39 protein-coding genes, 2 tRNA genes and 1 riboswitch are annotated in these 41,542 nt (G+C 39.3%); of the genes, 19 read left to right on the top strand and 22 right to left on the bottom strand.

Annotated features, from left to right (window positions below):
- Positions 1-233: 233 nt before the first annotated feature.
- The gene (locus BUB91_RS20095; RefSeq protein WP_073101163.1) at positions 234-641 is read right to left on the bottom strand and encodes a VOC family protein; all 408 of its coding nucleotides are present in this window, start codon (positions 639-641) and stop codon (positions 234-236) included.
- A gap of 202 nt (positions 642-843) precedes the next feature.
- A riboswitch (TPP riboswitch) is annotated at positions 844-942 on the top strand.
- Between the two features lie 85 nt (positions 943-1,027).
- On the opposite strand from BUB91_RS20095, the gene thiS reads away from it, so the two are divergent.
- The 7 genes from thiS to moeB are packed head-to-tail and all read left to right on the top strand — an operon-like array spanning position 1,028 to position 7,342.
- Entirely contained in the window at positions 1,028-1,231 is a 204-nt protein-coding gene (gene thiS / locus BUB91_RS20090; protein WP_073101161.1) for a sulfur carrier protein ThiS, read from the top strand.
- A 42-nt stretch (positions 1,232-1,273) separates the two neighbouring features.
- Positions 1,274-3,130, top strand: coding sequence for a phosphomethylpyrimidine synthase ThiC (thiC, locus tag BUB91_RS20085; protein ID WP_073101159.1), 1,857 nt, complete (start codon positions 1,274-1,276; stop codon positions 3,128-3,130).
- 11 nt (positions 3,131-3,141) lie between these two features.
- Positions 3,142-3,753 (top strand): thiamine phosphate synthase, encoded by a 612-nt coding sequence (locus BUB91_RS20080; protein WP_073101157.1) that lies wholly within the window; start codon positions 3,142-3,144, stop codon positions 3,751-3,753.
- On the top strand, positions 3,722-4,387 hold the full coding sequence (locus BUB91_RS20075; protein WP_073101155.1) for a thiamine phosphate synthase: 666 nt from the start codon (positions 3,722-3,724) through the stop codon (positions 4,385-4,387). Before BUB91_RS20080 ends, BUB91_RS20075 begins: the two co-directional genes overlap by 32 nt.
- A gap of 11 nt (positions 4,388-4,398) precedes the next feature.
- Complete coding sequence (locus tag BUB91_RS20070; protein ID WP_073101153.1) at positions 4,399-5,169, top strand: thiazole synthase; 771 nt, start codon at positions 4,399-4,401, stop codon at positions 5,167-5,169.
- Positions 5,162-6,271 carry a 2-iminoacetate synthase ThiH gene (gene thiH / locus BUB91_RS20065; protein ID WP_073101151.1) on the top strand — a complete coding sequence of 370 codons (1,110 nt, stop codon included), beginning with the start codon at positions 5,162-5,164 and terminating at the stop codon, positions 6,269-6,271. Before BUB91_RS20070 ends, thiH begins: the two co-directional genes overlap by 8 nt.
- A gap of 3 nt (positions 6,272-6,274) precedes the next feature.
- The gene (gene moeB, locus BUB91_RS20060; RefSeq protein ID WP_073101149.1) at positions 6,275-7,342 is read left to right on the top strand and encodes a HesA/MoeB/ThiF family protein; all 1,068 of its coding nucleotides are present in this window, start codon (positions 6,275-6,277) and stop codon (positions 7,340-7,342) included.
- Here the strand turns inward: moeB and BUB91_RS20055 are convergent.
- The 4 genes from BUB91_RS20055 to BUB91_RS20040 all read right to left on the bottom strand — a co-directional run bounded on the left by BUB91_RS20055 (position 7,339) and on the right by BUB91_RS20040 (position 13,107).
- A complete protein-coding gene (locus BUB91_RS20055) occupies positions 7,339-9,807 on the bottom strand; it encodes a ligase-associated DNA damage response DEXH box helicase (RefSeq protein WP_073101147.1) in 2,469 nt (822 codons plus the stop codon). The genes moeB and BUB91_RS20055 overlap by 4 nt on opposite strands.
- A 126-nt stretch (positions 9,808-9,933) precedes the next feature.
- Positions 9,934-10,299 (bottom strand): endonuclease domain-containing protein, encoded by a 366-nt coding sequence (locus BUB91_RS20050; protein WP_073101145.1) that lies wholly within the window; start codon positions 10,297-10,299, stop codon positions 9,934-9,936.
- 123 nt (positions 10,300-10,422) lie between these two features.
- The gene (locus BUB91_RS20045; RefSeq protein ID WP_073101144.1) at positions 10,423-12,033 is read right to left on the bottom strand and encodes an ATP-dependent DNA ligase; all 1,611 of its coding nucleotides are present in this window, start codon (positions 12,031-12,033) and stop codon (positions 10,423-10,425) included.
- A gap of 54 nt (positions 12,034-12,087) precedes the next feature.
- Positions 12,088-13,107 (bottom strand): ligase-associated DNA damage response exonuclease, encoded by a 1,020-nt coding sequence (locus BUB91_RS20040; protein WP_073101142.1) that lies wholly within the window; start codon positions 13,105-13,107, stop codon positions 12,088-12,090.
- Between the two features lie 471 nt (positions 13,108-13,578).
- On the opposite strand from BUB91_RS20040, the gene BUB91_RS20035 reads away from it, so the two are divergent.
- The 4 genes from BUB91_RS20035 to BUB91_RS20020 all read left to right on the top strand — a co-directional run bounded on the left by BUB91_RS20035 (position 13,579) and on the right by BUB91_RS20020 (position 17,830).
- Positions 13,579-14,004 (top strand): tellurite resistance TerB family protein, encoded by a 426-nt coding sequence (locus BUB91_RS20035; RefSeq protein WP_073101140.1) that lies wholly within the window; start codon positions 13,579-13,581, stop codon positions 14,002-14,004.
- A 114-nt stretch (positions 14,005-14,118) separates the two neighbouring features.
- Positions 14,119-14,607, top strand: coding sequence for a GNAT family N-acetyltransferase (locus BUB91_RS20030; RefSeq protein WP_073101138.1), 489 nt, complete (start codon positions 14,119-14,121; stop codon positions 14,605-14,607).
- A gap of 9 nt (positions 14,608-14,616) precedes the next feature.
- Complete coding sequence (locus BUB91_RS20025; RefSeq protein ID WP_073101136.1) at positions 14,617-15,870, top strand: aspartate kinase; 1,254 nt, start codon at positions 14,617-14,619, stop codon at positions 15,868-15,870.
- 133 nt (positions 15,871-16,003) lie between these two features.
- Positions 16,004-17,830: a GNAT family N-acyltransferase gene (locus tag BUB91_RS20020; protein WP_073101134.1), complete on the top strand. Its 1,827-nt coding sequence runs from the start codon at positions 16,004-16,006 to the stop codon at positions 17,828-17,830.
- A gap of 22 nt (positions 17,831-17,852) precedes the next feature.
- Here the strand turns inward: BUB91_RS20020 and BUB91_RS20015 are convergent, their stop codons facing one another.
- From BUB91_RS20015 to BUB91_RS19945, 15 genes are all read right to left on the bottom strand, one after another.
- Complete coding sequence (locus tag BUB91_RS20015; RefSeq protein ID WP_073101132.1) at positions 17,853-18,200, bottom strand: TM2 domain-containing protein; 348 nt, start codon at positions 18,198-18,200, stop codon at positions 17,853-17,855.
- Positions 18,201-18,225: 25 nt separating this feature from the next.
- Entirely contained in the window at positions 18,226-18,621 is a 396-nt protein-coding gene (locus BUB91_RS20010; RefSeq protein ID WP_073101130.1) for a VOC family protein, read from the bottom strand.
- Positions 18,622-18,627: 6 nt separating this feature from the next.
- Entirely contained in the window at positions 18,628-19,230 is a 603-nt protein-coding gene (locus BUB91_RS20005) for a MarR family winged helix-turn-helix transcriptional regulator (protein WP_073101128.1), read from the bottom strand.
- An 86-nt stretch (positions 19,231-19,316) separates the two neighbouring features.
- Positions 19,317-20,252: a 2-hydroxyacid dehydrogenase gene (locus BUB91_RS20000; RefSeq protein ID WP_073101126.1), complete on the bottom strand. Its 936-nt coding sequence runs from the start codon at positions 20,250-20,252 to the stop codon at positions 19,317-19,319.
- A gap of 21 nt (positions 20,253-20,273) precedes the next feature.
- Positions 20,274-20,681 (bottom strand): acyl-CoA thioesterase, encoded by a 408-nt coding sequence (locus BUB91_RS19995; protein ID WP_073101124.1) that lies wholly within the window; start codon positions 20,679-20,681, stop codon positions 20,274-20,276.
- A 109-nt stretch (positions 20,682-20,790) separates the two neighbouring features.
- Complete coding sequence (gene mgtE, locus BUB91_RS19990; RefSeq protein WP_073101122.1) at positions 20,791-22,143, bottom strand: magnesium transporter; 1,353 nt, start codon at positions 22,141-22,143, stop codon at positions 20,791-20,793.
- A 222-nt stretch (positions 22,144-22,365) separates the two neighbouring features.
- Positions 22,366-23,223: a 16S rRNA (adenine(1518)-N(6)/adenine(1519)-N(6))-dimethyltransferase RsmA gene (rsmA, locus tag BUB91_RS19985; RefSeq protein ID WP_073101120.1), complete on the bottom strand. Its 858-nt coding sequence runs from the start codon at positions 23,221-23,223 to the stop codon at positions 22,366-22,368.
- Between the two features lie 33 nt (positions 23,224-23,256).
- A complete protein-coding gene (locus tag BUB91_RS19980; RefSeq protein ID WP_073101118.1) occupies positions 23,257-23,583 on the bottom strand; it encodes a DUF4286 family protein in 327 nt (108 codons plus the stop codon).
- Between the two features lie 132 nt (positions 23,584-23,715).
- A complete protein-coding gene (locus BUB91_RS19975; RefSeq protein ID WP_073101116.1) occupies positions 23,716-25,500 on the bottom strand; it encodes a tetratricopeptide repeat protein in 1,785 nt (594 codons plus the stop codon).
- Between the two features lie 213 nt (positions 25,501-25,713).
- On the bottom strand, positions 25,714-26,982 hold the full coding sequence (gene serS, locus BUB91_RS19970; protein ID WP_073101114.1) for a serine--tRNA ligase: 1,269 nt from the start codon (positions 26,980-26,982) through the stop codon (positions 25,714-25,716).
- A 92-nt stretch (positions 26,983-27,074) separates the two neighbouring features.
- The gene (locus tag BUB91_RS19965) at positions 27,075-28,433 is read right to left on the bottom strand and encodes an HTTM domain-containing protein (protein WP_073101112.1); all 1,359 of its coding nucleotides are present in this window, start codon (positions 28,431-28,433) and stop codon (positions 27,075-27,077) included.
- The gene (locus tag BUB91_RS19960) at positions 28,423-29,361 is read right to left on the bottom strand and encodes a bifunctional riboflavin kinase/FAD synthetase (protein WP_073101110.1); all 939 of its coding nucleotides are present in this window, start codon (positions 29,359-29,361) and stop codon (positions 28,423-28,425) included. Before BUB91_RS19960 ends, BUB91_RS19965 begins: the two co-directional genes overlap by 11 nt.
- 1 nt (position 29,362) lies before the next feature.
- Positions 29,363-29,983, bottom strand: coding sequence for an aminoacyl-tRNA hydrolase (gene pth, locus BUB91_RS19955; RefSeq protein ID WP_073101108.1), 621 nt, complete (start codon positions 29,981-29,983; stop codon positions 29,363-29,365).
- A gap of 197 nt (positions 29,984-30,180) precedes the next feature.
- Positions 30,181-30,804 (bottom strand): 50S ribosomal protein L25/general stress protein Ctc, encoded by a 624-nt coding sequence (locus BUB91_RS19950; RefSeq protein ID WP_073101106.1) that lies wholly within the window; start codon positions 30,802-30,804, stop codon positions 30,181-30,183.
- A 26-nt stretch (positions 30,805-30,830) separates the two neighbouring features.
- Positions 30,831-31,772 carry a ribose-phosphate pyrophosphokinase gene (locus tag BUB91_RS19945; protein ID WP_073101104.1) on the bottom strand — a complete coding sequence of 314 codons (942 nt, stop codon included), beginning with the start codon at positions 31,770-31,772 and terminating at the stop codon, positions 30,831-30,833.
- A 223-nt stretch (positions 31,773-31,995) separates the two neighbouring features.
- On the opposite strand from BUB91_RS19945, the gene BUB91_RS19940 reads away from it, so the two are divergent.
- The 3 genes from BUB91_RS19940 to BUB91_RS19930 all read left to right on the top strand — a co-directional run bounded on the left by BUB91_RS19940 (position 31,996) and on the right by BUB91_RS19930 (position 35,328).
- Positions 31,996-32,078, top strand: a tRNA-Leu gene (locus BUB91_RS19940).
- Positions 32,079-32,441: 363 nt separating this feature from the next.
- Complete coding sequence (locus BUB91_RS19935) at positions 32,442-34,229, top strand: ParB/RepB/Spo0J family partition protein (RefSeq protein ID WP_008610915.1); 1,788 nt, start codon at positions 32,442-32,444, stop codon at positions 34,227-34,229.
- Positions 34,230-34,491: 262 nt separating this feature from the next.
- Positions 34,492-35,328, top strand: a complete 837-nt coding sequence (locus BUB91_RS19930; RefSeq protein ID WP_008610916.1) for a DUF932 domain-containing protein — start codon at positions 34,492-34,494, stop codon at positions 35,326-35,328.
- Between the two features lie 150 nt (positions 35,329-35,478).
- Here the strand turns inward: BUB91_RS19930 and BUB91_RS19925 are convergent.
- Together BUB91_RS19925 and BUB91_RS19920 are read right to left on the bottom strand one after the other, a co-directional pair.
- A tRNA-Phe gene (locus BUB91_RS19925) sits at positions 35,479-35,563 on the bottom strand.
- Positions 35,564-35,577: 14 nt separating this feature from the next.
- Positions 35,578-38,097 (bottom strand): DEAD/DEAH box helicase, encoded by a 2,520-nt coding sequence (locus BUB91_RS19920; protein ID WP_008610917.1) that lies wholly within the window; start codon positions 38,095-38,097, stop codon positions 35,578-35,580.
- 990 nt (positions 38,098-39,087) lie between these two features.
- On the opposite strand from BUB91_RS19920, the gene BUB91_RS19910 reads away from it, so the two are divergent.
- The 5 genes from BUB91_RS19910 to mobB form a co-directional block, all read left to right on the top strand.
- Positions 39,088-39,432, top strand: a complete 345-nt coding sequence (locus BUB91_RS19910; RefSeq protein ID WP_008610918.1) for a single-stranded DNA-binding protein — start codon at positions 39,088-39,090, stop codon at positions 39,430-39,432.
- Positions 39,433-39,508: 76 nt separating this feature from the next.
- Positions 39,509-39,889, top strand: coding sequence for a DUF6876 family protein (locus BUB91_RS19905; protein WP_008610919.1), 381 nt, complete (start codon positions 39,509-39,511; stop codon positions 39,887-39,889).
- A gap of 11 nt (positions 39,890-39,900) precedes the next feature.
- Positions 39,901-40,098, top strand: a complete 198-nt coding sequence (locus tag BUB91_RS19900) for a hypothetical protein (RefSeq protein WP_073101100.1) — start codon at positions 39,901-39,903, stop codon at positions 40,096-40,098.
- A 444-nt stretch (positions 40,099-40,542) separates the two neighbouring features.
- Positions 40,543-40,923 (top strand): BfmA/BtgA family mobilization protein, encoded by a 381-nt coding sequence (locus tag BUB91_RS19895; RefSeq protein ID WP_008610923.1) that lies wholly within the window; start codon positions 40,543-40,545, stop codon positions 40,921-40,923.
- A gap of 11 nt (positions 40,924-40,934) precedes the next feature.
- Positions 40,935-41,542 (top strand): MobB family relaxase (gene mobB, locus BUB91_RS19890; RefSeq protein WP_254796116.1); only part of this gene is annotated, 608 nt, incomplete at its 3' end.

Genomic DNA, 41,542 nt, shown 5'->3' with positions numbered 1-41,542 from the left:
TTTGCGTTAAGAGGAATCGAAAAAGTAAATGTAGAAATAGGGCTGGTTGCTATGGCCCACAACCTCAAAAAGCTAGCTTTGGTCATCTAAAGGCAGCCAAAACCTTTTAACGCTTAACGATTAACAATCCTACCCAATCCAGAAAACCAAAAAAAGTAGCTGTAGCCAGAAACCAAAAAGACCGCCTAAATGTTTTTAGACGGCCTCTTTTTAGGTTGGTTTGCTGTGAATGCTTAATTCATTTGATAATTCAACATCCAAGTCACACCGTATTGATCACGTAAACGACCGTAATAGGCATTCCAGCTAGTCTCTTGCAATTGCGTTACTACTTGCCCGCCGGCAGACAGTTTTTCAAACAATTCATCGGTTTCTTCTTTGCTTTCCAGATCAACACTCAGTTGCACTTGATTTCCTTCAGTTAGCGGGGTGTCTGGTGCAGCATCATAGGCCATTATATGAATGCCTTTGCCTTTCAATTCTGCGTGTTGTAACTTATTACGGTAATTACCGGGAATATCTATGTCTTTTCCTTCGTAAGTGTCTTTATTTTTAATTTGACCACCAAAACAGTTTTGGTAGAAATTAAGGGCTTCTTGACAATTTCCTCTAAAGGTTAAATAGGGCTGTACACTTTTCATAACTTTATTTTTTGGTTTTCCGCGGTACGGAAAGATTAGCAATTTGTTTCTTACAAGTTAAGCAAGAGCTTGTACTAAAGCCTTATGAATCCTGTTATTTTGTCCTTAAGGAAAGGCTAAAATCTGTTAAGTACAGATCACATATTTTTAAAATTAAACAGATAGCCTTTTAAAATTCAGTTATTTATTTATAGCTTTACGTAGTAAACTTTAGGGGCGCTGATATATAATATCGGCTGAGATAGTACCCTTTGAACCTGATCTGGTTAGTACCAGCGAAGGGAAAAGTGAAAATCGTTTTATCTTATAAAAATTTCTGTTCAGGAAGTTTTATAAGGCGGATTCGAGGTTTCAAGCCTCCTTCAGTTTACAGTAAAAACTATCTTATGATCACTGTAAACATCAACAATCACCCGTATTCATTTCCTAAAGAAATTGCTCTTGAAGCAGCATTAGAACATCTCAATTTTCCCAAAAAAGGAATTGCTGTGGCTGTTGATAATGCCATTGTCTCAAGATGCGACTGGGAAACCTGTGTCTTACAGCAGAATGCGCAGGTGCTTGTTATTCAAGCAACTCAGGGAGGATAGTTTTTTATTTTAAAAATGAATTAATCTAAAAAACTAAAAGTTATGAAATCTGAGAAAATTCCCCAGCAGCAAAGTATTAGTCGAGACCCTTTTCCTAATTCAAAAAAGGTTTATATAAGCGGCAATCTTTATCCTGAGCTCAAAGTTCCTATGCGACAGATTGAGCTCGCCGATACCGTGGATAAATTCAATGGAAAAGTAGAGAAAAACAACCCGGTTTTGGTGTACGATACCAGCGGTCCTTTTACAGATCCTGATGTAGAGATCAACATAAAAAAAGGACTGAACCCAGTTAGAAAAGAGTGGATTCTTTCTAGAAAAGACACCGAGCAACTTAATGCACTTTCTTCTTCCTACGGGCGTCAGCGAGAAGAAAATCCAGATCTGGAGCATTTGAGATTTGTACGGAATTCAAATCCATTAAAAGCCAAGCCGGGTAAAAATTTAAGTCAGATGCACTACGCGCGTCAGGGAATTATCACCCCTGAAATGGAGTATATAGCCATTCGTGAAAATCAAAAATTAGCCGAAGTAAATTCCATTACAGAGCAACATCCCGGGGAGAGTTTTGGCGCGAATATTCCTAAAGTTATTACACCAGAATTCGTAAGGGATGAAGTGGCAAAAGGGAGAGCTATTATCCCGGCAAACATCAACCATCCGGAAGCTGAGCCTATGATAATTGGGAGAAATTTCCTGGTGAAAATTAATGCTAATATTGGGAATTCTGCTGTTTCTTCATCAATAGAAGAAGAGGTAGAAAAAGCAGTTTGGGCCTGTCGTTGGGGTGCAGATACCATTATGGATCTCTCTACCGGTAAAAATATTCACGAAACCAGAGAATGGATTTTGCGCAATTCTCCGGTTCCTATCGGTACGGTACCTATTTATCAAGCGCTGGAAAAGGTAAATGGCAAAGCCGAAGAGCTGACCTGGGAAATTTTTAGAGACACCCTTATAGAGCAAGCAGAACAGGGAGTTGACTATTTTACCATACATGCCGGAGTACGCTTAAAATATGTGCCACATACCGCAAAGCGTCTTACTGGTATTGTCTCTCGGGGCGGATCTATAATGGCAAAATGGTGCCTCGCGCACCATAAAGAAAGCTTTATCTACGAGCATTTTGAGGATATCTGTGAGCTTATGAAAGCCTATGACGTTTCGTTTTCTTTGGGAGACGGTTTACGCCCGGGTAGCATTGCAGACGCTAACGATTATGCGCAGTTTGCCGAACTGGAAACACTAGGCGAACTCACAAAAATTGCATGGAAACACGATGTGCAATGTATCATTGAAGGTCCCGGTCATATCCCGATGCATATGATTAAAGAGAATATGGAGAAGCAATTAGAAGTTTGTGGCGAAGCACCGTTCTACACATTAGGACCACTTACAACAGATATTGCTCCGGGTTACGATCACATCACAAGCGGTATTGGTGCAGCGATGATTGGCTGGTATGGTTGTGCAATGCTGTGCTACGTTACACCAAAAGAACATTTGGGATTACCCAATAAGCAAGATGTAAAAACGGGTGTTATCACCTATAAAATTGCTGCCCACGCGGCAGATCTCGCTAAAGGACATCCGGGAGCGCAGCATCGGGATGATGCGATGAGTAAAGCCCGGTTTGAGTTTAGATGGGAAGATCAGTTCAATTTGGCGCTTGATCCTGATACGGCAAGAGAATATCACGATGAGACATTGCCTTCAGAGAATGCTAAGTTGGCACACTTTTGCTCGATGTGCGGACCTAATTTCTGCTCGATGAAAATCAGTCAGGATGTACGCAATTATGCCAAAGAAAACAATCTGGAAACCGAAGCTGCTATAGAAAAAGGAATGCAAGAAAAGTCCGAACAGTTTAAAAAGCACGGAGGCGAAGTTTATTTATAATAACTCGGTTTATGCTTGTCGTAATCACTTCAGAAGATTTTCATAAGAACGAAATCTCTTTAATCAGGCAAATCATAGATTCTGGATTGGATTTTTTGCACGTTCGGAAACCTCAGGCTTCCAGAAAGCAAATGCAGGAGTGGCTTGAAAAATTTGATACTGCTTACCGCCAAAAAATGATGTTACATCAGCATCATGATCTGGCGGTTGATTTCAACTGTTTAGGAGTTCATTTTAAGGAAAAAGACCGAAAATCAGAGGAAGCTTTTTTTAAAGAGCATCTGCTAGAGCTACAAAAGAGCGGTTTAAAAATAAGTACCGGTTTTCATGATTTAGAAACCCTGAGAGAACAGAGCGCTCTTTATGATTATAGTTTTTTGAGTCCGGTGTTTACGTCTATTTCGAAGAAAGGATATGCCGGAAAATCTTTTGAATTATCTGATTTTGATGAAAAAGTGGTTGCACTGGGCGGTATGACTTCAGAAAATATAAATCGGGTAAAACAAAAAGGTTTCAATGCAATTGCAGTTTTAGGAGCTGTTTGGCTGGCTGCAAATCCTTTGGATTCCTTTTTAAAAATTAAAAACGCATATGAAAAAAGCTATAAGTCAACAAGTTCTTGAGAATAAGGAGATAGCTCACCTGCATTATATTTCTCAGGGAATAGATCAAAAGGCTCATTTAGAAAATATTGAACGAGTGTTGCAAGCAGGATGCTCTTGGGTGCAATTAAGAATGAAAGATACAAGGTATGAAGATTTGTTAGCCACAGCTCATCAGGCAAAAATCTTATGCAATTCTTACCACGCAACGCTTATCATAAACGACAATGTTAGTGTAGTACAAGAGGTAGATGCTTCCGGCGTGCATTTAGGGCAAGAAGATATGTCTACGGCTCAGGCGCGTGAAATTCTGGGGTCAAATAAAATAATTGGAGGGACAGCCAACACGTTTGAGCAAGGCCTGAATCACATAAAAAACGGGGTAGACTATTTAGGTATGGGGCCGTTACGGTTTACTTTGACTAAAAAAAAACTGAGTCCGATTTTAGGGTTTGAAGGATACACAGATCTGATCCAGAAATTTTCTAAACTAAAAATGAATACACCCATTATTGCGATAGGTGGCGTTACCGAAGCAGATTTTCAGCCTTTACAAGAAACCGGATTGTATGGTGTCGCTGTTTCGGGGTTGTTGACGCAATCTTTAGAACAAAAAAAAATTATCGAAAAGGTCAACACGCTTTGGTCTAATTAAAAAATATTGAAATGGAACAATTAAAAATAGCTGATAAAACCTTCAAGTCAAGGTTGTTTACCGGTACGGGTAAATTCAGTAACTCTGAAACAATGCGGGATGCCATTCTCGCTTCAGAAAGTGAACTGGTGACTGTTGCTTTAAAGCGTGTCGAAGTTGGTAATCAAGATGATGCGATGTTGACTAGTTTGGCACAAAGCAGCCTGAGTTTACTCCCTAATACTTCTGGAGTGCGTACTGCAAAAGAAGCGGTTTTTGCTGCGCAAATGGCGCGTGAAGCTTTAGAAACTAATTGGGTAAAAGTAGAGATTCATCCTGACCCTAAATATTTACTACCCGATCCTGTAGAGACTTTAAAAGCTTGTGAAGAATTAGTAAAGCTTGGTTTTGTGATTATGCCTTATGTTCAGGCAGATCCTGTACTCTGCAAGCGGTTAGAAGAAGTAGGAGCGCAATGTGTTATGCCTTTGGGTTCGACTATTGGTAGTAATAACGGACTAAAAACACGTGATTTTTTAGAGATAATTATAGAGCAAAGTAATGTGCCTGTAATTGTAGATGCCGGTATAGGCAGGCCTTCACATGCTGCAGATGCAATGGAGCTAGGAGCTGATGCTGTTTTGGTAAATACAGCGATTGCCGTTTCGCCAAACCCCGTTGCCATTGCAAAAGCTTTTAAACTTGCTGTTGAAGCCGGGCGCATGGCTTTTGAAGCACGTTTCGCCCCACAAGCCACTCAAGCCCAAGCCAGCAGTCCCTTAACTCAATTTTTGTATGACTAATTTTAAAACACATTTAAATAGCTACAATTGGGAAGAGGTACTCGATTCTATTTTTTCAAAAACAAAACGGGAGGTACAGCACGCACTTAATAGCCCTAAACCCACGCTTGAAGATTTTAAAGCCTTGATTTCTCCTGCTGCTAAACCGTATTTGGAGCAGATGGCAGCAAAAAGTAAAGCAATTACAAAAAAGCGTTTTGGGAATACCATGCAGATGTTTGCGCCGATGTATTTGAGTAATGAGTGCCAAAATATCTGTACCTATTGTGGTTTCAGTTTAACCAATAAAATTCCGCGAAGAACGCTTACTGATGCTGAAATTTTAAAGGAAGCGCAGTTTTTAAAAGATAAAGGCTTTCAGCATATTTTACTGGTAACAGGAGAAGCTAATAAAACCGTTGGAGTAGATTATTTTATCAATGCAATCCGGTTATTGAAACCTCATTTTGCAAACATTTCTATTGAAGTACAGCCTTTGGACCAGAATGAATATGAGCTTTTGATCAAAGAAGGGCTGTATGCGGTTCTGGTCTATCAGGAAACTTATCATGAAGCAACTTACAAAACGCATCATCCTAAGGGTAAAAAATCAAATTTTGACTACCGTCTTGAGACTCCAGATCGCCTTGGTAAAGCCGGAATCCACAAAATAGGGATTGGAGCCTTATTTGGTTTAGAAGATTGGCGGGTAGATAGTTTTTTTACGGCTTTGCATTTAAAATACCTTCAAAAAGCCTATTGGAAAACCAAATACTCTATCTCGTTTCCTCGATTGAGACCTTTTAGCGGTGGGCTAGAACCCAAAGTGGCGATGGAAGATGCAGATCTATTACAGCTTATTTGCGCCTATCGTATGCTCGATGAAGATGTAGAACTATCTATTTCTACACGTGAAGAAGAAAATTTTAGAAATCATATTGTGCATTTGGGAATCACATCGATGAGTGCAGAATCAAAGACCAATCCCGGTGGATATGTCGTAGAACCACAATCTCTGGAGCAATTTGAGATTTCTGATGAGCGCAGTACAGAAACAATTGCGCGTATGCTACAAGAAAGCAATCTGGAACCGATCTGGAAAGATTGGGATCAAAATTGGTAAGCGATGTTTACAACTACAGAAAAAGAGCGTTACTCGCGGCATACCTTACTTGGTGAAGTAGGTGTTGAAGGCCAGCAAAAGCTAAAAAAAGCACGTGTTTTGGTTGTTGGTTGCGGTGGTTTGGGATGTCCCATCCTTCAGTATTTAGCGGCTGCCGGAATTGGAGAGTTAGGCATAATAGATGACGATACGGTTGCTTTGAGCAATTTGCAACGACAGATATTGTTTAAGGAATCTCACGTCGGAATGTACAAAGTTGAAGCTGCTCAAGAAGTTTTGAATGCTTTAAATTCTTCCATAAAAATTCAAATCTATTATGAGCGTTTATCGGCTGCTAATGCTCTTGATTTGTTTGTAAAATATGATGTTATCGTAGAAGGAAGCGATAGTTTTAGCACCAAATATTTGGCTAATGATGCTGCTGTTTTGACTGGGAAACCTCTGGTTTTCGGCTCTATTTTTAAATTTGAGGGACAGGTGTCGGTATTCAATTATAAAAACGGACAGACCTATCGCTGTTTGTATCCAGAGCCCGTTGCTGAATCAGATATGCCTACTTGCAGTGAAGTGGGAGTTTTGGGTATTTTGCCTGGAATTATTGGAATGTTTCAGGCAAATGAAGTGATTAAAATTATCTTGGATTTAGGTAAAGTGCTTTCCGGTAAACTTTTGATTTACAACAGTCTTGAAGCTTCTCAAACATTGCTTCCTTTTAGTAAGAATGAAGCTATTGAAATCTCAGAGTTGATTGAATTGGATTTAAGCTGTTCAATACATTCTGCTAACGAGATTGATTATAGGGATTTTAAAGAAAATAAAAGGGTGTATACGTTGATTGATGTTAGAAGTAAACCGGAGCGCGAAGCATCAAGTATTGGCGGGTTGCATATTCCTTTAGATCAATTGCTCAGGAACCCGAATCAGATTGTTGAATTTGATACGGTGGTTTTTTATTGCGCATCCGGAAAGCGAAGTGCCAAAGCTGTTGATCAGCTCCAAAATCGATTTTCAGAAAAGAAAATGTATAGTCTGAAAGGTGGTATTGCGGAAGCACTTTTGATTGAAGATTAAATTTTATCGAGATACTTCAACATATTTTTGATACGATCTTCCAGCTTTTCACTACTCAGTTTCTCCCGAAGTCTATCCGTAATAATCGGGAACGAAAAAGGAGTTGCTTTTTCACAATTTTTGACAATGATTTCCTGTTTTTCGATACGCTCTAAAGCAATGCGTAAACGTCCTTCTTCAAGCTGATGTTCAAAAGTTTCCCGATAGGCTTGCTGAAACAGTAAATTTTCTGGTTCATAATCACGAAAAACTTCAAACAACAACTGACTGCTGCTTTGCAGATGTTTGTTTTTTACAAATTTTCCGGGGAAACCCGTAAAAACCATACCGCTGATTACAGCAATATCCCGGAATTTGCGACGTGCCATTTCAGTACTGTTGAGGCTTTGTTGCAAATCTTCAAATAAATAGGCCGAAGTGAATAAGTCGTTATCCAAGACCTGTTGCATATCGATTTTCTGATCAGAAAGTATTTCAAAACCGTAATCGTTAAACGCAATACTGAAGGTTATAGGCGAAAGTAAACTGATGCGATAGGCGAGAAGACTGCCCAACGCTTCGTGTACAAAACGCCCTTCGAACGGGTAAAAAATATGATGGTAACCCTCCCGACTTTTAAAAGTTTCAATTAAAAACTGGTCGTTATTGGGAACGATAGATTCTGCACGCTGACGCTCAAAAATTCCGGCTAGCGCCTGTAATTCCCTAGTTTGTTCTTCAAAAGGTAAATTAGCAGAATATAATTCCTCGCGTAACAATTCACTCATTTGTGCAGAAAGGGTAAGTCGACCACCCATCCAGCTTACTACACGGGCTTGCTTTTTTGTTTTTGCTTTTTTGACCAGAACCTGCATGCCCTTGATGCGGTAGAGTTCGAGGTTTTTACCGGCAAAGGTAAATACATCACCGGGAGAAAGTTTAGAAATAAACCATTCTTCAACCGTACCAATAAATCCTCCTTTGAGGTATTTCACCTGAAGCATCGCGTCGCTTACAATGGTGCCAATTTGAAGTCGATGCCGCATCGCAACAGAACGGCTGTTGACCTTGAATTTTCCGTCCTCTTCAATTTCAATTTTTTTATACTCGTCGTACGCATCAAGGGACTGACTTCCTTTAGTGATGAAATTTAAAATCCAGCGCCACTGGTCTTCAGTCATTCCCTGAAAACAAAAAGTCTGCTTGATTTCCTGCCAGATTTCCGAAGGATAAAAACCGTCTGAAACCGCTAATGTGGTCAAGTATTGAATCAACACATCAAAACTCAATAAATAGGGAATACGGTCTTCTACAACCTGATTGATGGCGGCTTTTCCTAAAGCTGAAGCTTCGATGAGTTCGATGGCGTGTGTGGGTAAAAAATAAATTACGCTTTCTTTTCCGGGCTGGTGACCACTACGCCCGGCGCGTTGTAAAAAGCGCGCAACGCCTTTAGGACCACCAATCTGTATAATGCTTTCTACCGGAGCAAAATCAACACCTAGATCCAGACTTGAAGTGCAGATAACGGCTTTAAGACTCTCATTACGGATCGCTTGCTCTACCCAGAGTCGGGTTTCTTTATTGATGCTTCCGTGGTGCATCGCCATTTCGCCAGCAAACTCGGGGTGCTTGTACATCATTTTCTGAAACCACAATTCGCACTGCGCTCGTGTATTGGTAAATAACAATGTGGTTTTGCTGTTGTTGATAATGGGAACCACTTCTTCCAGTAAATGTAAGCCCATATGACCCCGCCACGGAAATTTCTCCATTGTTTCGGGGATGATGCTTTCTACTTTATAGGTTTTACCCAGATTGGCCTTGACTAAAATGGAGTTTTTAAACGCAGTAGATTCTGGCCCTAAAAGCACTTCACGCGCCTGATTGAGATTACCTATAGTAGCTGAAATACCCCAAATGCGCAGTTTAGGAGCGATTGTTTGAAGTCGGGACAGAGCCAGCTCGGTTTGAACGCCGCGTTTGCTGCCCAAAAGTTCATGCCATTCATCAATTACAATCGAAGCACAATTCTTAAAAACGTTATTGTAACCTTTAGAAGTCAGTAATAACTGAAGGCTTTCAGGCGTGGTGATAAGCAAATCTGGCATCTTGCGTTTTTGCTTTGCCCGTTCAGACTGCGACGTGTCTCCGGTGCGAATACCAACAGTTAGTTGGGTTTCCAGACCATCTGAAAAACGCTGTGATGCTTGCGCAATTTCTACCGAAAGTGCACGCAGTGGTGTAATCCAGATTGCTTTTAATCCCGGCTTGTGCTTAGTTTTATAATCCGGATTTTTTTTGATGTAATCCAATACAAAGGCAACCCAAAGGGCATAGGTTTTACCACTTCCGGTAGGTGCATTCAATAAGCCATTTTTGCCATCCAGAAAAGCCTGCCATGTCTTTTCCTGAAAAGCAAAAGGTTTCCATCCCTGAGATTTGAACCAAGACTTTGCCAGGGTATGTAATTGTTTTTTTATCATGGTTAAAAAAGCTCCTTCCCTTTTAAGGGAAGGTGGATTTTGCGTTAGCAAAAGACGGAAGGGTTATTATACCACCCCCTTCTTTACCTTCGGTAAATTCATTCCCCTCCTTTGAAAGGAGGGGAGCTATTTAAGTTTAAAATTATCTTCAATTTCTTTCAATACGCTTGGTAAAAAGTCAAATACCATTTTATTTTCAAACCGAATAACTGTAAACCCGAGTTCTTCTAACTTTTCAGTTCTGTAAGAATCGTATTCTGCTACATCCGGATTAAGATGATATTGACCGTCGAGTTCAATAATTAATTTTTCGGCAGGGCAGTAAAAATCAACTATAAAATAGGTGATGCTGTGTTGCCTTCTAAACTTTCTACCTCTCAGTTGTGACCGTTGCAAATGTTTCCAAAGAAAAGCTTCTGCCGGAGTTAAATGAGATCGCAAATACTTTCTTCTGCTTTCTAGTATTTTTAAGTTGTGTATTTGCTTTTTCATTTACTCAAAATCAGGATCACGAACCACCTCTTTCTTTGCCTTCGATAAATTCATTCTCCTCCTTAAAAAGGAGGAGAGCCTTTATATAGTTCAACACTAAAGTTACTCTCTTTTGAGATTTCTTCAGCCGGCTTTGTCAGGCTTCGGAATCAGTTGCTTTAAATCTTCTAGGGTATTTGCATCTTCAATTTTTTTATCTTTCCGCCATCGGAGCATTCTGGGGAAACGGGTTGCGACTCCGCTCTTGTGGCGTTTGGAAAGCGCGATACCTTCAAAAGCAATCTCAAACACGTGATGCGGTGTCACGCTGCGCACGGGACCAAAGCGTTCTAAAGTATTTTTTTTAATCCATGCATCAAGACTGCGGAATTCTTTATCTGTTAGTCCGGAATAGGCTTTGGCAAATGTGACGAGTTCTTCTTTTTCTTCATCCCAAAGTCCGAAGGTATAATCTGTAAAGAGGTTGCTACGGCGGCCGTGACCCCGCATGGCGTAGGTGAGTACGGCGTCAATGGTTAAAGGATCTACTTTCCATTTCCACCAGTCGCCCTTTTTACGACCTACGAGATACGGCGAATCTTTGCGTTTGAGCATTAAGCCTTCAGACATCACCTCGCGGCTGCGTTCACGCTCCTGTGTAGCTTCTTCCCAATTTGAAAATTCAATAGTTTCTGAAAGATGCAACGGTAATTCTTCTCTTTTTACTTCGGTATGTAATTTTTCTAAAATTTTGCGTCTTTCGACGAAGGCCAGATTCCGAATATCTTCTCCTTCCCATTCCAGAATATCATAAGCTTTGAGAATAACTGGCATTTTTTTAAGTAGCGCTTTGCTGATGTTTTTTCGACCTATACGGGTTTGCAAATCATTAAATGTACCAATCACTCCATCTTTAAATGGAAGAATTTCGCCATCTAAAACTGTTCCGTTAGGTAGGGCTTCGACTAAAGCTTCAAATTCGGGATATTTGTCGGTTACCAATTCTTCCCCGCGACTCCAGACAAAAAGTTCGTTATTACGAATGATAACTTGTGACCGGATGCCATCCCATTTGTGCTCTGCAAACCAATTGGACACATCACCCAAGTCTTCAGGCTTGTATTCAATGGCATAAGCGAGATAAAATGGGTAGGGCTTACTGAGGTAATCGGCTTCATTTTCTTCTAAAATAAGTTTTTGAAAGGTGATGGTTTTAGGGTCCCAATTCCCCATTAATTTATAAGCCAAAACATCAATATCAATGTCTGTAGCTTTTGCCAAAGCGCGGGTCATCAATTTCTGACTAACACCAATTCTAAAACTACCGGTAATGAGTTTGCTGAAAACAAAGCGCTCATAATAATTAAGCGCCGTCCAATTCTCGTGTAAATAGTCTCGTTTTTCTTCATCAGGCCTTTTTTTAAGCCCGATGATTTCGTCTAAAAATTGCGTCAGACTTTTTTCTGAATCTTCTTCTGAAGCAGGAATGATGAGTGCAATAGTCTCTGCGAGGTCCCCTACAATGTGATAACTTTCTTCAAACAACCACAACGGAATATTAGCAAGTTCAGTTGCCCAAGTGCGCAATAAAGTAGTGTTTACCGGGCGCGGTGGTCTGCGATGCGAGAGAATAGCAATCGTCCAGACCTTGTCTTTAGGTGGCGCTTCGCGAAAATATTGGGTAAGCGCATCTACCTTCAAATTAGTCTTGTTGGTGCTGTCTATTTTTCTAATAAGTTCTGCAAAACGTTTCATAGTGCTGTTCCCTCACCCCCAGCCCTTCTCCCATTGGAGAAGGGGGTAGAGCAATTAATCTTCATTTGATTCTTCTTTATTTTCTTCACCCAGTTCACCTTCATATTGCGTTGCTTCGGTACGGGCGTCATAACCTTGCTCGAGCAGGTAGCGTGTAAAAATATCGGTGTAGCCGTGGGTGCTGATTATCTTTTCGGCACCTGTAGCTTTGATACTTTCTAAAAGACCATGCCAGTCGCAGTGATCACTCAATACAAAACCTTTATCAATCGCGCGTCTTCTGCGCGCACCGCGAAAAGTCATCCATCCACTCGCGGAAGCTGTAACGTAGGGAACCATTTTTCTGATCCACGTGCTGCCATGCGCACTGGGCGGGGCAACTACAATATTGCCTTTAAGTTGGTCTTTAGTTGTCTCACGGGTGACTCGAGTGGTTTCGGGCATTGCGGTAAGTGGTCTAATGACTTCGGTCATATTTTCTATGGCACCGTGGGTGTATATTTTGCCAATATCTGTATCCAGATAACGGAGTAATCGCTGTGCTTTACCCAAAGAATATCCAAAGATCACTGAGGTTTTCCCTTCGTCTTTATTTTCTGCCCACCAGTTGTTGATGTCTGTATATACTTCGCTTTGCGGTTGCCATTTAAAAGCCGGTAGTCCAAAAGTACATTCTGTGATAAAGGTGTGGCATTTTACGGGTTCGTAAGAAACGGCGATGCCATCATCTTCGGTTTTATAATCGCCGGTAAAAACCCAAACTTCGCCTTTATGTTCAACACGAATTTGCGAACTGCCAATGATATGCCCTGCAGGATGCAAACTGAATTTTACGTTGTTAATAACAAAGGTTTCGCCCCATTCTTTGCCGGTAACGTTAATCTCGCCCAGCCGGTGCTGAATTATGGGGACGTTTGTATGATGGGTGATATAAGACTTATGACCCCAGCGGCTGTGGTCTGCATGCCCGTGTGAAATAATGGCTTTATCAACAGGTTTCCATGGGTCAAGATAGACTTTGGCGGCGGCGCAATAAATACCTTTTGAATTGAATTGTAAAAGTGGTTCTGCGATGATTGTAGCTTTTAGTCTAAAATTACAAAGGGAGTGAAGAAGAGTTTGGTAGATTAAGAAAACATTAGCGTCGATGAGTATACGTTGAGGGTTAAAAGTTAATTGTTAATGATTTTTTAATCGAAGGCACTTGACTAAATGCAAAGTTAGCAGTCTCAGTTAGCAGGAACAGGTAGGAAAATAGAGGAAAGAAAAACTCTTCAACGTTTTAACCATTACTCGATGAACAATTAAATAGCAAATACTAAACGGTAAACTACCTACTGAAGATGAGTTGTTAAGTTATAGATTATCTGAAAACTGCTACTGCCAACTGATGACGGGATAGGGATAGCAGCAAGCTAGCGTGTAGCGTATATAGCCCGGTGCGCTTGAGGCTTTGGTAAGCCGAAAGCGCAATCCCCAAATAATTACTTTTATTTGTTTTAAAGCGAGCATAATAATTATCTTTGACGACTTAAAAATTAAACCATGTCTTTTACAGATTTATTTGATAGTGGCGAGCACAGACGCAATCTGGGTCACTTTGCGGCAATTGCTAATATGGCAACCGTAGATGGAGAATTAAATGCCGAAGAAACAAAGCTGCTTAAGCGATTTGCAATTAAACTTGACATTGACGAGTCTGAATATGTTGATATCGTTGAGAATGCTAAAAAATACCCTATTAATCCGCCTAACACTTCAGAGAAACGTCTGGAGCGTTTGCACGACCTGTTTAAGATGATTTTTGTAGATCATACTATAGACGATCATGAGCGTTTTTTAATAGAGAAATATGCAATAGGTCTAGGTTTTAGCGCAGAACGTGCTAAGCATTTGATAGAGCGTTCTATAGCTATTTTTCAAGGTGGTGTTGATTTTGAAGATTACTTATATCTCCTAGATAGAAAATAAAAACAACTAATTGTTTTTAAAAGCCCATCACTGCTAAGTGATGGGCTTTTTGTTTTAAGCTGTGATTATTTACAGTCTTAAAACTGTATATTTAACAGAGATATATTTTTTGATATGGATGCAACAATTCGCAAGGCTGAGGCAAATGACATGGCTCAGGTTTTACGCTTAATTAAAGAACTGGCTGTTTATGAGAAAGCACCAGATGCTGTTGAGGTTACTGTAGATGATCTTATTGCTTACGGTACGGGTAATAATCCTGATTTCACCTGTTTTGTTGCAGAGCAAAACGGCGATATTCTAGGAATTGCACTGGTTTATTATCGTTTTTCTACGTGGAAAGGACGCACGGTACATCTTGAAGATCTCATTGTACGCGAGCAATACCGTGGGAAAGGTTTAGGTATGGCGTTGTATACTGAAGTTATAAAATATACCTATGAATTGGGTTTGAAGCGTATAGAATGGGTTGTGCTTGACTGGAATACTTCTGCGGTTGATTTCTATAAAGCTTCTGGTGCCAATGTGATGCAAGAGTGGAATACAGTGCAAATGGATACAGCGGAAATGAAGCAATTTTTATCTGAAAAAGGTCTGGCGTAAAAACAACTCATGGGTTTTGAAGTTTATAAATTTGGTGGAGCTTCGGTGCAAAATGCGACCGGTGTAAAAAATCTGGTTGAAGTTTTACAAAAGACTGAAATCGAAGATCTGGTCATCGTAATTTCGGCGATGGGTAAAATGACTAATGCGCTAGAAGAAGTTGTCGCTGGTTATTTTGAAGCGACACTAAAATCAGATACATTAGAGCTTGTTGAAGCTTTTCACCACAATATAGCGCTGGAGCTTTTTGAAAATCCTTCGGCTCCGGTATTTAAAGAAATACAAAGTTTACTCAGTGAACTCAAGGGGTTTTTACAGCGCAATAAATCTCCCGATTATGATTTTGTTTATGATCAGGTGGTTTGTTACGGCGAGTTATTGAGTACGACTATTGTTAATGCCTACCTCGAGCAAGAAGGTTTTAGAAGTACGTGGCACGACATACGCGATTATTTAAAAACCGACACAAGTTATCGTGAAGGAAAGGTGAATTGGGAAGTGACTATGCGCAATTTGAGTCGTAAGCTGCCCAGAAAAGGAATACAACTTACTCAAGGTTTTATTGGGTCTGATGCAAACGGATTTTCAACAACTTTAGGTAGAGAAGGCAGTGATTATACTGCAGCTATTATTGCATATTGTTTAAATGCAGAACGCGTGACCATATGGAAAGATGTTCCGGGAGTATTGAGTGCAGATCCGCGGTATTTTGAAGATGCTGTTTTACTCAATTTTATATCTTATCAGGAAGCTATTGAATTGGCTTTTTACGGAGCATCGGTTATTCATCCTAAGACGCTACAGCCTTTGCAGCGCAAAGAGATTCCGCTTTTTGTGAAGTCATTTTTAAATCCTGAAGACGCAGGTACACAAGTGAGTATAGGACAGTTGATAGAGCCGCAAGTGCCGTGTTATATCAGAAAAACCAATCAGGTTTTAATAGCCTTATCTTCACTTGATTTTTCTTTTATGGCTGAAGAAAATATCGGCGATATTTTTAAGCTTTTAGGACATCATAAGATGAAAGTAGATTTAATTCAGAATTCTGCAATTAGTTTTTCGGTGTGTGTAGATAACAAATATAAAAATCTTGAAGCACTAGTGGCTAAACTGCGTGCAGATTTTAAAGTGACCGTGCATCAGGATGTTTCGCTATATACGCTAAGGCACGCAACAGATGAATCGCTTGCTAGGCTTGAAAAGGATAAAGAAGTTCTTTTAAAGCAGGTTATGCAAAATACTGTTCAACTGGTGACAGTGTAAGCTGCTTGGTGTGTTTTTTCGTATCTTTGTCTTCTACTTATTGGGTAGATTTAAGATAAACCTACCTTCAGAATTTAATCGTAAAAATTGTATCATCTTTGTTTTGAACAGAGATTTTGAACACTGATAATTAATGGGATTAGTTACCGCAAAAGAAGTTGCAAAAGCAATTAACGTAGACAAATTTGGTTTTGCGGGCACCTTTATAGGCTGGACCCTGATGAAGGTACTTAAGATCTCAAAAGCTAATGAGATCTACAATCGCAATAAACACCTGAGTGACCTTGAGTTCTTAAATGCGATTTTAGACGAGTTTGAGATTGATTTTGATATTCCTGAAGAAGACTTGAAACGATTGCCTAAAAATGGTAGTTACATCACGATAAGCAATCATCCCTTAGGCGGTATAGATGGTATTCTACTGCTTAAACTAATGATTGAGCAGCGTCCTGATTTTAAGATTATAGCCAACTTTTTATTGCATCGTATCAAGCCGTTAATGCCTTATGTGATGCCGGTAAATCCCTTTGAAGATCACAAGGATGCCAAGTCGAGTATTGCCGGTTTTAAACAAGCAATAGCACATATTAGAAACGGTCATCCATTGGGAATTTTTCCTGCGGGTGAAGTTTCAACTTACAAAGACGATAAATTAATTATAGATAAGCCTTGGGAAGAGGCCGCGATGAAATTGGTTAAACGTGCTGAAGTACCTGTGGTTCCAATTTATTTTCACGCAAAAAATAGCCGCTTGTTTTATCAACTTTCTCGCATTAGCGATACGCTGCGAACGGCAAAATTACCTTCTGAGTTATTGACGCAGAAGAAACGTACGATTCACGTACGAATAGGAAATCCTATAAGTGTAAAGGCGCAGAAAGAGCACGAGAGCTTAAATGATTTTACAGATTTTTTACGCAGAAAAACCTATATGCTAGCTAAGCCTTTTGAGAAAACATCTTCTATTCTCAGTACAATACCGCAATCTTTAAAATTACCTAAAGAGCCTAAAAAGATTATAAAAGAAGTAAAGGCAGAGCTTATAGAAAAAGAAGTTGATTTTCTACGAGATAATGAGCGCCGCTTGTTGCAAAGTAAAAATTATGAGGTCTTTTTAGCTTCTGCTGAAATCATACCGAATATACTGAATGAAATAGGGCGTTTACGGGAGATTACCTTTAGAGAAGTAGGAGAGGGAACCAATGAGCCTACAGATCTAGACTCATACGATCACCACTATCATCATCTATTTTTATGGGATGAGGAGAATAAAAAAATTGCCGGAGCTTACCGTATGGGCTTGGGTTCTCAGATTATGCCAGAACACGGCATCAATGGCTTTTACCTGCAAAGTTTGTTTCGTTTTGAGCCAGAATTGCACAAAATGATGGGTGAAAGTATTGAGATGGGGCGTGCTTTTGTCATCAAAGAATACCAGCAAAAGCCGATGCCGTTATTTTTATTATGGCGCGGAATTGTACATACTACTTTGCGTTTCCCAGAACATAAATACCTCATTGGAGGCGTAAGTATTAGCAATCAATTTTCTAATTTTTCTAAGTCGCTGATGATCGAGTTTATGCGTTCGCACTACTACGATCCTTATATAGCGCAATACATCAGACCGAAAAAAGAGTTTAAAGTTAAGTTGAAAGATGCAGATAAAGAGTTTGTTTTTGATGAGACTGAAGCAGACCTGAATAAGTTTGATCGTATCATCGAAGAGATGGAAACCGGAAATTTACGTTTACCGGTTTTGATTAAAAAGTATATCAAGCAGAATGCAAAAGTGGTAGCTTTTAATGTAGATCCGCTGTTTAATGACGCGATAGATGGCCTGATGTACATTCGTATAGAAGACTTGCCAGAAAGTACGGTAAAGCCGGTATTAGAAGAATTTCAGGCAGAATTGGAGCAGAAGGTGGAGCAGTCTAGAAAAGATGAAGAGCAATTAGATTAACCAATTGCTCTTCTTGTAATTATTAAAACCAAGGTCTTCTTCCTTGTTGATAGGTACGGTAGAATTCATCGTCAGATTTAGTAAGGTAAATGATGCCTTCGATAAAGCCTATGATTCCAGCAAAGCCGCAAGTTATTATAGAGGCAACTAATTGTATAACCCCTTCTTTTGTGTAGCCTAATACAAATTTATGAATACCCAGATAACCAAGAAAAATACCTAATAGCCCACAAGCCAATTTTAGGTTATTTCCGGAATTGGTGGTTTCGTTCCAGTTTTCTTTAAACTCGTTAGCCGTGTTTTTTGCTTCTTCTCCAAAGTTACTAGCAGTATCGCGGGCACGATCGTTAAAATTTTTGTTTTCTTCCATTTAGATTTGATTGTTTGCCGTAAAACTAATCATTTTCATAAAAGGCAGTGTCTACAGGCTCCCATAATTCTATTTTAGTGCCTTCCGGATCCAGGATCCAACCGAATTTACCGTAATCATATTCTTCCACCTCACCCACGATTGTAACACCTTCCTCTTTTAACACCTTCAAAAGCTCTTTCAGGTTTTCCACTCTAAAGTTCATCATAAACTGTTTTTCGCTAGGTGAAAAATAAGTAGTGTCTTCTTGAAACGGACTCCATTGTGTTGAACATTTATTGCCTTGTTCGTCTCGCCACCAAAACGTCCAACCGTATTGATCTGTGGGAATACCTAAGTGGTTTTTGTACCATTCTTTAATCTGATCGGGGTTCTTAGTTTTAAAGAAAAATCCACCTAAACCGGTAACTCTGTTTTTCATGAAGTATTAATTAGATTGATATTTTGGGCAGTCTATTCTGCGGTCTTTATCGCGCAATTGTATGCGTAATTGCATGCAAAACGCGTGATTGATTCCATCTGAGCGATAGGCTTTACAATCTGTACATGATCGCTTAAGATTTGTGTGTTTACTTTTGTTTAACTTAGCTAGTATGGAAAACATACTAGCGTATAAAACTTCTAAATCTTCGCTTTTTTCAGGTTGAAGTACTTGAATTAGCGGATTGGCGAAGGGCCGGATTTTTGAAACGGTCTTAGTTCCTTTTTCGGTCAATTCAATATGGAATCTTCTGTTATCCCGATGATTCAAAACCTTAGTTAGTAGCCTTTGTTTTTCTAAGGCTTTGATACAGTCACTAATGGTTGCTTTTGTGACTTGAAATTCTTCAACCAGCTGACTAACTGTGTTGTATTTTGATTCGTGATAGGCAATAAACAGCAAGAGTTTGAGCTGAAGCGGGGAGAAGCCACTTTCTTTTTGTCCGGCCCAAAGCAAGGCTTTCAGCGTATCTGAAATTTTGTCTAATGCCGCTGCAGCGCGCACAGCTAAATCTTGATTTTGATACTCGGGATTGTAAAGGTGTTGCATAGAAATGAGGTTTTCATTTCTAAATTACTAAAAAACTCTTAAAATCAATAGGTTTAATCCAATAGTAAGGAATCCTTAATATGAAATTATAGCTTCAGGATTTTATCTACGATGGTTTGTGCCAATTTGATTTTGCTTTCAACCGTCCATCCTGCAATGTGCGGAGTAAGCACCACATTTTCTGCTGTGATCAGATATTGCAAAGGCTGCGGCATTTCTTCTTTTGCAGTAAACAGGTTTTCAAAAGAGAGTTTTTCATATTCTAAAACATCAAGACCGGCGCCTAATATCTTTCCGGTTTTTAGCGCTTCAACAAGATCGGTAGTAACTACACTTTTACCTCGGGCCGTATTTATAAGCCAGAATGGTTTTTTAAATCCGTTAATAAATTCTGTGTTTACCATTTTATCGGTAAGCGGGGTCCAGGGCGTGTGCAGACTCAATACGTCTGCTCGTTCCTGCAATTCTTCAAGAGAAACTTGTCTGGCATTTTCGTTTCCTAAATTAGGCTTCAAATCATAGCAGATTACGTCGCAATCAAAACCTTTCAGTTTTTTAGAAAACGCATTTCCCATATTTCCATAACCGATAAGCCCTACCGTTTTTCCTTCGAGTTCCAGACCGCGGTTTTTCTCGCGATTCCATTGCCCGGATCTTACTTCGGCATCAGCTAATTTCAATTTATTAAAAAGCATCAGTAACATTCCTAAAGAATGTTCGCCTACCGCATTACGATTGCCTTCAGGAGCAGCAATAAGAGCGATTCCTTTAGACGCTGCATACGGAATATCTATGCTTTCGAGACCTGCACCTACGCGGGCGATGAACTTAAGATTGGTCGCAGCATCTAGAAATTGTTTATCAATTTTAAATCTACTTCTGATGACGACCCCTTCGTATCGATCAATTTTAGCTTCGATTTCTTCTTTAGATGAGGTATAATCCTCGTGATTGGTATGACCGGCTGCCTTAAGTTGCTCAATCATTAAATCGTGGTTGCTGTCTATATGTAGAATTTTCATGGGCTAAAAAGTGGGTAGAGATTATTTGTTTACTTCTTCGTAGTATGTAGTAAAATTTTTAGGAATACGTAGTGGTTTTCGGGTTTGCATATCTAAGAGGCACCAGTTGGTTACAGAGCTAGCGAGCTTTTTACCATCTGAAGCTCTATAAATTTGAACTTCTCTAATAGATCGTACGCCTTCAAATTTTTGAACCCAGGTTTCTGCAATGATTTTTTCTCCTTCAAAAGCAGGAGCATAATATTTCATATGGTTTTCTAAAGCTACCCAGGCATATTTTTGAAGCATTTCTTCGGTAGAATTATGCTGCCAATGAGCTTCGGCGACATCCTGAACCCACTGCACATAAACCACATTATTTACGTGACCTAAGCCATCAATAGCTTCAGCAGGTACGGTGATTTCTAGTTTGAAAGTTTTCGCATTCATCCTTCAAAAATACTAAACTTAACGCAGCTTAAAGATGCCTAAGCTTGTTTTGAGATTTATTGGCACCGCCAAAGGGTTTAATGCCCCGAGGTAGTTTACTTAGGAATGCTTAAAAGCCCAGAATCAGCTTGGCGATTAAAAAATAGGTAAGGATTCCAAAAACATCATTGCTTGTTGTAATAAACGGTCCGGTTGCAACAGCCGGGTCGATGCCTTTTTTGTCTAAAATAATAGGAATAAAGGTACCGATTAAGGCTGCAAGAATGATAACAGCGATAATGGCTATGCCAATACTGATAGACTCGAGATATGAAGTAGCAAAAAAGAAATGACTGATGACCAATACCACTGTGGCGATAGAAATACCGTTGATTAGCGCTAAGGCACATTCTTTTAAAAGGCGGCCTGCAATATTACCTTTTAGTGTGTCATTAGCAAGGCCTTGAACTACAATCGCGCTTGATTGTACACCCACATTTCCGGCAGTTGCTTGAATGAGTGGTACAAATACCAGGAGTTTTGGAAAAGTTTCAAAAATACTGTTGAAACCGGTGATGATACTTGCAGCACCCAGACCACCAAACATACCGATCAATAACCATGGTAATCGAGCCCGAGTAAGTTTGAGCAAACTATCATCTGCTTCTACGACCTGCGAAATACCCGCTGCCATCCGGTAATCTTCATCGGCCTCGTCGCGAATAAAATCAAGAATATCATCTACGGTAATCCGGCCTAAAAGCACACCCGAGTCATTTACAACCGGTACGGCTTCCAAGTCATATTTTTGCATAATTCGGGCAACATCTTCTGCAGTGTCATGCACGTTTACCGAATCTACATTGGGAATATAAATGTCTGAAATTTTAGACTTAGCTTCGGCGGTAAGCAAATCTTTAAGCGACAGTCTGCCTATTAAATGATCGTTTTTATCTACCACATAAACCGAATGCACCCGAGTAACATTTTGTGCCTGAGCCCGCATTTTACGCACACACCCTGCAACCGTCCAGGTTTCGCGAACACGTACTAATTCTTTTGCCATCAACCCTCCGGCAGAATCCTCATCATAGCGCAGCATCTCAATGATATCCTGCGCATGTTGCTCATCTTCAATGGCATCTATTACCTGTCGCTGTATGTCTTCATCAAGCTCAGATAAAAAGTCTACCGCATCATCGGTATCCAGTTCGTTAAGCTCGTCTGCTATTTCCTGAGGAGAGAGGTTATCCAGAATTTCTTCCCGGTAATCTTCGTCAAGCTCCATAAGGGCTTCAGAGGTAGTCTCACTATCTAAAAGCTTTACCAGATAGGTAGCTTCTTCGGTAGTGATCTCATCCAGGATTTCGGCAATATCGGCGTGGTGTACCTCGTTTAGAAGCTCGAGAATTGCGGTGTTGTCCCCAATTTCAATAAAGTTTTCAATTTGCTCTATAAGGTCTTCGGTAAGTTCAAAAGCCATAGTCGCTACTTTATTGAGGGTTCGTATTTTTTTAAGTCTGGCAAATATAATTAAACTCAACAGAGCGTAAACCCGCTTTAAGACACATTAACTTGATAATCGTGTTTAAAATTCGCTTCGCTTGAAACTGAAGTTAACTATCGCTAGGTTTTGATGTCTCATGGATGTATGTCAAAGTATTCTACCCGCGTTTAAATCAAAAGCGATATTGGGAAACTGAACTCAGGTTTTGCCTTTCAGATCGTTTGTTATGTCTTGTGTAAGTTTTATAAAAGCAGCTACACTCAATTGTTCCGGACGCATATTGAAGATTTCGCTTTCACGGAAAGAATCACTCAGCTCTAGCTGTTTGAGGCTATTTCTCAATGTTTTTCGGCGTTGCTGAAATGCCATTTTTACCACTTTATAAAGTTGGTCTGGTTCACAAGCTAAATCTTTATAATTGGATTTTCTGGTTAATTTCAAAACACCGCTGTCTACTTTAGGGGGTGGATTGAAAACAGTAGGTGGAACGGTAAATAAATATGCTGCATCGTAAAAAGCTTGTGCTAATACCGAAAGAATTCCGTAGGCTTTACTGCCTTCTTTTTCACAAATGCGTTGTGCAACTTCTTTTTGAAACATCCCGCTAAACTCAGGCACCTGATCGCGCCACTCGAGCATTTTAAAAACGATTTGTGTAGAGATGTTATAGGGGAAGTTGCCTGTTATCGCAAACGGCTTTTCTCCATAAAGTGTACTTAGATCAAACTTGAGAAAATCTGCTTCTAAGACCTTAAGATTACAACCCTCCATCTGTTCTGCATAATCCAGCGGGAAGCTGTGATTGAGATACACAATAGATTCACTGTCGAGATCCATGGCAGTAACATTGCTGTCTTTACGCAACAAATATTTAGTCAAAACACCGGTACCGGGACCTATTTCTAAAACTTCAGAATAGCCATCATACGTAAGCGTATCGGCAATTTTTTTTGCAATGCTTTCATCCTTTAGAAAGTGTTGACCCAAATGCTTTTTAGCCTTTACAGGATCATCTGAAGCGGCTTTTTTATGCGTACGGGTGAACTTTTTTTTCATCTGGATATTTTAGGATTCCGAAATGTGGGAAGGCTATTGCGGCTTAAACTCAGTTTGCTCTGTGATAATCTCCAACTCTGTTCTAAACGAAAGGATTTTGTCACCAAAACGACCTGCTTCTTCTCGTAAACGCGGAGCATCGTCTTTGTAATAACGCATTAAAGAATCCTTGCTTTTTGCGGTATATTGAATAGAATAGCTTTGACCGCCCATCTCTTCTTCTACCAAAACTTTTGTCATCAGTGCTTTTATAAATTTACCGGTCGCCAGCATATCTGGGATGTGCTCATTGCGTATCCAGTACAACCAATCTGCGTGTACACTATCGTCTACATTCACAGTTACATTATATATTATCATAGGGCAATTTTATTGGCACCGCCAAAGGGTATAATACCCCGAGGTTTACCTCTAATTTTAAATTAAATTTTTTATAATTCCCTCGAGGGTAAGACCCAGAGGTAATTTATTTTTTTGGTCGGCAAAGATACGTTAGTTAATCGCGTCACCTCTTAATTTCCGGTATTTTTGCTGAGCATCAACATAAAAGATACTATCTGCAAATTTGAAGATGATTTCTTCAAATTGTTCTTTTGCTTTTTCGGGTTGCTGTAATTTTTCAGCATATAAATTACCCAATCTGTAATGGGCGTCATCGGCAAGAATATCTTCACCGTGAAGCTCAATTATTTTGATGTAATTAGCTGCAGCAGCCTCAAAATCTTTAGCTTTTTCAAACAACATAGCCTGAGCGAGTAAGGCTTCGTCTTCTATTGCTTTGCCTGCGTGTTTTTGCAAAATGTCTGTGTAAGCAGCGAGTGCTTTTTGTTCTTTATTCTGAAAAACGAATAGGTCTGCACGCGCATATTCTTGCAAAGCCGTTTGAGTAGAATCGTTAACGGTATTGTCTGTAATGAGCAGATACAGATCTTGCGCATCATTTGCGATCAGTTGCTCTACAGAAGACTTCAAAACTTTTAATTGGGTTTTTGCCCATTCAAAATCTCCTTTGTAATAACTGGTTTTTGCTACTTTAAAGCGGGCTTCCTGAGCAATAGCTGTGCCTTTTAAGTTTTTTTGGATTTGCGTGTAATAAAGCAAAGCTGCATTAAAGCGTTCTTCAAGAACCAAAATATCTGCGAGTTCCATTTTTATACGAGCTTCCTGAAATCGGCTTAAAGGTTTTTGTAGGTTTTTTTGCAATAATGAGGAAGCCTGCTGTAAATCGATATTTTTAAATGCTAAAAAATGGGCGAATGTAATTTGTAGCTCCAGCGTTTCTGAATCATAATTATAGTGCTCTAGTAAATCGTTAAAAGCTGCTGCTATATCAGCATACTCTTCAGGTTCAGCAGTTTTTATACGTAATTCAAGTAGGTGTTGATTAACAAAAAGTATTAATTCTGTTGAGTTTGTCTGACTTATCAAATATTCGTAAATCGAAGTTGCCAACTCAAATTCCTCACTGTTTTCTGCTACTTCGGCGAGGACGATAATCCCGTTAAGATCGTTATTGCTGCGTTTTGATATGGCTTTTTCCTGTAAAAAGGCTTTGTTGTATTCTTTTTGCTGAATAAATAACCAACTCAATAACCGATTGTAAAGCAAGCTAGGCTCTTCTTGCATGCGCGTAAGCAATAGTTTTCTAAAGATCTGATTGGCTTCGTTCTCAGGATCTTCAGTTATAAACTCATTAAAATAGCGTTGTGCGATGCTTTGGTATTTCTCATTACGTTCAATAAGATTGATATAAGTGCTCAGCATTTTTTCAATATCGCCTTGTTCACCATAAATAAGCGCCAGTTGCGGATCAAAATTATATCTGGGATCTGCTTCAGCAGCCGTGTTGTAAGCTTGTGCCGCTTCATCCAGCAGGCTGTATTTTTGAAACGTGCGCCCCACCAAATACGCGAAACGTGCTTCCTGAGCTACGGCACTTAATGCTTTGTTGTAATGTAATGTTGCTTCTTCAGTATTGCCTTGTAGCTGGTAATTATAGCCCAAATCTACTTCCAGATGAATAAGACTATTAGATAATTTGAGTGATTTTAGAAGTACGGCTTCGGCTTTGTCATAGTCTTCAAGCTGTTGATAGGCTTCAACTAGACTGGAGACCATATTCGTATTAGCCGGATTTTCTTCAACGAACTCCTCATAAATCAACGCCGCTTTTTGATAAGCGCCTTGCTCCATATAATTGCGCGCAAGTATTTCTTCCTGAGCTTGTGCTGCAAGAGCTATAAAGCAAAAAAAACATAAAAATAGAGCGCGAAACACGGTGTATGATTTTAGCTAAAGATACTAAAGTTGAAGCACTTTGCATGCGCAAGTGCTTCAATTAGATCTTTACTCGATAATCGAGATTTAAATACGTCTAAGCTTGCCTCGAAGTCAAAAGCTGTTTCCTTTTAATGCCTTACGGGCTTGCTTCAAGGTGATTTACTAGGCTACGTATGAAACGCAAGGAATAGTATAAACGGGTGTGGGTTTTTAAATTTTGTCAAAACCGCAATAAGGCACCAAAACTTCCGGGATGTTGATACCGTCTTCCGTTTGATAATTTTCTAAAATACCTGCTAAAACACGTGGTAATGCTAAGGCACTTCCGTTAAGCGTATGGGCCAGCTGCTTGTTTCCATTTGTATCTTTGTAACGCAGTTTTAAGCGATTGGCTTGAAACGTCTTAAAGTTAGAAACACTACTGATTTCTAACCAACGATCCTGAGCGGTAGAAAACACCTCAAAATCATAAGTTAGGGTAGAAGTGAAACCTAAATCACCACCGCAAAGTCTCAATATTCTATAAGGCAGTTTCAATTCGTCAAGAATGCTTTTTACGTGTTCAACCATTCCGTCAAGAGCAGCGTCGCTGTTTTCTGCTTTTTCAAGACGAACAATCTCAACTTTGTCAAACTGATGCAATCGGTTTAATCCGCGTACGTGAGCACCATAAGAACCGGCTTCCCGTCTAAAACACGGTGTATAACCGGTGCAGGTGATCGGCAAGTCTTTTTCATCTAAAAGATTGTCACGAAACATATTAGTTACCGGAACTTCAGCAGTAGGAATTAAATACAAATCATCAATACCTACGTGATACATCTGACCTTCTTTATCTGGAAGCTGCCCGGTACCAAAACCTGAAGCTTCATTCACTAAAAGCGGAACCTGATATTCCGTGTAACCCGCTGCTGTATTTTTATCTAAAAAATAATTGATAAGCGCACGTTGCAGACGAGAACCTTTCCCTTTATAAACCGGAAAACCGGCGCCGGTAATTTTAGTGCCCAACTCAAAATCTATAATATCGTATTTTTTAGCAAGTTCCCAGTGTGGCAAACTGCCTGCTGCTAAAACAGGGATATCCCCTTTGCGGAAAACCTCTTCATTATCCTCTTCACTTTTCCCTGCAGGAACGCTGTCTTGAGGAATATTTGGGATGGTGTACAGCAACTGCTCCAATTCTTCAGCAGTAGTTGTAAGTAGCTCCTGTAAGCTTTTAGATTCTTCTTTTAATTTACCGGTACGCTCTTTTAAAATGTTGGCTTTTTGAGCTTCTCCATTTTTATAAAGCATCCCAATCTCCTTAGAAAGTTTGTTGCTTTCTGCAAGGGTATTGTCTAAAGAAGCTTGTGTGCTACGGCGTTTTTCGTCTAGCGAAAGAACATTTTCAAATACTTCAGTTGCATCAAAACTACGCTTCGTAAGCGCTTTTATGTATTCTTCTTTATTATCACGAATGTCTGTTACGTGTAGCATTGGCTTAGATTTTAGACGGCAAAAGTACGTAAATGCCTTTTAAAATTAACAGGTAAATTCTTCTGATTTATTCGGCGAGAAATGCGTGTTGCTTATTCAAAAGAAACTTTTGAATAGGGTGCTTTTTTAACTTCTTTATTTAGTGGCGAGGGTAAGAGCCACTCATTATGCCAGAAGTAGTCCCATTTTGCAGTTGCCATATCTACTTTAGGGTCTATCAAGCTGTGCAGGTCGCCGCCGTTGATACGTATTTTACAATCTACGTAGATAGCAACATCCTTTCCTTTTGCTGCATAATCCTTTTTAACGCGTTGGCAAAATTGCCAGATGACATCTGGTTTTGTGCTTACAGCGCGTTGTTGCTTGCGCGAAAGCATTTTACGATAATTGAAAGGCAATTCTAAACCGGTTGCTTTATCAACTACTTTAAAGCTGATTCTTCCGCCTTTAGAACGCAGCATCATACGCCAACTGAGGCGGTGTCCTTCTTCCGTCCAGAGCACATCATCTTGTATGAACCAATGTCTTACGGGTAGGCTAATCTGAATGATAAAGTAGATTCCAAAGAATACAAGAGCCGGTTTGTAATGCTTGGGCCTGATGATTTCATTTTCAGTATATAATTTTTTCCCCTGTAGAAAAATACGCTGAATGGTTTCCGGTGGAAAAAAGAACAGCGTAAATGCTAGAGACATGTATGGGAAGATGCCAATGTGAAAAATAAACGAATTGAACAGGTGAAAGAAGATCGAAACGATAAATGCTAACTTTCGCGTAGGTTTAAATAACAGAGCCGGAATGATGAGTCCGTCAAACAGAATTCCAAAATAAGCGATACACCAGTGCACCCATTTTTGCTGCAGAAAATCACCCACCAGCCAGTAATTTTTGCGGGCTTCCATAAGTTGGCCAGCCATACTTGCATCTAGCCAGTCCGGGTATAATTTTGCTGCAGAAGCATAGGTGTACACAATCCATAATTGGGCGATGATAATCACATAAACCCAACGGGGCATACTCCGTTTTTTAAGCTTTGGATTGCGTTTTACATCTAATGAAAGGTAGCGGTGAGCCGGTAAACACGCCATAATACCTAATAAAAGCATCAAAAGGTAATAGTGGTTGTTGTAAGAAGATTTTTGCATCAAATAAACGGCAGACCACATCACGCCATAGGCTAAGACGCTAAACCGATACTTGAGGCCTAGCATCACAAACACACCAAATAGCCCCATAAGGCCATAATAGTAATACATGCCATCCCCGGAAAGCGGCTGTAAAAAATCAAAGCCTATAAAGTTAAAGGTAAAATCGCCCTCAAGCAAGGTTTGTTTGATCCATCCTGTGGCGATCGCTCCCCAGGCTTCTAACGTGATCAAAAAACCAAACAGCACTCTAAATACGACGAGCGCGCTGTTGTCTATCTGTTTAAAAAGCCATTTATCGAGCATCTGATTTTTGAATGAATGCTTTAGCAAATTGTTCATCAGTCTGCATGGCTGCAATAAGTTCGTCTACAGACTTGAATTTTTTCTCGTCGCGTATGCGCGTGAGTAATTCTATTTGTAAATGCTGGTCGTACAAATCCTGATCGAAGTCAAAAAAGAAGGTTTCTATAGTGAGCGCGCTACCGCCAACAGTAGGGTTGGTGCCAATGCTCATCATCCCGTAAATCGTGCTGTCTGCAATTTTAGATTGTACAACATAAACTCCTTTTGCCGGAATAAGCTTGTAACTTTCTTCAACTTTTAAGTTAGCAGTAGGGTAATTGAATTTTCTACCCAATCCTTTTCCTCTGGAAACTATTCCATTAAGCATAAAAGGATAGCCTAGGTATTCATTAGCCAAATCCAGATTCCCTTCGTTAAGAGCTTTTCTTACTTTAGTAGAACTCACAGCGACATCATCTACATCTTGTTTTGAAATCTCTTCAACTTCAAAATTGTAGCGCTCGCCAAAGGCTTTCAGGTCTTCAATATTGGCATTGCGATTACGCCCAAAACGATGGTCGTAACCAATGATGACTTTACGCGCTTTGAGCTGATCTACCAGAATATCTTTTACAAATTCTTCTGCCGTAAGTCTTGAGAATTCTTGCGTAAATGGGTGAATCACCAAGTGATCCAGATTGCAAGCGTCTAATAAGGCAACGCGCTCACGAATAGAATTGATAAGCTTAATACCGGTGTCTTTCTGAAGTACCATACGCGGATGCGGAAAAAAAGTAAGTACTACAGATTCTAAATCGTTGCTTTGAGCGCTATCTAGCAGGCGGTTTATGATTTTACGATGACCCAGATGTACACCGTCAAAGGTGCCAATGGTGACCACAGTACCTTTTTGCCCGTCAAATTTTGCTGCTGAAGTGTGTTGTTTCAATTTATTTGCCGTTGTAAGCGTTCATGGTATTAGACACTCCCGAAGCTATAAAACTTTCGATTACCTTGCACGAGATATCTATTCTTTCTGGCATATCAAGATCTTCATTTTTGTCCCATTCGCCCAGCACATAGTCTATTTGCTTGCCTTTGCTAAACCGGTCACCAATACCAAATCTAAACCGGGGATAGCTGCTGGTCATCAATTGGTTTTGAATATCTTTAAGTCCGTTATGGCCGCCATCGCTCCCTTTTGTTTTTACCCGTATGGTTCCAAAATCTAGATTGAGGTCATCGGTGATAATCAGTATGTTTTCAATGCTTATGTTTTCTTTTTGCATCCAGTATTTTACAGCCTTTCCGCTCAGGTTCATATAGGTATTAGGCTTGAGTAAAACTACGGTTCTGCCCCGTACTTTAGTGTAGGCAACATCTCCTAGTTTTTCGGTAGACCAGGATGCAGCTTGTTCTTCTGCGTAAGCGTCGACTAGTTTAAAACCTATGTTGTGACGGGTATTGTGATATTTGGGGCCAATGTTTCCCAGGCCTACAATAAGGTATTTTTTCATGGGATCTTTACGTTCTTTTGATGCTTTAAAAAGGTTGTTGAAAAAACCTGACATAGGATTAAAATCTAATTAAATGAAAGAGGTTTATTATTCGCTTTTTAAAACTAAAACACTTCTTAAAAGTGATTAAAGCGCAAATTTAAGATTTTGTTGCGTTTTGCTTGAATATAAGGGTTAAGCTTATCTCAAAATTAGGGTATAAAAAAACACCCACTAATGCGGGTGTTTTATAATAAAATTGGTTTCCCAATTTATTCTGCAGCGTCAGCAGCTTGTTCAGTAGCTTCTGTACCATCTTCATCTTCGTCTTCATCGTCAAGATCTTCAACAACGTTACGCGAAGTTCTAACTTGACAAACCACTGTGTTGTCTGGGTGAAGGAATTTCCATTCTCCTTGCTCAACATCTGTGATGTACAATTTATCACCAATTTTAAGTTTGGTAATATCTGCAACAACATAATCAGGAAGGTTTTTAGGCAATGCCTTAACGCGAAGTGTACGATATGTTTTACGTAAAACACCACCATTACGTACCCCTCTAGAGTTTCCTTCAAAGTGAACAGGAATAGTCATGGTAACTTCTTTACCTTCAAAGATTTGATAGAAATCTACGTGAAGTATGCGATCTGTTACCGGGTGAAATTGAATATCTTGAAGGATAGCCATGTAGGTGTTTCCATCAAGCTCCAAAGTCGCGGTATGCGCATCTGGAGTGTAAACCAAATCTTTAAACGCAATTTCTGGTGCGTTAAAGTGTACTGGCTCATCCCCTCCGTATAGTACGCAAGGAACCTGTCCAGCATTACGTAGGGCTTGAGTTGCCTTTTTGCCCACGCTTTCTCTTTTAGATCCTGTGATCGTGATTGACTTCATTTAATTATATATTAAGTATTAATAAATTACATTAAAAATTTTGAAGCAATAGACGTGTTGCTGTGTACACGGTGCATCACATCAGCAAATAAATCTGCACAACTCAAGATGCGTACTTTATTGCTTTCTTGTTTTGGCGGGATACTGTCTGTTACAATAAGCTCTTCAAGCTTACTGTTTTCAAGACGCTCATAAGCATTTCCGCTCAAAAGTGCGTGCGTACAAATCGCTCTAACACTAAGTGCACCACGTTCCATCATCAGGTCTGCAGCTTTAGTAAGTGTACCGGCGGTATCTACCATATCATCTGCCAGAATTACATTCCGCCCTTTTACATCACCTATCAACTCCATATGGCTGATAACGTTAGCTTTTTCACGCTGTTTGTAGCAGATCACAACATCACAATCTAGCGCTTTAGAATAGGCATAAGCTCTTTTAGAACCTCCCATATCTGGAGAGGCGATTGTCATATTAGGCAAATTAAGTGACTCTAAATAGGGCAAAAATACAGTTGAAGCAAAAAGATGATCAACCGGACGCTCAAAGAATCCCTGAATCTGATCTGCGTGCAAATCCATTGTTATGATACGGGTTGCTCCGGCAGTTTCTAATAAATTAGCGACTAGTTTTGCTGCAATAGGTACACGAGGTTTGTCTTTACGATCCTGGCGTGCCCATCCAAAATAAGGTAAAACAGCAGTGATGTGACGCGCAGAAGCACGTTTTGCAGCGTCAAGCATCAATAACATTTCCATTAGATTTTCACTGCTTGGCATTGTGGAGCCAATAATGAAAACCCGCGATCCTCGTATAGATTCTTCAAATGAAGGCTGAAACTCGCCATCGCTATAGGTAGACGTGATTATCTTGCCCAGCGGTTGCCCGTAAGCTTTCGCTATTTTTTCGGCTAAATCCCGGCTTTGTGTACACGGGAAAATTTTTGCATCAGGGGCTGATAATGACATGGTTATCTTATGTTTAGATTTGCTAAATTTATAAGAGGCTGCAAAAGTATAAATTAAATTGGCTTGACGGACTTTATTTTAGCAGTATTTTGATTAAATAATGAGAAATTTTATTAATTTTGCCCTCCATTAATGCCTCGGTGGCGGAATTGGTAGACCTGCCTCTGCCGGCAGGCAGGCGCGCTGGATTCAAAATCCAAATTTGAGAAGGGAAAAAAAGTATGCCGAAGTGGTGGAATTGGTAGACACGATGGATTCAAAATCCATTGCTCACAAGGCTTGCGGGTTCGATTCCCGCCTTCGGTACTAAAAAAGCTGAGATGAAAATCTCGGCTTTTTTTATGACTTGGTACAACATAGGTACAACATTTTGCTATTTTGAAGGCAACATTTTTATTGATGTTAAATTCTTCTATTTGTTTTTAAACCCTATGAATTTACTATCAGAATAATAAACTTTATCTAATCACGACCTTACTTCTTCGTAAGGGAAGTTTATTATCATACAATATACACGCAAGGTAAACTCGTAAAATACTTCCATCAAAAGACTACGGCATAAAGCCAACGCTTCTTCCCCTACTCATTTATTCCGTTTCCTTTTGAGCCAAGATTTTATCTTCCGTTTGGTTTCTGCTCAAATATTGTTTAATCAAAAATTTGAGTATTATGACAACAAAAGCGAGTACCACAAAGAAGCGCAGTAGAGCGAAATCTACTGCCAAGAAAGAAGTAAATGGAAAGAAATCCAAAGCACTTCAAATTCAGAACTTACCGTTGGGTAAAATCAAGCCTGACCCAGAACAGCCGAGAAAGACGTTTAACGAAGATGCGTTAAAGCAGCTATCTGAGAGTATCGAAAAGCACGGTGTGTTGCAACCAATCACGGTAAGGCAACTAAATGACCATTATGTCATCGTGATGGGCGAACGCCGATATCGTGCAAGTAATTTGGCTGGAAAGAAGACCATACCCTGTATCGTGAGGACTTATAAAAACAATGATGTTCTTGAAGTTCAGATTATCGAGAATCTGCAAAGACAGGATGTCGAGCCTACCGAAGAAGCCGAGGCGATTGCTTACCTAAGCGAGAAATACGCACCTACTGAAATTGCAAAGCGATTGGGAAGAACGGATAACTTTATCAGACAGCGACTTAAACTGGCTGGATTGATTGACGGTTTTAAGCACTTTGTCCGCAATGGCGAAATGACGATTTCCTTAGGTGTTGGTGTTGCGCTATTTGAACCGGAAGAACAGCTGATGATGTTAGAAACGATGGGCGAAGATTTTAATGCACATCAGATAAACAGGATGATTAAAGACCAGACCTATGATTTGGAAAAAGCATCCTTTGATGTAGCGGACAAAAAATTAGTCCCAAAAGCTGGGTCTTGTGTAGAATGTCCGTTCAATGCGGCCAATCAAGGCAATCTGTTCGGCGAAGGTCAAATGGTCTGTACAAAAGCAGCTTGTTATGAGACCAAGAAGAACAAGTCGTTCTTGAACCTCATTGAGAAATCGAAGAAAGAGAATATTTTGATGATTCCCGAAATAAGGAAGTATTGGGCGGATGACAAAAACAATCAATTAATCATTTCCCAGTTGGAAAAGAACGGATTGAAAGTCTATTTACTGGATGATGCTGAAATTATAGAAAATCCAATTGAACCTACAATAGAGGCAATTAAGAAAGAATACCAACATTATGACTATTCTGAAGATGAATTAAAAGCCGAATTTGAAAAAGCGTTGCAAAATTACAAAGAAGCATTGGAAGAATACAATTCAGCAAATGAAAATGGGTTTACAAATGGCATTTTGTTTCATCCCAAAACTTACAGGAATAAAGAGGTCTTTGTAAAAATTGTCGAAAAATCAAAGAACGATTCTACGGAATATTCGGCACCATTGGCCAACAGAAAAATGGCAGATTGTACACCTGAAGAACAAATCGTAAAAATCAACGAAAGGGAAATCCGCAAGAAGCAAATAGAGAACAATAAGCAATTTGAGGAAGTTGTGCAGATGATTCGTGAGACGAAATACATTGATACAAAGAAGACACTTTCAACAGATGAAATGGTCGCATTCTCGATATCACTATTTGAAAACAACGTGGACTATATGAGCCAGCAGAAGTATTTCTCAAAATTCCTGAGCGACACTTCAAAGATGACCAGAGTTGAAATGGTAGAGAATTTCAAGAAGAAGTTCAAAAAGGAAATCTTCCATAAATTGATACGGTATATGCTCACGAGGCAAGTGCATTTTGGCGAAAGCAATCACGTCAATAATCTTACCAACATTTCATTTTATAATGCGATACAGGGATATTATAAATCCAAGATTGCCGGCATAGAAAAGGAATATGCCGAAAAACGAGACAAGCGTGAAGCACGTTTGAAAGAGCGCATCACGGTTCTTGAAAAGCAAATTCAGGAACTCAACGATTAGCTTTTGTTGTTTGAAGAAGGGTCGGCATTCGTGCTGGCCCTTCTTCTTTTTTATGATAGTGTTTTGAAAGATGGGTTCTTAAGGAAGGGGTTATCAATCAATAGTTAGTGCAAAGGTAAACTCGTAAAATACATCCATCAAAAGACTACGGCATAAAGCCAACGCAACTTCCTACGCTTATTTATTCCGTTTCCTTTTGAGCCAAGATTTTAACTTCCGTTTGGGTACTGCTCAAATATTGTTTAACTAAAATTCAAAAGCTATGTATTTACAAAATTTGCAACAGGATGAAATCTTTGTTCCATCAGAAATGAAATCCTTAAAGAGTCTGACACAGATGGAATCTCGAAGAGGGCTTGAAAATGCTATTATCTCAAATGGCAAAATTGTCAACGTGGTATCGAACAGTTACGGACACATTCCGAATCAACTATTCTTCAAGAATGCTGAAGAAATGTTGACCGATGCACAGCTAAACTTTCATAAACGAACCATCAACAAAAATGATAGGTCGTTCATTACCGACTTTATCATCGACGACAAAAGCCAGTTTACGGTCAAGAACGATAAAGATTTGATACTGCCGATGCTTCGGTTCAAAAATTCCTATGACGGTAGTGAAAAGACCTCTGGTCACTTTGGATTTTATAGAGAAGTGTGTTCAAATGGCCTGCACGTTTCCCAGGCAGAAATTGAGTTTTCAATCAAGCACAGTAAGAACAACACGCATTTGATTATGCCGAGGCTGAACAATCTATTTGATAAATTTCTGGACAATGAATTTTATACCATTACCAAGAAATTCGACAAGATGAAGGAATGTAAAATCATCGATACACAAGAATTTGTGAAGGCCATTCTTGACAAAACGAAATTGTTCAGATATGAATGTAGCGACAATAACAGCGCCCCTTCAAAAAAGTCTCGTGAAGTCATAGAAATCTTGAACTATGAAGCCTTGTTGCTCAATGAAAAACCAAATCTCTGGTTGGGCTATAATGCGTTTAATTCAGTACTTCATAATGTCTTAAAGAAAAGCTTTGGCCAACAAGAACGGTTGGATAAAAAGCTGTTTGATGAAGTCTATGATATGGCATAAATTAAATTAAGGTTTGTCCAGTACCTTAAACTGGATTTTTAGTAACAATTGATTTTTTGAAGAACATTCTTTTTCACTAACAATTATGCTAATTGCAATAACCAACAAGCCCGCAATTTTAAATTGCGGGCTAAAATACTTGCGTACCTGCGGATAGAGAGAGATTCGAACTCTCGGTACAGTTTCCCGTACGCCTGATCTTCAATCAGGTGCCTTAGACCACTCGACCATCTATGTTTTAAAGAAGTTTTACCCCTTTTTTGAAACAACAGGCTTTAGAAATGTGTTTAGAAAACCGTTTGTTGTCAGATTATGTAAGCCTAACAAGTTGGCTATTTCTTTAGTACTTGATGCAGTAAAACCGGAACTGTTGATCCCATCAACAAATCTTCTTAAAGTAATTTTTAACGAAATTAAGGATTCTTCGTCAATAACTCTAGTATTTGCGCTAGTGTTCACATTCCAGCCTTTTATATTTGGTGGTTGAATTGTTACTAAATTAAAACTTGCTGCTTCACCATATAGTTTCTTAAACCACTCGCCTGAGCCCAATAACTGATTAATGTTATCTCTAGTGATTTCACCGTGTATAGCTCTAGATTTGGCCTCTAAAACTAAATAATGATTTCCAGTCATTACCCAAAGGACATCAGGACCGTTACCAAATTCTGCTTCTGGTTCTTGAGTATGAAAACCGACTAGTCTTCCAACTTCTGCCAAGGCGTTTTCAAATTTTGTATGTGGTATGTCCGGACTGAACTGAAGATCATCCAATAGACTTTCTAAATACAATTTAAAATCTTGGGATGTTTCATATCTTTTTATGAAATTGAGGACTTGTGTCGCCTGCTCTACACTTGCCATTATTTTAGTATAACTATGTCCGTTCTTTGACTGCAACATATGTGAGGCCGTCTTTGCTGCTTTTATTTGTAAATCGTTAGATTTCGGGATATTATCTAGATAGAGATAATTGGCTGCTTTTTCAAAATACCAACCTTTCTGTTTTTGGGTTAAATCAATTGTATCAACTATCTCATCCAAGATTATTTTTGAAGCTCCTTCGTGATTCCGTCTTCTGAAAAGGTCTATGGCCTTTGACTCGGTATCGGCAATTTCCAAATTCTTAATAACCCGCTCATCGGTTTTGTCAGTCTCCACTTGCGAAAGTATTCCAGAATGGTACTCGCGCCAACTCATATCTTGCACAAGACATAATTTAGCGGTATCTCTAATTGTTTTTAGGGCATTATCGTTTGATTCATCATCTAATAGTGATAGACCCAGTTTGAGTTGTTTCCGTGTTACTGGTGTAAAATACTGTAGATTCGATTTGTTTCCTAAAAACTGTAATAAATCCTTCCCCATTAGAAACACCGCGCAATAATCACTGCCAGACCTTACAGCTCTGCCTAGACCCTGCTCAATAATTTGAGCCTTTAGGGAAGATTTTACAGACTCTAGACGTAACTCTGCATATAACTGTTCATACGAACTAAATGACGGGTAGCCGTCCAATATCAAAATCCTGCACATATCGCCATTCAAATCTACACCATCATAACGATTCACCAGAACATTCAACGATCCCTTCTTGGATTTTAAACTGGCTATATCCTTATTGATGTTATCTTTTTCAATAATTTCTGCGCCAATATCTTCCCACTTTTCAGCTCTATTTGCAGAAGGTGTTAAAACCATTACATTTACGCCAGAATCTGCATATTCTTTAGCCAAATCCATTATCTGCTCGTCAGTTATCCTCGAATCGAATCTTTGTGGGGCAAGAATCAATCTTTGACCAACGTCCTTACGATCCTTGGGAATCAAGGCGTTTTTGATACTATCGATATCAATACCTAAATCCTTTATCAAATCAATCTGGTCTTCAAATGTAGCTGAAAGTATGTACCTATGTTTTGCTTCGTTAAAGGCGCGTACATTATGAAATGGCACATAAGACGGTGCGATTTCAATACCTCTTGGTCCCACATAGCAATCATAAGATTTTAAGTCGTCCGCTATCAAACCCCATTTGAACATCAGCTCGCTGTCTTCACTGAACTCGCCTATAAGATGCACAAGTTCATCTAAACGCGTGAGCCAAGCCCAGTAAGGTACTTTAAGTATCTTAGCATATGGATCGCCATCAGTTAACCTATGGTAAGTTCCTGGTGCTTGATACTTTAATTCATCATTGAATAATTTTAGTAATCTTTCGGCAAGTTCGTGACCGAATGGAATGTTTATGGTGGTGGCTTGCCTAGCTTTATCAAGGCATACGTGGGCATCATCGAGAACAATAGAGCCGACATCGATATTATCCCTATCAAAAATAGAGCGTGAATTGAAAAGCTTTTGAAACGTGCATAACAGAATAGCTTTTGAATTTAAAAAGTCATCAGGAAAAACACTTCTTTGCCCTTGATATTCAATTTCACAAACGGGTATTCCATATAAATCCGCTTGCAACTTTGCCTGTTCTAATAGTTGTTTGTCTGGACATAAATATAAACTTGGACCGACTCCTTCAATCATTTTTGAGTGCAACATCAATAAGCTTACAAGCGTTTTTCCAGAACCTGTATTCATTTTACACAAAACATCTCGTTGGTCTCTTATACTATGCCAGGAGTTTAATACCTCTTCTTGTATTCCTCTTAAATATGCATATCCTTCCTTATGGAACAAATTTTGAAATAACTCTATGGGTTCAAAATTTAATTCCTTTGGGGATGTATCTTCTAGTTTTTTCTTAAATATATTCATCGACAATTTTGTTCTATTATCATTTAATTAACAAAGGTCTTAAAAATTTATCAAGTGATGGGCTATCATTCTTTAATTAGTTAAAAAGTGAGTTAGAATGAATAATTTATTTTTTTAAATTATTAAGCCCATTCCCCTACACTTCGCGAAAAGCTACATTCCGGAAAAAGCGCTTCATTACACAAGGTCTTGGACACAATTTCAAAGTTTCCGATTTCCATAACGCTAAATCCCCCAAAAGCGGAAAACGTCAATCTACATCTTTGAAATTAAGACCGCTTTAAACTCTACTAAATAGGATAATTCGTTTTCATAATCCGTTCAGCACATTCCCCTACATTCCGCGAAAAGCTACATTACGGGAAAAGAGCTTCTCTAAAAAGGTCTTGGACATCATCCACAATTTCAGCTTTCCATTTCGTTAACCCTTCCCGCGATGCTGGGAAGGAACACTTCATTCCCGAGCCAAAATCGTGAATTAAGTCCGCCTTCTTGAGCGGAAAGTCATCGCCTCAGTTTTCTTAACAGAATTTGCGGCGAAGTCTTCTTGAGCCTTCACTCGAAAATTCTTAAAAACCGAACCGCTGCCTTACACATTTTAAGGGGTTTATAATGGATAAAGCCTTTGTTGTTTTTCGGGGCGTCGAAAAACAGGCACGACATAACCAATTCTAATTTAACCACAGCTACTTATCTCGCTTAAGTACCGGTACGCTCAAACGCAACTGCGTTTAAAAGAATTGCTAATGCCCTTATGGAACTTGTCAAGACTGTACAAGTTTTAATGAAAAATAAGGCTTCTACTTCCTTGAAACCCGCCGAAAAAGGCAGGTTTGCTACGTCGCAAACACACCTGATTTGTTCCCTAAAAGTCTTGACAAAACCCACTCTATCCATTGTGCTGTGCACAGAAGAAAAGAACAAACACCCCTTAAAATTTAATCTGTTTTAAATCAATAGGGGAAATATAAATCACTTAAATATTTAGTTATGAGTACTATTAGAAATCACGTACAGTTAATTGGAAACGTTGGTCAAGAGCCAACCATTACGAACCTTGAAAGCGGTAAGAAAGTAGCCCGCTTTTCACTCGCTACTAACGAGTATTACAAGGACAGCAAAGGCGAAAAGCAAACGGACACCAATTGGCATACCGTAGTGGCCTGGGGAAAGACCGCTGAAATTGTTGAGAAATATGTCGAAAAGGGCAAAGAAGTAGGAATCACAGGGAAACTAAAGACCCGAACCTACACGACCGATGATGGCAACCAACGCTATGTAACGGAAGTCGTAGCCGATGAAATCCTTCTACTTGGAAGTAAAAGCGATAAGTAATCTTCAAAATAAAGAGGGCGTTCCTCTCGAAAGTTGCGCCCTCTTTTTCATTATTCACACATTAAATATATGCACAATGAAAGCACAAGTTAACGAAATAAAAGAGCGATTGCAATATTTTACGGGAACAGAAATGTTCTATCAAATCCCCTTACTAAGAACACGTTTTACGGACGGATTGAAATATTTGTCAGAAGTAGCAGAATGTTTTTGGCTCATTACGGACACTTCCGTAATTGCAAAAAGTCTGATGAACCGAAGCGAATTTATAACCATAGACTTTAAAAGATTGCCCGAGGAAAAACAAAATTTTACAGGATATGAAGCTGAAATTATTTATACAGATGGCAACGACAATATTTTGGAAAAACACGGCTATCGGGCAACCGATTTTCCGCTCGATGAATTGCGGTTATTTTTTGTAAATGATACGCTGATGTTACCAAGCGAATATTAAAAATTCAGGCTATGGTTTATCTCAATTTTACAGACTTGAGCGAGGAGGCTCAAAACCGACTTTTAGAGGATTCTAAAAAAGACGTGGAACGAAAATTTGGCGATGATATTCGCAAATACGTAAGGGAAAATTACACCTGTTTTGAAACGATGATAGAGGAAGAAGCATTACGAAATTTATATTCCTATAAGTTCATATTCAACATCTAATTTTCTAAACTTAATAATCAAGCACCTCTAAATTTTGGAGGTGTTTTTTCTTTTCAAGTAATTCCAGTTCAATAAAAAAACCGTATCTTTATTTCGCTGAAATTCAGCACACATAATTTATATAGCTACCCTATTTTTAACTTTCGCTGGTAGCTGTATCCATCTATATTTTACATATTGGAATTTCCGAATTCCTAAAAGGGCAATTGGCTTTTTAGCCAGATTGTATGAAATTTTTGTCACGCTTTGGCGTGACGAAAAGGAATAGCAAGAGGGTAACGGGCAGAGCCGCGTTACATATTCCTTTTAGCTTATAACCAATTGATTTTCAACAACTTGAAAATTAATGGATTATATATATTTCTTCGATTTGCGTCAAATGCCCTTGAACAACCTGTAAACAGGGATGGATTTACGTCAAATACACAAAAAAAGCGAAAGAAAATGGATTCATTCATCACCATCAGGTTCAAAAGGAAAACTGCCAAACGTTTTCAGGAATTTTCAAAGACACACTTCAAGACCCATACCGAAGCAATGGAAAATATCCTTGATTTTTTCTTCTATAACGAGATATCGCCAAAGGAAAAATTGGGTCCGACAGGGCGAACCATCGAAGCCAAACTATTAAAAAGAATCAATGCAGTCATCGCTATAATGCGTGATGTTGAAAAGACACAAACCAAACCCACGGTCGCAATGATTCAATCCCTTTTTGAGACAGAACAGCCAAACAAAAAACCGCTGATTTTAGAAAAGAAATATGCCGAAGAAAAAAAGGAAGTACGCTTCCGTGAAAAACAAAATCCAAGTAACCAACTGTAAATTTTTGAGCTATGTATATTACAATCTCACCTCAAAAAATAGGAGGTAATTATTCTAAAAGTTCGGCTGATTTTGTTGGCTATCTGGAGAAGGAAAACCAAGGATTGGAACAACAGGATATGGAGCATTTTTTTAACCAATATGGCGACGAGATTTCAGCAGAGGAAGTGGTCAGGGAAATTGATAGCAATACCGCAAAACTTGAAAAGCACGAGCCACGGTTTTATTCTATTATCGTAAGCCCTTCACAATACGAACTGAAACGGTTGCAAAACCATAATAAAGATTTGCAAAAATATACCCGGGAGATTATGAAGGATTATGTGGCTTCATTCAACCGTGAAATAAATGGGCGACCCGTCAATATCGATGATATAAAATACTATGCAAAAATTGAACACCAAAGAACCTTTAAAGGAACAGATAAACAGGTGCAGGAAAACCAGCCTTTTGCCACAAAAATACTTCAATTAAAAACTGAAGTCCGAAATGTGCTAGATGGACGAGCAGAAGGAAATGTGAAAAAATTGGAAAAAGAAATCGGGAAACTAGAAAGAGAAGCACCGCACCAACAGAACGGAAAACGAATAGTACAAGGAATGCCAAAAGCAGGAGACCA

The organism is Leeuwenhoekiella marinoflava DSM 3653 (assembly GCF_900129005.1).
GTDB lineage: Bacteria > Bacteroidota > Bacteroidia > Flavobacteriales > Flavobacteriaceae > Leeuwenhoekiella > Leeuwenhoekiella marinoflava.
Note: the sequence above shows the minus strand (reverse complement) of the source record. Positions and strands in the feature narration are given on the sequence as shown.

Coding starts and splice junctions, on each gene's coding strand:
- BUB91_RS20000 (WP_073101126.1), bottom strand. CDS start 20,252: ATGAAAATTCTACATATAGACAGCAACCACGATTTAATGATTGAGCAA.
- BUB91_RS20055 (WP_073101147.1), bottom strand. CDS start 9,807: ATGATAAAAAAACAATTACATACCCTGGCAAAGTCTTGGTTCAAATCT.
- mgtE (WP_073101122.1), bottom strand. CDS start 22,143: ATGGCTTTTGAACTTACCGAAGACCTTATAGAGCAAATTGAAAACTTT.
- BUB91_RS20005 (WP_073101128.1), bottom strand. CDS start 19,230: ATGCAACACCTTTACAATCCCGAGTATCAAAATCAAGATTTAGCTGTG.
- BUB91_RS20030 (WP_073101138.1), top strand. CDS start 14,119: ATGGATGCAACAATTCGCAAGGCTGAGGCAAATGACATGGCTCAGGTT.
- BUB91_RS19950 (WP_073101106.1), bottom strand. CDS start 30,804: ATGAAGTCAATCACGATCACAGGATCTAAAAGAGAAAGCGTGGGCAAA.
- BUB91_RS20035 (WP_073101140.1), top strand. CDS start 13,579: ATGTCTTTTACAGATTTATTTGATAGTGGCGAGCACAGACGCAATCTG.
- BUB91_RS19995 (WP_073101124.1), bottom strand. CDS start 20,681: ATGAATGCGAAAACTTTCAAACTAGAAATCACCGTACCTGCTGAAGCT.
- BUB91_RS19920 (WP_008610917.1), bottom strand. CDS start 38,097: ATGAATATATTTAAGAAAAAACTAGAAGATACATCCCCAAAGGAATTA.
- BUB91_RS19935 (WP_008610915.1), top strand. CDS start 32,442: ATGACAACAAAAGCGAGTACCACAAAGAAGCGCAGTAGAGCGAAATCT.
- thiH (WP_073101151.1), top strand. CDS start 5,162: ATGACTAATTTTAAAACACATTTAAATAGCTACAATTGGGAAGAGGTA.
- thiS (WP_073101161.1), top strand. CDS start 1,028: ATGATCACTGTAAACATCAACAATCACCCGTATTCATTTCCTAAAGAA.
- BUB91_RS20045 (WP_073101144.1), bottom strand. CDS start 12,033: ATGAAACGTTTTGCAGAACTTATTAGAAAAATAGACAGCACCAACAAG.
- moeB (WP_073101149.1), top strand. CDS start 6,275: ATGTTTACAACTACAGAAAAAGAGCGTTACTCGCGGCATACCTTACTT.
- BUB91_RS19910 (WP_008610918.1), top strand. CDS start 39,088: ATGAGTACTATTAGAAATCACGTACAGTTAATTGGAAACGTTGGTCAA.
- BUB91_RS19895 (WP_008610923.1), top strand. CDS start 40,543: ATGGATTCATTCATCACCATCAGGTTCAAAAGGAAAACTGCCAAACGT.
- BUB91_RS20015 (WP_073101132.1), bottom strand. CDS start 18,200: ATGGAAGAAAACAAAAATTTTAACGATCGTGCCCGCGATACTGCTAGT.
- BUB91_RS19945 (WP_073101104.1), bottom strand. CDS start 31,772: ATGTCATTATCAGCCCCTGATGCAAAAATTTTCCCGTGTACACAAAGC.
- pth (WP_073101108.1), bottom strand. CDS start 29,983: ATGTCAGGTTTTTTCAACAACCTTTTTAAAGCATCAAAAGAACGTAAA.
- thiC (WP_073101159.1), top strand. CDS start 1,274: ATGAAATCTGAGAAAATTCCCCAGCAGCAAAGTATTAGTCGAGACCCT.
- BUB91_RS19905 (WP_008610919.1), top strand. CDS start 39,509: ATGAAAGCACAAGTTAACGAAATAAAAGAGCGATTGCAATATTTTACG.
- serS (WP_073101114.1), bottom strand. CDS start 26,982: ATGCTACACGTAACAGACATTCGTGATAATAAAGAAGAATACATAAAA.
- BUB91_RS19900 (WP_073101100.1), top strand. CDS start 39,901: ATGGTTTATCTCAATTTTACAGACTTGAGCGAGGAGGCTCAAAACCGA.
- BUB91_RS19965 (WP_073101112.1), bottom strand. CDS start 28,433: ATGCTCGATAAATGGCTTTTTAAACAGATAGACAACAGCGCGCTCGTC.
- BUB91_RS19980 (WP_073101118.1), bottom strand. CDS start 23,583: ATGATAATATATAATGTAACTGTGAATGTAGACGATAGTGTACACGCA.
- BUB91_RS20010 (WP_073101130.1), bottom strand. CDS start 18,621: ATGAAAAACAGAGTTACCGGTTTAGGTGGATTTTTCTTTAAAACTAAG.
- BUB91_RS20050 (WP_073101145.1), bottom strand. CDS start 10,299: ATGAAAAAGCAAATACACAACTTAAAAATACTAGAAAGCAGAAGAAAG.
- rsmA (WP_073101120.1), bottom strand. CDS start 23,223: ATGAAAAAAAAGTTCACCCGTACGCATAAAAAAGCCGCTTCAGATGAT.
- BUB91_RS20025 (WP_073101136.1), top strand. CDS start 14,617: ATGGGTTTTGAAGTTTATAAATTTGGTGGAGCTTCGGTGCAAAATGCG.
- BUB91_RS20075 (WP_073101155.1), top strand. CDS start 3,722: ATGAAAAAAGCTATAAGTCAACAAGTTCTTGAGAATAAGGAGATAGCT.
- BUB91_RS20020 (WP_073101134.1), top strand. CDS start 16,004: ATGGGATTAGTTACCGCAAAAGAAGTTGCAAAAGCAATTAACGTAGAC.
- BUB91_RS20095 (WP_073101163.1), bottom strand. CDS start 641: ATGAAAAGTGTACAGCCCTATTTAACCTTTAGAGGAAATTGTCAAGAA.
- BUB91_RS20070 (WP_073101153.1), top strand. CDS start 4,399: ATGGAACAATTAAAAATAGCTGATAAAACCTTCAAGTCAAGGTTGTTT.
- BUB91_RS20080 (WP_073101157.1), top strand. CDS start 3,142: ATGCTTGTCGTAATCACTTCAGAAGATTTTCATAAGAACGAAATCTCT.
- BUB91_RS19930 (WP_008610916.1), top strand. CDS start 34,492: ATGTATTTACAAAATTTGCAACAGGATGAAATCTTTGTTCCATCAGAA.